This window comes from Terriglobia bacterium (genome assembly GCA_020072565.1).
Classification (GTDB): domain Bacteria; phylum Acidobacteriota; class UBA6911; order UBA6911; family UBA6911; genus JAFNAG01.
Window position 1 is genome coordinate 1 of record JAIQGI010000012.1, and the last position, 57,671, is coordinate 57,671.

Here is a 57,671-nt window from a genome sequence, read left to right on the forward strand (position 1 = left end):
CGCAAAAAGCAGCGAGACTTTCCCACATTTCCCACAGGCCCTACTGGTTTTTTATTTTCTGATGTAAAGACAAAAACACCAGGCAGCGAAAGCACCTTAAGAAGGCCGAGTTTTTGTCTAGACAATGGGGTACACCTTACAAGTCTCCTTCGGTAAAGCTTAATTATTATCTCCCACGGAACGTCCAGAATTTGTGCTCCGCCATAAACCATTACTGCAACCGGCTGATGTTTTGAGAGGGTAAAAAGCTTATTGACGGTATTGAAGATCTTGTTCCCACGATGGGTCTCAATCGTGACGGCACTATCCGCGGCAAGCGCTATGGCTAACTTGTTTATTATCGCAATTTCGGCTGTCATGTCTATCGCTGTTGTACCCCATTTGCCTATTTTTCGCAAGCCTTAGCATAAAGCATGTCGACCCATGCACGGCGCTATGATCTTCAAAAGCCGCGGTTTCCCAGGGGACGTACTTGCGGTCGACGTTGCCCAGCCCTCTTCTGCGCGAACCTCATCCACAGTCAGGATATTGTTTTTCACCGTGATCTCCCAGGACCGCCATCTCGCTTCGGGGTCGCCTCGCAGGAATCCGCTCATGTCGATTTCAAGCCGGTGATTCCGCCTAGTCGCCGCGCTGAAGACATTCCGGCTGAATTCACTTTCAATCCTGCAGATCCAAGGTGCTAGCGTGTGCTGCGCAAACCAGCGTCCTACGGTCTCGGTATTAGTGAAGCAGTCTGCATCATCTTGGTATATAGATTCCTCTTGCACCGGGCTCTGCTCCAAGGAGGACATCAATGATCGCACGCTGCTTCTAGCAATCCAGGTCCCATACAAAGCACTTGACAGGGTCCAAGTGTATACTGTATTAATACAGTAGACAGGATAGCAGCCATGTTTCTCACGGTCAATGCCAGCGACGAGCGCCCCCTATATCAGCAGATCGTAGACGGCATTAAAGCCCTGATCGCCCGCGGCGACCTGCGGGAAGGGACGGCGCTGCCGTCCGTACGGCATGTGGCGAGCAGCCTGGGCGTCAACCTGAACACGATAGCGATCGCTTACCGGCAACTCCAGGAAGAAGGATTGGTCACGGTGCGGCACGGTGCTGGAGCGGTGGTTGCCTCGCGGCGCCTACGCGGCGGGAGGCCAGAGGAACTGCGGAAACCCTTGCGCACGGCGCTGACCCAGATGATCCTTGCGGGCCTCAAATACCGGGAGATTGTCGCCGCAGTGCGGGAAGAACTGGAATCGCTGCAGCAAAGAGGAGATTTGCGATGAGTCCCGAAATGATGCACATCATGCTGATCGTATCGCAGGTCCTGATTGTGGTTTCGGCGGGAGCGGCAATTCGCAGGAACTGGAACCGACCCCTGGACCACGGCCCCCAATACTACCTGGGGATCGAGGTTCCTCCCCATTTCTACGAGGCGGAGGGGCGACAATGGTTGCGACGCTACCGCGCGGCGCTCGCGGCTACGGCGGCGCCGTGCGTGATCGGACTGGCAATCGCAATCGTTAACCAAGGCCTCTTCTTGACCGTCATTTGGCTTCAGGCGGTGCCATACGTCGTGTTCCTCGTGGGTTTTCCAATTTGGGTGCGACGGGCGCTGAAGATTACTCCGCGGCAGATGTCCGGCCTCGCGCTGGCGTTCGAGAACCGCCCTTTGGGCGAGCACATCTCGTGGGCCGCGGAGGCGGTGCTGGCAGTAGTTCTGGCAATACTGTGGGCAATAATGTTGTGGCGCACGCCGCAGGACTGGCGTCTGGCGCTGATCCTGAGCTGGCTCGCGATTGGAATTCTTCCCACCAAGGTCATCCTGCTGCGAGGCGTGATTCCGTTCCCGCCGGAGCGCGTCGAAGAGTACCACCGGTGGTATGAAGCCAGCCGGAACTTTCTGCTTCAAACTGCGGAAAGGTGGCGCTGGCTATTCGTGGGCACGTTCGCGATGATCGTGGCAGTGCACGTCTGGCGCCCCCTGCTGGCGCCAGCGTGGTCACGCCCGACATTGTTTTTTGCCTTTCTGGCCATCTATTACTGGCAGCTCAGACGGATGGGGCGCGCGGCGAAGCGGGTTGTGGGAATAGGCCGCGATCTCCGGCCCGCTGGATCGTGGGGCGGGCCGTTCGGTCCGGCGAAGCCGTCGTTCCCCGGGGGAAGGATCTGGTTCCTCTCCTATCTCGGCGGGTTGGCGCTGCTGCTCGTGTGGATGGCGATGTTTACGTGATGCCTCAGGGGCTCAACGAAGGTGATCCCCGGCGCCCCTTGGTGCAGGCCGTGAACGCAACTCCTGGCGATCCTCGCATTAGTCTGTCAATCAACGGCATTACGCACGTGGATTCCAAGAGGCATTTGGACGCGGTGCTTACCATCATTTTTGCCATAGTCATCTGGCGTCAAGCGCCCGATGGCCGTGTACTGTACCGTCTCCGGCACCGCCGGCGCGACGGAACGATACATGTGGCGTTCGAAAATCTCGAACCTGCATCAGGTTGTAAATGCCGCGCCGATCATGGCGCGTCTACTCGATATCGTGCACTTCTACCTCGTGAAGCAGGGGGAGGCAGAAGCTGGCGAGAACTGGGTGCCCCTGGCAACCATATTCGACGGCGATTCCGTAAGAGGGCCTGGAGTCCGCCATTATTCTCGAGCTTGTATCAAGCTTGAGCTGAAACAGTCCCTGTTGCCGGCGAGGATGAGGATTCGGCTGGAACGATTTCCGGCGCGGCATTTTCAATCGCCAACCGGTCCTGACTCGTCACCTGGTTCCATACCTGGAAGCTGGCTTCTATCGATTGCAGCGAATCAAGTTTGGACAATGTGTCTGCCCGATTTCCCGCTTGCACGAGATGACCTCGCAAGATATCCCGGGCGATTTTCAGGAATTGCCTCAGTGCCTTTACAATATCGCGCATTTCCTCAGGATTGAAATTACCTGCTGCAGAGGCGGCGACCTGATTGGAGCCGGCAACCGACTGAGTGTCCGTCTCGCGCTTCACCGTGCGCGAACCGCCGACGTCCATTCTGCTATAAGTGCTGGCGGACAAGGAGAGGGCAGAGTCGGCAGACAGGGTAAAACGGTCTCCCTCGAGCGTTGTGATCGTAATATCCCAATCCATTTTCCGGGTTAGTGTCGCCTGGGACTCTCGCACCAGGTTCGAAGCCGAACTCTGTCCGGGAGCATCCTTGAGGCTTAATTGCTGAAAGGGCAACGATAAAATTGCAGTCATCACGGGCTCCTTCCATGGAGTCAAATGCTTCTCGCTTCTTACCCCTACTCATCGGCGGTCGATCCAAAACCATGAGTCACTTACGGCTTCCATTGAAGCATCCGGTCAGCTGAACCGAGGCGTGCCCGAGTTGGCTAGGTTCCATGAGCATTATTTCATTCGGCAGAGAATGCGGGCCGCGCCCGCCGGGCGCGGCCAACGTGTCTGATCCCAATGCTTGCCGGATCGATGTTTTTGCTTGCTCATCAATGGGTGGCGGGATAGAAATGTAGCCACCTTATGAACATCTCCGAGCTGGGCCGTCGTAATATGGCATTCATTACCGGGCTGTTTTTTGTGGCGCTTGCCGGGGGGATTCGCCTCTTGCCGGGGACGGAGCAGGGCGTCGATGTCCGCCGCCTCGAAGCTACCGCTGCGGACAGGGCAGCAATATCGAGACGTACCGCCGAGGCACTCAAGACCGCAGCCCGACAGCTAGGGACCGGCTTCACGCCTTCCTTCAGCGAATCAGGGCGCTTGCGCGCGCTTGCGCGCTTCGCCCCTCCTCTTTCAGCGCCGGACCTGCGCGATGCGGAGATGGTTGGGCGCGAATTCGCCGCCGCTCACCTGGACCTGCTGGGCCTCGATGGCGCATGGCTTCCAGACCTGGAACTTGCCGCGCGTGATCATGCCGGGCGTAACACCCTGCTCAGATTCCGCCAGCAATGGGCCGGCATTCCTGTTTTCCAAAGCGACCTGCGCATTCATATCACCCCTGCGGGCGAAGTAGTCGAAGTCGATTTCCAGCTCGAATCGCTCCCACCCCCAGCCAACTCACCGGCGAATACCCCATCGATATCACCGGAATCGGCTTTATTGACCTGTATCGATGGCATGGATCCGGCATTGACGAACCCTCGCCGTACAATTCAGGAACCGGCCCGAGGTCCACGCCGGCGCACAACGCTGCACTTTGGGCCTTTTTCGGACGAAGTGACGGCACAGTGGGTATGGTTTCCGGCGGGAAGACAACTGCGCCTGGCATGGCATTTCGATGCGGTCGCCACGGATGGGAAAAACTATTATGAATGTGTGGTCGATGCAACCGACGGGACGCTGCTCTACCGGAACTCGATCACGGACACCGAAATAACCGGCCTGGTCTTTGACGGCTCTTCGCCGCAGCCGAGCGCGACGCCGGGGGTCATCCCGCCGAAGCCCGATCCTCCCGATTTCGTCACGCGGGTGTCAATGTCGTTCGCGGGCGATCCGACTGCCTCTCCGATCGGGTGGGTGGGCCCCGATAATGAGACGATTGGAAACAACGTCATCGTCAGGGAGGACAAGGCTGGAGATAATGAGAAAACCCTGGGGGCTACGGCCAAAGCCACAGACGGACACTTCGACTTCGATTTGCAGCTCGGACCTCTGGCCCCCTCACCCGTGAATTTTACAGAGGCCTCTTTGACCAGCCTGTTCTTCTGGTGCAATCTGGCCCACGACTATTTTTACAAACTCGGCTTCACCGAGCCTGCCGGCAACTTTCAGGAAGACAACTTCAGCAAAGGCGGTGTGGGTCAGGATTCCGTGAGGGTAGACGCGCAAGATGGCATCGATCTCAGCGTGCCCAACCTGAACAATGCCAGCATGAGCACGCCCGAAGACGGTTCCAAACCCCGCATGAGTGCTTATCTGTGGGGACCCTTGAATGGCCCGTACGTGGATTGTGCTTTTGATGCCGAAGTCGTCCTGCACGAATACACCCACGGGGTGTTTCGCCGGCTCACGCCTGCCATCGGAGGGGTTCAGGGCGGCGCGATGAACGAGGGCGACAGCGATTTTTTCTCGCTGAATTATCTCGTCCCGGCTTCGGCATCGCCGGATGGCAGCTTCACCCATGGCGGCTTTTCCAAACAGGACTTTCTTCATGGGACCCGAAGCCGTCCGTACTCTACCGATTTAGCCGTGAACGATCTCAGCTATGCGGATTTTGGGCACGTGAAAAGAAGTGGGGCCGAAGTTCATGCCGATGGTGAAATCTGGGTCGAAGGCATGTGGGAGCTGCGCGCAAGGTTAATCAAGAAGTTCGGTTACGAGGAAGGCCGCCGGCGCGTCGCCCAGCTCATGATCGATGCGATGAAACGTGCGCCCGCCAATCCGTCTTATGTGGACATGCGGGATGCACTGCTGGCCGCAGATCAAGCCGACCAGGCGGGCGCAGACGCCAATCTCATCTGGGAATCCTTTGCCCGGCGTGGGATGGGCTTCATGGCAGTCGGAGGCACCGGTTCGACACTGGAGGTGCTGCCCTCTCAAGACCTGCCATCGCCTTCAGGCAAGGTGCGCTTCTTTGAGAACGTCTTCTTCATCGGCGAGACGGTTCGAGTCTATGTCGGGGACAGCAACAATGCGGAAGCAACCTTAACCTTGCCTATTGAATCAACGGGGGGCGACAGCGAAGCGCTCACCTTCACGCGCTCGGGCGCTCTTTATCAGGCGAGCATCCTCTCAGAAAGCGGCACACCCACGAAGGATGACGGTAAGTTCCAGGTTGCGCCCGGAGACACCATTCGCGTGTCCTACCGTGATGTCGATGACGGCTCCGGCCGGGTCAGCGACGTGTTTGCGGAAGCGGGCATCCGGGCTGCTTATGACGTCAAGCCGCAGCCCAGCAGCCTGGAAACCCTACAGGAGACCAGGCTTTTTCTGATTGGCGACAATCTCACCCGGCTTTATTCCCTTCCCTTTGGGTTCCCTTTCTACAACCGGCTGATCGACTCCGTTTACATCTCCACAAACGGCCTGATCACGATCGGAATACCGGTCAGCAGCGGGTCCAGCTCTCAATCAGCCCTGAAAAACTACTCTGCAATCGCCCCCCTCTGGATGGACTTGCGCACCACCGGAAACGCTGTCACACAAGAGGACGTCTACGTATCCAACCCAAGCCCCGACAGCATGCGTTTCCGTTGGGCAGCGGAAACCGTGAAGCGCGACAGCAAGGGAGTCCTGATCGCCGGCACTCCCGTTCAGTTTGCAGTCACGCTCTTTGAGAACGGCGACATTGTCTTCGACTATGGCTCCGGCAACACCGGCCTGACACCCACGGTCGGAATCTCACGGCGCGCCGATGCCCTGGCGCAGATCTATGCCCCTTACAGCAGCAGCAATCCTAACCAGCCGGCCTCACTGGATTCTGCGCCGGCCCTGCACTGGGCCTATCCAGGCGGCGGCACGATGACGACGACCATTTTCCCCTTCCTGGACAATTCCGACTCGGGCTACACTGGCCTGGCCGTCGCCAACTATGGCGACAAATCCCAGGACGTTCTCTTCTCCGCACAACAGGACAATGGCCAGGCTTTTTCGCCGCCGATAAATCCCGAGTCCATTTCCCTGACGGGAGGCGCCCAGGCCGCCGTCCTTGGCCAGCAGCTCTTTCCTTCACTTCCGGCGCAATTCAGCGGCTGGGTGGAAGCAAGATCGACCGACAGCCGGCTTGCCGCCTTCTTTGTCACGGGAGACAACGCCCAGACTTATTTGAGCGGCGCGTTGACCGCGGCACGGCCATCCAGGGACCTGATTTTCACGCACATTACTGCCGCCGACGCGACTTCAGGAACCAGTCTCTATCTCGTCAATCCGGGAGGTGCCGCGGCCAACGTCCAAATCTGCTGGTACGACTCCGAGACCAGCGCTCCCGCCCGCGTCATGCGCACGCTTGAGGCGCGCAGCCGCCTCGCTGCCGATGTTTCAACCTTATTTCCCTCGCTGCCTGAGAATTTCAAGAGCGGATATCTGCGGATTACTTCCGATACCGATATTGCAGGTGTCGCCCTGTCCCAAGGGAACGGCGCCCCGTGCATGATCATGGCGCAAGAACCTTCAGCGGCCGCGACTCAATTTGGGGCGCAGTTCGCCAGCGGTTACCTGGGAGGCATCGATTACGAGACGCAAGTGAGCCTCGTGAACACGTCCGACAGTCCGAGGACGATGATGATAGAGCTGCGTGGCAACGATGGCCTGCGGGTGTCGGGTCCGGGAATTACCAATCCCAAATCTATTACCCTGGCTTCCGGCGGCCAGCTCCATTTGCGCGGTGACGTGCTGTTCGGCCTGCCTGATCCAATCGCGGGTCCCGGCTTTTTTGAAGGCACTCTGGTGCTCGCGGCCGATGGCGCCGGAGTCGTGGGAGACGTGACCTTTGGAGAGGCGGTTACCCATCAGTTCGCCGCAAGCCTGCCGCTGGATGCCGCGCGCGGCTCAGATCTGATCTTTGCGCAGGTGGCCGAGGGCGGTGACGGCAAGCCCTACTTCACCGGCGTCGCCATGTTCAATCCTAACGCGAACGATGTCACCGTGCGCGTTCAGGTCTTCCAACGCAAAGGAATCGTGTCCGGGACAGCCGATCTCAAGCTCAAATCCAACTCCCGCATTTCGCGCACGCTGGACCAACTGGTGCCGGGTCTCAACCAGATCGGCGGCTATGTCCGGGTAACCTCCACCGGCGGCCCGATCGCCGGCTTCGCAGTCTATGGCGACTCCACCCTGGATTTCCTGGTGGCAATTCCCCCGCAGTTCATATCGCGCTGAAAGCACCGTTTTTCGTTCCGCGGCAAGCGGCATGCTGAATCGAAGAAATGATCGTTTCTCGGGTGTTTGGCAACTACTGCGCTGGGGGATTCTACGCCTCGCTTCAATCTGGTTCGCTATTATGGCGTGCTGGCCCCTTCCGCCGCCCAGCTTCTCTATTTGATCCGATGGGCGCCCTCGCTGGTAATGGGCCTTTGACTGGGGTTTGGTTTGACACGGCTTTTCAGCAGCAGCAAAATGTAACGAGAACCTGTGGGATGCTTGCTTTGCGCGCGTGTGATCGGCAGGAGGAGCCAGGATGCTTGCATGGTTTGCTCACTTCATTGAGCGACATCCTCTGCTGCATCGTGCCGCACTTGGTATCTGGAAGAGGTTCCCGCCGAGAGTTGCCGGATTCCTCAGAGGGCTGCTCACAACCAATTGGGCAGTGGGCGCCGTCGCCATGCTCCTTGACACGGAAGCCGAGCCACCGGAAGTCCTGCTTGTGCAACACAGCTACCGCTCCCAGGGCGCGTGGGGTTTGCCTGGAGGATCTCTCGAATCCAGCCTCAAGAGTCCGCTCGCTCCGAGGCCTGAGGAAGGCAACGACGATGTTCTCGAATCAACTCTTCGTCGCGAAGTCTACGAAGAACTCGGCATCGAGATTGATATTCTCCGGCTGATTCACACTGATGCGGTGCCGTATGTACCGGAGGAACCCGGGCCGTATCGATTGGATTTCTACTACCAGTGCGCGCCCAAAATTGGGTTCGATGCGCTCCGGAAAAACCTGATTTCAGGCACGATTGTACCCCTCTCGCCCGAGATCAAGAGCATACGCCTCGTCCCCTTGAACCGCCTGCATGAGTACGATCTCTATTCCTGTGATGCCCGACTTCATTCCCGCCATCTGCCCAAGCTTGGGCCTGCGTTGCAGCCTGTCGGACATTGAAGGCGGAATTGACTGCGTTTCAGATCGCAGCGATGAAAGAGCCCAGGGGGATCGCGTCGCGACGAGGGGACCAGGGCCGTTACTGCAATACGCAAAAACGTCATGATTAAGGGGCAGGCAGCATTTGCGCCTGGGGGCAAACGGCCCAGTCACCGGTTGCGCAGTTTGATATCGCCGCTCAATTCCATGCTGAAGACCTGTCCGGTCTGCGGATCGGCAACGGCGCTCCGCCCGGTCATGTTGACCCGGATTCTGCGCACGTCGTCGCCGATATTGGTGGCGGCCCCGGTCGCGTCGAAATACTCCATTGAGAAAGCCGAGATGTTACTGGCCACAGGCTGGGCGACGCCTCCGTTCACGAGTTCGATAGTGCGGGTGCCCGCGTTGTAGCGGATCGTCAGGTCTTCGTTGGCGTCCGCCGTATCACCATCGGGATCTCCCTTGTCCGGTTGGCCTGCCGCCGATCCTGTCAGATCCGAACAGACGCGCACCTCGGTCGCGCTCGTAATGATGATGCCCGGGAGACCTGCATGAAGCGGGTCGTTCCCTGCCTGCGAGATGGTTCGTTCCACCGTCTCCATGGCGATGCGTGTGCTCTCGATTACCGCTTGCACTTCGGTCTGATAGCTGGCGGTGCGCTGCGTCCGCCCGAGCAAATCGAAGACTGCTCCGGCGATGATCACCAGAATGAGGGATGAAAGCAGGAATTCGACAAGGCTGAAGCCTGACTCGGCGCTGATCCTGCAACGCACGGAAAATCGCTCGTCTGACGGCACGACACTCGCAAGTCTTATCATTAGTTCCTCGGGCTGAAAACGGCTGAGACCGCCACCATCTTATTGAGGAAAGCCTTGAGATTCGTGGCGCCTGCCGCATCGACCGGCGTAACCGTCACGACCACCTGCTTGGCTAGCAGCACCTTGCCGGGGCGCGGATCGGGCACCGTGCTCACGGTCCAGGTAATGTTGAACCGGTTCAGAACTCTGTTAGCGGCTGGGTTAGCAACCTGAACCATCACCGGACCGTGGTTTCCGACGGTGAGGTCGACATCCGCCTGGTCACGACTGAAGACGTCGGCAAGAAGCTCGACTCTGCTCTGTGCTGCGACTGCGGCAGCCCACTTGGAGCGCGCCAGCGATTCAGAAGCCACGGATACGTAAATCATCTGGCCCCCGGCCAGCAGGCCGAAGGCCAGGATGAGCATCGCAATCAGCATTTCGACCATCGTGAACCCTGCCGTTGTCCGGTCCCTATCACGTGGTGGTCGTGATCCTGCCTCAGGCACTGTCCGGTCACAGAGGCCGAGCACCTCTTTGTCCTCACGAGGTGCCGCCTCGAGAGTTTGCATGATCCGGTCCCTCCTCCTTGTGTCGCATATATTGTTTCGTGAGGGTCTGATTTCTTTCTTTTTTTTGTGAGTCAGCAATTGTCACGGATCGACCATGCTTGTGATTGCACGCCATGAGGACTGTCCGGAGACCTATTTTCGGAACAGCCCCGCATGCGCCGGGGCGCACCCTAGGACGCATGAAAAGCGCATGTCATCCGGTTGGTGAACCTCGGGATCGGGATCGCAATCGCAATCGAGGTCGCTATCGGCTTTTGTCGGCTGAGATTTCCGATTGCGACGGCGATTGCGATCCCGATACCGATTTGTCTATTTTCGAAGCAGAGTAATATATATTGGATTGAGGAGGTGCGAGTCATGCCAAGGACAATTCAGCAGAGCATTGCTTTGCCGGCAACCGCAGACCGACTGTTCGACATGTATCTCGATCCTGCAAGCCATGAAGCGATCACAGGCGCTCCGGTGACCATCAGTCCGGAACCGGGATCGGAGTTCCGTGCCTTCAACGGAAGTCTGTCAGGGAAAATGCTCTATACCGCGCCCCACCACGTCATCGTACAATCGTGGCGGGCCAGTCATTGGAGTGCGAAGGACCTCGACTCTATTTTGATCCTGACGTTCTGGCCAGCCGGCGATTCCGGCCGCATCGAGCTCGCTCATATCAACGTGGCAGATCATGACGCGCAGGCGGTGACCGAAGGATGGGAGAAGTATTACTGGAAACCGTGGCGACGGTACCTGCAGAACAGATGACGCAGACCGTTCCCCCCATCGCCCGGGCATCTTTCGGAAGAGAGTGACAGTTGAAAGGAGAGCTTGTTCCGCGTGAAAATTTCATCTTGCCTATATTTATTGTGGGAGCCGCCTCCCCTCTATATACAGGTTCAGGCGATATGAGATCTGACGAAATGCCAGTTCGAGCTCCCGAGTTCAGGGCAAAGGAGATCTATCTTCACGAAGCAGATGAATATGTGGGGCCGTTCTACAGACGCGAAGACGCCGCGCGATTCATCGAGCTGATGGAATTGTTCGGCGAGAGCTCTGAGGGCATCGATATCGTGGAAGTCGAACGCAGAGACATAGTGTTACCTCTGAACCTTATCGTTACTTCTTTGCTGCATCCCATCTGGCCAGCAGGATCGACAGATCCTTCAGTAAGGATTCCACCGCCACTGCCGCCTGGGGTGTCGGGGCGGCGTCTGCCTCCTGGAGGATGTCCAGGGCCGACAGGAGTTGGCCGCTGAGCGCGGCAAGTCCCGGCTCGCCGCCGGTGCCCGTGCCGCCGAATTCCCCGCCGGCTGTCCCCTCGATGGCAGCGAGCTTCTTCTCCAACACATCGATCGCCTGAGCGGCGTCACCGGTCGTGCGCGCACGCCGCGCCGCGAGGTCGACGCGGAGTTTGCGCAGTTCGGCCAGGGCATCGGCATTTCTCTGGATGCCCTCATAGAGCCGCATGGACAAAGTAAATTGCTGCAGGAGCCCGGCTGCGGGAGTCGTCACCCGCGGGTCCATCTTGACGGTCAATGGGTGCGTGAGGCTCTTTCCGTTTACCGTGAGTCTTGCGGTGTAGCGCCCCGGATGCGCCCACGGCCCGCGCGGCTCTCTCCACGTGTTCTGGAAGATCGCCGAGATCGGGTACGAGAAACTCGCGACCGGGGGCGGGGCATAATGCAGATCCCAGACAAAACGATGCAGCCCCGCATCGGCTGAGAGTGTCTGCGAAGGCCGGATCCAGTATCGCGGCACGTTCCCGATGTCGGCAATTGGATCCGGCTTGTCCGCGCTCGAGAACTTGCGGACGAGCTTGCCCGCACCGTCGAGAATTTCCAGCGTCACAGGTCCGGCTGCGCGCGCTTTCAGATAGTAGTGGATGATCGCGCCATCCGGCGGATTCTGACCGGCCGGCTCATCGGGCGGCAGCGGCGTGTCGGTATTCTTGTTCCAGCGGAAGCGCCACGCCTCCTGCGGCTGAAACAGGAGGGCATCGGCGTCGAGGGCTTTCTGATCGATCTGCCGCAACGGCGTGATGTCATCCAGGATCCAGAAGGACCGTCCGTGCGTTGCAACCACGAGATCGTCGTCTTTGATTACAAGGTCGCGGATGGACGTCGCCGGCATGTTCAATCGCAGAGACTGCCAGTGATCGCCGTCGTCAAACGAGACATACACCGCCTGCTCGCTGCCGGAAAACAGCAATCCTTTCCGCTTTGGGTCCTCGCGCACGACATTGATGATGCCGCCGCCGGGAATGCCGCCGGTGATGTGCGTCCAGGTCTTGCCGCCGTCGTGAGTGCGGTAGATGTGGGGGCGCAGGTCGTCCAACTTGAAAGTGTTGATGGCCGCATAGGCGGTTGCGGCATCCGAGTGGCCGGCATCCATCAGTGACACCTTCATCCACGGCTTCAGGTCGGGCGGAGTCACGTCCTGCCAGGTCTTGCCGCCGTCGTGTGTCACATGAATCAGGCCGTCGTCGGTGCCGGCCCAGATGGTATGGATGTCCACGTACGACGGCGCAATCGTGTAAATGACGCCGCGCTGCACGGGGCGGGCGGACTCGCTGTCGCGATACTTACCGACATTGGCCGGGATCTCCCACATCTTTCTGGTCAGGTCCGGACTGATGTTGGCCCAGCTTCGGCCTCCGGAGGTAGTCATCCACAGCGTGTTCGACGCAAAGTACAGGGTGTGCGGATCAATCGGCGAGAAGAGGATCGGCGCCGTGCGCAGGACACGGAAGTTCGCGGCGCGGACCGGTTCGGGGGCGATGTTTTGCGCCTGTCCGGTGCGGCGGTCATAGCGCGTCGGCGTCCTGCCGCCATAGACGATATCGGGATCGAGCGGATCCGGGGCGACGTACCCGTATTCGTCCACCCCCACCGGCTGCCACTCGCGGAAAGTGACCTGGCCGTCGTCGCCGCGGCTGGAAATGCAGACCGAACCGCTCTCCTGCTGGCCGCTGCAGACGCGGTAAGGGAATGCGTTGTCGGTCGTCACGTGGTAGAGCGCCGCAGTGGGCTGGTTATACCAGGAGCTCCAGGTGCGCCCGCCGTTCACCGTAATGATGGCTCCCTGGTCCGATGTGAGCAGAATGGTGTTCGCGTTATTGGGGTTGATCCAGATCTTCTGATAGTCGTCGCCGCCCGGGGCCCCGCGGAAGGCGGACCAGCTCTTTCCTCCGTCAACGGACTTCCAGGTCACGATCGTGACCGAATACACGATGTCGGGATTCTTCGGGTCGACCGCAATCTCGGCGGCATCGCTGGGACGCGTCGCGATGCGCGTGTCGCTGCTGGTGCGATACCAGCTCTCGCCCGCATCGTCGGAGCGGTAGACATAGCCCTGGCCGCGCACCTCGACGGTCGCGTACAGCCGGTTCGGCGCGCTCGGAGCCACGCCGACGCCGATCCGGCCGAGGCCCTCGGCGAAGGTCGGCAGCCCTTTGGTGAGCGGGAGCCAGCTGTCGCCGCCGTCCGAAGACTTGTATAGCCCGCTGCCGGGCCCGTTCCAGGCGGCGTTCTCCCACGGCCCCTGGCGCGATTCCCACAAGGCTGCGTAAAGGATGTCCGGGTTCACGGGGTCGAAGGCGAGATCCGATGCGCCCGTGTCCGCGTCCCTGTAAAGCACTTTCTGGAAAGTCCGACCGCCGTCGGTCGAACGGAAGACGCCGCGCTCCTCGTTCGGTCCGTAGGGGTGACCGAGCACGGCGACGAACAGGCGGTTCGCGTCGCGCGGATCGACGATGATCTCCGGGATCTGCTGGCCGTCGCGCAAGCCCAGGTGGATCCAGGTTCTGCCTGCATCGGTCGACTTGTAAATGCCGTCGCCGGTCGACAGGTCCGGCCGCTGCAGCCCTTCGCCGCTGCCGACGTACACCACGTTCGGGTCGGACGGCGCCACGGCGATCGCGCCGATCGAGCCCGTCGGCTGATCGTCGAAGATCGGCGTCCACGTCCGGCCGTAATCGTCGGTCTTCCACACGCCGCCGTTGACCACGCCGATGTAAAAGATGTTGGGCTGGCCGGCGACGCCTGCGGCCGCCTTGGTGCGGCTGGCCCGGTGCGGCCCGAGGTTGCGCCACTTGATCTCATGGAAGAGGCCGGAAGGGAACTGCTGGGCCGCGCCGATTGTGGACAGAGCTACCCCAATGAGGACAGCCGCGATTGCGGCAAGCCTGCGAATGATAATCACAGTTCACCTCCAAGTCCGAAATGCTGTTCGGGGATGATGTTCAGAGCCGCGGCGGGCCTCTCCGAGAAAACCCGCCCGCTCGAGAAAATCTGAAGCTGCCACGAAGACGGCGTTTCCATTATATTGTAAAGCATTCTGCGGACCGCTATGCGAAGTAGGATTTGCCTGCTGTGACTCGCCGATTCGAAACGGCGTGGGCGAATCCGTGCTCGAGCTTGTAATATCTGCAGACAAAACCCATCCCGAGGATATCAAGAACTTCATCGCCTGCGTCGAGTGCATCGAAAAGCAGTCCGACAGCTACGTTGTGGTAGGCGATGTCTGCAAAAACGGCATCTCGTGCTCGGCGAGGCGATAGCCGATTTTGGAAGCCTCACTATTGCCTACCGGGCTTTTCAGAAGAGCCTTGAGGGCAAACCCCAGCCTCCAGAGAGAGGCGCTTGCAGGACCGGCTACCATAAGCGGCGTGAGTTGGTATCATTACAAAAACCTGCCCCAATCGACAAAATCAGGGCGGAGGAGGCACAAGAATATGGCAGGAAAAGTTAAGTCGGTACCAGAAGGAATGCACTCCATCACACCGCATCTGGTGGTGCGGAATGCGATCGAGGCCATCGATTTTTATCGCAAGGCGTTAGGCGCGGAGGCAAAAGGAGTCCACCGGACGCCCGACGGCAAGGTGATGCACGCGGAGCTGAAGGTCGGCAACTCAATGATTTTCCTGGCGGATGAGTTCCCAGGCATGGGAACCTGTGCATCGCCCCAGACGCTCGGTGGCAACAGTATCACCCTGAACCTTTACACGGACAACGTGGACCAACTCTTCAACCGGGCGGTCGCCGCAGGCGCCACGGTGGTGATGCCGCTCGCGAACCAGTTCTGGGGCGACCGTTACGGACAAATAAAGGATCCGTTTGGCCATACCTGGGCCCTGGGCCAGCATGTGGAGGACGTCACCCCCGAAGAGATGGAACGCCGCGGCCGCGAGGCATTTGCGCAGATGGCAAAAAACAAAGGAAAAAGTTGACCTGCTGAGAATGGGAGAGATAACAGGACCTATCTTCGCCCCGGCGCCTGAGTACCTCAGGCGCCGGGGCGCTCTCATGCACACAAAAATGCTGCAGTTTACAGCAGAGCGCGGATTTCCGAGACCCCTTGCGTCTCACCGGAATTAGCGGAGGGTTACGAGCCAGATGTCGGCGTCCGTCGCGCGTCGGACGTGGGGGGCCAATGCTGTCGAGAACGACAGAAGAGATCTTCCGAACCTCCTTGGACTGAGTGTCGAGGACAAAGAAATCCTTCCCTTTGGACACTCGCGAAGAAGCTTGGTGTCCTCGTGGCAGAGTAGGTTCGCGACTGATGTGAAAGCAGGTCCCCGAAGATTTGCTGGCCTGTTCCAAAGCATCGTCCTAAAATCCATTCGTGCCTGATCAGGCATGGTTTCCCATCGAGGCGCGGGGGATTTGTGCTCAAGAAAAAGAGACTCGTTTTCATTGGTGTGGCGGTCCTGCTGGTTGTGAATTTATGGGTGAGCCTGGCGCAGGAGAGGACATTTCAAGTCGAATTATCCCGCTCCCTCAGTCCCGAGGGCAACTTCCTGACCTTCGCCCTGGTCGATCGTCCGGTGACCAAGGCCGCGGACCGGGCGGGCGACGATACCGTCGCGGCCGAGCGCGTCCGGCCGCGGGCCAAAACGCCCTTCGTCTGGAGCCAGAACCTCGAGGAGGCCATGACCCGGGCCAAAGCGGCGGGCCGGAGGATTATCATCGACTTCGAGACGACGTGGTGCGGTCCATGTAAGACGATGGATGAATGGATTTGGACCGACGCAGAAGTATCGGGTCTGTTGGCTGCCGGGTTTGTGGGAGTCAAACTTGACGGTGATGTGGAAAAGGTGCAGGTAAAGAATTTCGGCGTGAGCGCCTATCCCACAGTTCTCGTCCTCGATCCGACGGGAAAGGAAGCCTCCCGCTTCGTCGGATATCGCTCCTCCAAGGAGCTCATCGAGTTCCTCAGCCCGAAGCGATGACGAGTTCGTTTCGGCAATGTGCTATTCTGATAATTTACGCTGATCCTGGAGGGACATATGCCATTCTGCCCTGAATGCCGCATGGGATACCGAGCGGAGTTCACGCGCTGCCCGGATTGCGATGTTGACCTGGTCGAGTCCCTGCCGAAAGACGAGGAAGTGACACAGCCGGAGGAGTCCGGTGCGGAACTGGTCGAGCTGGCGACATTCCCCAATACATCGGAAGCAGAAATGATTCAGGAATTGCTCGAGGACAACGGGATAAGAACGGTGCTGCGCGGCGATGTCGATCCGCTCTTTGTCGGCGGCGCTTCACCCAGCACGCTGCTGGTCGAGCAAGCCGATCTGGAAAGAGCGCGCGCGTATTATGAGGACTTCTTCGCAGGGGATACGGAAGAAGTACTGGAAGACGAGGACGCGAGCGAAGACACCCAGGAATAATACAGTTCAACGTCCTGCACCCCGGACAGAGGGCGCACTCCACCCTTTCGCCGCGCCTGGCCCCAAAGGACGGCAGGCCTCTCCTCTCCCGGTGGATCCGGGGTGTAAACGAGCAGCAGCAGCGCTGCTTGCAGCATTGAATGGCACGATTTTCACGAATGCGCCATTCGTGAAACCCGTGTCCCCAGTCCTCACGGCTTTATGATCACGTTGCTATAGGGGACACGGGTGCCTGTCACGGGACAGTGGGCTGCGCCGGCTTCTATGGGAGCTTGGCGGCGAGCACGTCGACTTTCTCGATGACGGGTGGCCTGGCAAACAGATCGGCAGCCTTTTCCTTCAATGCCGCGGCAACTCGGCCCGCAAGGTGTGCCTGCCGGCCCGCCTCGTCCGGAAAGGCATCGAAAATTCCGTATGTCGACGATCCCAGGCGGATCGCGAACCACGCCGTTGTGGCCGGTTCCTCCTGGACCACCGGAAGGCCTCCGCGGAGAAAACTCTCGACGGCTGCCTCTTTACCTGGTTTTGCCTCCAATTTTACGAAGAGCGCTACCTTTACCATTTGCAATCTCCTATCCACGAGATTCTCACTCCTTGTTCCTCCCCCGGCTCCGTGTTCCGCGGTCCTCGATAGCGCTCCCGGTAATGGCCCTGACACTCTCTCAAAGTATTTCGGGAGGACGCGATCTGGATCCTGTGCAGGCTGGAGATCGGTTCCGTTTGAGGAATTGCGGCCATCGGGCCTCGAAGCCAAACTACTACGGGCATGTTGGCAGCAGTGCGGGCTCATGTCAACCTGGTGATTTCCTTTGCCGGTCCCAGGGTTCTCAGCATGTCCTGCTGAAGTGTTACACTTACTTTGGAAATGATGTGACGATCCGAATGTCCCACGGGCTCCGGGCGGCAAGCGAACCTGCACTCGTTGGTGCCGACACGGTGAATCAGGCAATGAGTGCCGAACCAGTGGCGCGGCGCGCCGAGGGGGGCGCTTACATGGGCAAACCACATTTCCCTTCGCTCTACCAGATCAACACTCGCGTCTGGCTGACCGACTTGTCCCGCGGCCTGGGCCGGCCGGCCACGCTGGACGATATTCCGGACGTCGAGCTGGACCGCCTGGCCCAGGCGGGCTTTGACTGGATCTGGTTCCTGAGCGTTTGGCTGACGGGCCCGGCAGCGCGACAGGTTTCACGCAGCAACCACGAATTGCGAAAGGAACTCGAGGAGACTCTGCCAGACCTGCGAGAAGAGGACATCGCCGGTTCCGGGTTTGCGGTCGCCGGCTACATCGTGCATCCTGATCTGGGAGGAGATGCTGCTCTGGCACGGCTCCGCGAGCGCCTCCGGCGCCGTGGGTTGCGGCTGATGCTCGACTTCGTCCCCAACCACACCGGCCTGGATCATCCCTGGGTGGAGGATCACCCCGACTATTACGTTGCCGGGACGGTAGATGAGCTGGCGCAGGCGCCGCAAAATTACACCTGGATCAAACGGACGCAGGGCGGCCGCATCATGGCTTATGGGAGGGATCCGCATTTCCCCGGCTGGCCGGACACGCTGCAGCTCGACTACAGCAACCCGGCCACGCAGGCAGCGATGATTAGGGAACTGCTGAAGATCGCCGGGCAATGTGACGGGCTGCGCTGTGACATGGCCATGCTCATCCTGCCGGACACGTTCGAGAGGACCTGGGACCGCAGGGCGCAACCTTTCTGGCCCGCGGCGATCGTGCGAACTCGGGAGCAATTCCCGGACTTCTGCTTTATGGCCGAAGCCTACTGGGACCTCGAGTATACGATGCAGCAACAGGGATTCGATTACGCCTACGACAAGCGGCTCTATGACCGCTTGCGCGATGGATATGCCCGGCCGGTACGCGAGCATTTTCACGCGGGGCTCGATTACCAGAGCAAGCTGGCCCGCTTTCTCGAAAACCACGACGAACCGCGGGCGGCTGCCACTTTCCCTCCGGAGACCCACCAGGCTGCCGCCGTCATTACTTTTCTTTCTCCAGGACTGCGATTTTTTCACCAGGGACAACTCCATGGGCGAAAGGCACGGATCTCCCCCCATCTGGTCCGCGGGCCCGATGAATCCATCGACCGGAAGCTGGAACCGTTCTACGACCGGTTGCTCGCCGTGCTGCGCCGTTCCGCGGTTCGCAATGGCCAGTGGCAGTTGCTCGAATGCACCTCTGCCTGGGAGGGCAATTGGACCTGGGACTGCTTCCTGGCCTTTGCCTGGCAAGATTCTGGGGGAGAACGGTTGCTCGTGACTGTGAACTATGCTCCCAACCAGAGCCAGTGTTATCTCCGGCTGCCTTTCACAGATCTCGGCAACAGCTGGTGGCGACTCGAGGATTTGATCGATAATGCCATCTACGATCGGGAGGGGAACGACCTGCAAGCTCGGGGACTTTACCTGGATGTGCCTCCCTGGCAGGCCTGTGTCTTCTCCATGAGGAAGGAATCCTGAAGGCCCGTGATCTATTTGTGCAGTGGCATGCCAAATGCACATTCGAAAGGATGCACATTACCGGGATGAACTGGTATCGAAGAACATTGTTCCCAAGGCGACTTACGAAAAGATCAAGGACCTGATCATCGCAAAACAGAAATAAGCTGAAATGCTGGAGCGATGCCGCGATTCGAATGCACGAGTTCATTTGCAGCTGCTCTTAAGGAACTAGGAGATACCAGAGAGTTTTCACTTGCGGCAGAAGCCGATTGGAACTTTCTTTCGGAGGTCAGAGGCGGAAGCTGCTCAGGGATAACAGCACGTCAGGCGGTCCCGGGAGGATGGATTGTAGGCCGGCAGTCGCTGCGCGTACGCTTGCCGCCGGCCCTGGATCCAGCTCCCGGGCGTGAAGGTTGTGTGCGGTGGGACTGCGGTAAAGCATCCCATTCTCAAAACAACCGCTGATAGAGAAAAAGCACCAAAATCGCACCAAGAATTGACAAGAGGAGCCCGCCGGGATGAAATTTCGCCCCCGCCTTGGGTTTCCAAATGAACATGGCGACAAGGCCTCCTACGACCGACCCGACAATGCCTAACAGCGTTGTTGCTACAAAACCCATCGGATTCGCGCCTGGATAGACAGCTCGTGCAATGAGCCCTGCAAGGAATCCCAACAGGATGGACCACAAAATGTGCAACATGCGTATCCTCCTTTGTTGATTTTTTCTTACCGGGTCTTAACCGGAACGCTGGTGATGCGAGAAAAGCCTGGCAGTCTGAAAACTCAGAGCTGAGATGCTGCCCATTTCGTCAAAGGCATGGACGAACAAACCGACTGAGATGACTAAACAACAAGCCGATGAAAAAGTCACTAAAATTTTCGCATGGGGAATAGGACGCGCCCTGCTTGCTTCATGCCTCTCGCATTCATCGAGTCCCCATGAATCGTCGAGCCTCACCGGCAAGGGCGCAGCAGCTCCTGGATTCGACGGGCCAGTGCCGGATCGCCCGGAGCAGGGTACTGCACCTGGTAGAGTTCTCGAGGGAATCCGCCGAAATCGTGGATCGTCTCGGGCGTCGTGGTGATCGTGACCCCGGTTCCTGGGGCAAACCAGTGAGCCGAGATCGACAGGACAGCCTTCGGCTTTGGCACTTCTTGCCCTATACGCCGCCATCCTTCTGTGTTGTTGTTTTGCAGCACGGCATTCATGGGATTGCCGTGGCCGAAAAAGATCGCAGGAAGCATTTGAGCCATCCGGGAACGCTTCTCCTTTAGTCTGCCGTGCTCACAGGATGCCTATTTAGATTGGCGGTCCGGCTTTATCGATACGCCCTGGCCGACAGGCGGGGGAGTCGCCGGCCGGGCGGCCGCTGCCAGGGCTTGGCTTTCAAATGCGGCTACCTGCCCCTGCGTTTGCGGTGACAGGCTGGTGGCGGCCAGGACGACCGCGAGGAAGAAAGACCGAATGATAGCAGCTGCTTTGCAGACCACATCCTAACACCCACACATAGTCTGCGGGAGCTTCTATAGTCAGTCAATCCGTCGCCGGGCTTCCAGGAGCTCACTGCTGTCTTCCGGATGCGTCCAGTGAACCCCTCCTTATGCACACGGGCGGTTCCAGAAGGCCGGCAGCTCATTGTAGAAGTGCGCCACCGTTTTGATGCCGCCGAAGAAGTTGTCGAGATTGATGAACTCGTTCGGAGCGTGAGCGTTCTCGTCCGGCAAACCGAATCCAAGCAGCACGGAATCAATGCCGAGCAGCCTCTTGAAATCCACCACAATGGGGATGGAGCCTCCTTCCCGCTGATAGAGCGGCTTTTTGCCGAATCCTTTTTCCAGGGCCGCAACCGCCGCGCGCACGCCCGGGCTGTCCACCGGCGTAATCGCCGGCTCCCCGCCGTGAAGATTGCGCACTTTCACAGTGACGGTCTTAGGTGCGATGGACTTAAGATGTTTTTCGAACAGCTTCGCAATCTTCGCCGCCGACTGATCCGGCACAAGCCTCATGGAGATCTTCGCCAAGGCTTTCGATGGCAGTACGGTCTTTGCCCCTTCGCCCGTGTAACCGCCCCAGATGCCGTTGCATTCGAGAGTCGGCCGGGCCCAGAGCCGTTCGAGAGTGGTAAACCCTTTCTCACCGTAAAGCTCCTTCAATCCGAGCGATTTCGCATACTTCCTGTCACTCCAGGGAAGCTTCTTGAAGGCTGAGCGCTCCTCTTTCGTCAGCGGACGAACGTCGTCATACATTCCTTTGATCGTGATACGCCCATTTTTGTTGTGCAACGATGCGATCATCTCGGCCAGCGCCTGGATTGGATTATGAACGGAGCCGCCGAACGAACCGGAGTGCAGATCGCCGTTGGGTCCGGTCACTTCCACTTCCATATACGCCAAACCGCGCAGGGCATATGTGACCGATGGGACGCCCTTCGCAAACATTCCCGAGTCGGAGATGAGAATGACATCCGCCGTGAGCATCTCCTTCTGCTGCGAAACGAACGCGCCCAGGTGCTCGCTGCCGATTTCCTCTTCGCCTTCAAAAATGATCTTGATATTCACGGGCAGCGCGCCGCCGTCTTTCAGGAAGGCTTCGATTGCCTTGAGGTGGATGAAGATTTGCCCTTTATCGTCAGCCGCACCGCGCGCGTAAAGATTTTCCCCACGCACCGTCGCTTCGAATGGGGGCGATTCCCATTTGTCCACCGGATCTTCCGGTTGCACGTCGTAGTGCCCGTAAAGAAGAATGGTCGGCTTGCCGGGCGCGCCCAGCCAGTCCGCATACACAACCGGATGTCCTTCGGTCTCCAGAATCTTTGCGTTGTGCAATCCTATGCGTGTCATGTGGTTCTCGAGCCACTGCGCGGCGCGAATCATTTCCGGTTTGCGGTCGCTCTGCGAACTCACACTGGGAATGGCGAGCAGTTCTTTTAACTCACTGAGATACCGTTCGCGATTGGATTCAATAATCGAGAGGATGGTTTCCATGGGTCTGTCCTTTCCGATTGAGTACTGGCAAGACTTCTGAAAGGAATATAGTCAGGGGGTAGTGGAAATGCAAGGAGGGAGCGCCGCAACCTGCGCCCATCGAGGTTCTGCCTCCTCCTTGAGGCGGACACCCCTGAACGGGACGCTCGCGAATCTTCCCCTGCTTTCTGCTTGAAACGGTCCCGTCTTGGGCTGATCATTTGCCGATCGGCGTCTTTTTGATTACCGTCGCCTGGTATGCAGCACGGTTTCTTAAATTGTCCCTGTATCCATGCAGCGTTCCAACGCGCTCCGGGGGAAATGGCACGGGTGGGGGATCGGTCTTCGATTGAAGAAGGAGCACGCCTATGAATTCAACTCCTGAACCTGCAGACGCCACGCCGCCCGCCTCCTCGTCCAAGGGTCTGGCCGTTGGCAGTCTGATACTAGGCATTTTCGCTTGCGTGCTGAGTTTGGTGGTCATAGGTGCGTTATTTGGGTTGGCCGGCTTAATTCTGGGCTTCTCTCATGTCCGGCTAAAGCGCGGGGCGAACAGGATGGCGTGGGCAGGAATCAGCCTTTCCATCGTGAGCATTGTGGCCAGTGCCGCCATGGGGGCTGTCTTCTTCAACCTGATCCGGCAACTGCCGCTCAACGGTTCGTTGAGCGGCAGTTCATTTTCAGAATGGCAGGGGGTCTCAGCGCCGGACATCTCCGTCGCCACACTCGACGGCAAGGTGATCAGGCTGAGCCAATTCCAGGGGAAAAGGGTCGTGCTCGATTTCTGGGCGACCTGGTGCGGGCCGTGCGTAGGAGAGATCCCAGATTTCATCAAGCTTTACAATGAGACCCCTCGTGACGAGCTGGAAATCATCGGCATCAGCCGCGAGGATGAGGCGACGCTACAATCGTTTGTCAAAGACAAGGGTGTAAATTACTCCATCGGCACTGCCAGGGATTTGCCTTCGCCATACAAAGACGTGCTCTTCATCCCGACCACGTTTTTTATTGACCGGAAAGGCGTGATTCAGTCGGTCTTCGTCGGCTCACATGGTTTCAATCAATTGAAGGGAAATGCGCTGGGCAAAGATTTTGAAGGTGAACCGAAACCGGCGCCGTCCAGGCTATTGTCATTCGTGAAACCGGCGGCACTGTGTTCGATGCCGACGGTGGCCTGCTTGACCGGCGCGGTCCGCATGGTTCTGCGGCAGAATCCAGTCAGATGAAATCAGGGAGACCATAATGAGCGGATCACCCACCCTTCCCCCATCGGTTGAGTTCAAAGACCGGCGCACCGGACTCATTGCGTATGGCTGGCTGGAGATTGTGCTCGGAGGCCTGTGCGCATTGATGGTGCCTCTGCTGTTTTTCGCACTCACCCTGGTCCCGCCAACGTCCGGAGGCCCGGACTCGCGAGTGACGGGTGTTGCGGCGATGGCCTACGGTGTTCTAGCCGCGGCTCTGGTGTGGCTAGGCATTGGCTCCATTCTCTGCCGCCGTTGGGCGCGAGCGCTGTTGCTGATCCTGTCATGGGGTTGGTTCCTGGCGGGCATTCTGGCTTTGGGATTCTACGCCGTGTTCGCAGGCGCACTCTTCAGCAGGGATGCGGGCAATCCGCTGGGGCTGCTCGCTTTGACCATAGGCATAATCTTCATAGCGATCTTCTTTGTCGCCCTGCCTGGAGCCATGGTGCTCTTTTATCAGAGTCACAATGTGAAGGCAACGTGCGAGGCGCGCGACCCCGTGGTGCGCTGGACCGATACCTGCCCGCTGCCGGTCCTTGCCAGCTCGCTGTGGCTTGGCCTTGGCTCCCTCTGCCTGATGGTCATGCCTTTGCTCTACCGCAGTGTCGTGCCCTGGTTCGGCTCCCTGCTTTCCGGCGCCCCGGCCACCCTGATTCTCCTGGTCTGTGCGGTGTTTGGGCTGTACCTGGCATGGGCGACTTACCGGCGACAACTTGCCGCCTGGTGGGCTGCACTCGTCGCATTTGCGCTGCTGACCGCGTCTGCCGTAATCACCTTCATGAGGGTCGATCTGATGGAGGTCTATCGACAACTGGGCTATCCGGAGGATCAAATCGAGCAGATCCGCAATTTCGGCCTTTTCACCGGCAAGGCAATGGCGTGGTGGACGGGACTTTTTTTCGTCATGTTCCTTATCTACCTGCTATGGATCAAAAAGTATTTTGACCGCCGCGTCTGACGTCCCGTCCGCACCGGCGCGCGCCTCCGCGTCCGGATCCAAGCAGGAGAGTCTCGTCAGGCATCTGCGATGCCTTTTTGCCGGTTTCATGATAGGATCGGGCGTCCTGAGCGTGGGCGCCCTGGACCTCGCAAACTATCGACTGGTAGGTCCCGGATTCGACTCCCGGGCTCATCAGACACTGCAAAATGGGAAGCTTGATCACATCCAATCCCTTGAGCCGGCGTTGTTTCCTCAAGTGGAGCTCGCTGCTGGGATCTTCTTTTTTTTCTATCTTTCCCCTCGGGAGGCGCCCTTCCTCGATCGATCCGATTCAAGATACCGCCTCGGGAGAGCGCATCATCCGCGTGGGCTGTCCTTCGCACAACTGCGGGGGCCGCTGCCTACTGAAAGTTTATGTCCAGGATGGAGTCATTTACAGAATCGAAAGCGATGACCGGCCCGCAGACAACCTGGAGGACCCGCAGCTCCGGGCCTGCATCCGCGGACGCGCCTACCGGCACCGTCAGTATCATCGTGACCGCCTGCAATACCCCATGAAACGGACCGGAACGCGAGGCGAAGGTAAGTTTGAACGCATCACCTGGGAGCAGGCGCTGGATAAGGTGGCCGGCGAACTGGCCCGGGTCAAGAAGACCTATGGGAATTCGGCAATGCTGGTTCCTTATGGGACGGGAAGCTACAGTCAGATCAACGGCCGCCAAACCGCGCAGCGTTTGTTGAATCTCTACGGCGGCTCTCTCGGCCAGTACAACAGCTATTCCTGGGCCTGCATCTCGAGCGTGACGTCGACGGTTTATGGAACCGATACCACAGGGAACCAGCGCCAGGACTGGGTAAACTCCAAATACATCCTGATGTGGAGCTGGAACCCCTCGGAGATGCGCGACGGCACCAACACGGAGTTCTTCGTCCGGAAGGCCCGGGAGAAGGGAGCCCGCGTTGTTTGCATTGATCCGCGCATGACCCTGAGTGCGGTGGCCCTGGCCGATGAATGGATTCCCATCCGGCCGGGCACGGACGTCGCCATGATGTCGGCCATGACGTACGTAATGATCAAGGAAGGCCTTTATGACTCTGAGTTCGTGAAGGCCTGTTGCATCGGGTTCGACGAGACTCAGATGCCGGCCGCCGCCAAGGGGGAGGAGAGCTATAAAGATTACATCCTGGGTACGCGCGATAAGATCCCAAAAACGCCGGAATGGGCCGAGGCCATCACGGGCGTACCACGGGCAACGATCGCGCGCATTGCGAAGGAATACGCCACTCAAAAACCCGGTGTTCTCTACCAAGGATATGGCATGCAGAGGCGGGCGTACGGCGAACAGGTGGTCCGGGCCGGCTGCGTGCTGGCTGCCATCACCGGCAATGTCGGCGTCCCCGGCGGCTGGGCCGGAGGCATGGCCTTACAGGCTCAGGACGGCGGGCCGCTCTGGAACGTTTTTCCCACGGGACCCAACCCGGTGAAAGCCAGCATTCCGTCCTTTCTCTGGACCGAGGCTGTCCTGCGCGGAAAGGACATGGGGCCGGATCTGGGCGTCAGGGGCGTGGACAAGCTGGATAACAACATCAAGCTGATTTATGCCGTAGCCTCGAATCTGTTGGCCAACCAGCACAGCAATCTCAATCGCACCGGGAAAATTCTCCAGGACGAACGCCTCGTCGAGTTTCTGGTGGTACAGGACAATTTCCTGACCCCCAGCGCGCGCTTCGCGGACATCCTCCTTCCGGCCTGCACCCAGTTTGAGACCTGGGGTGTTGAGGACGGATGGAAGTACGGGGACGAAGTGATCCTCATGCCCAAGATCGTGGATCCGCCCTTTGAAACCAAGAGTGACTACAAGATCTGTTCGGAGGTTGCGCAGCGCCTGGGGATTGGTCAGGACTATACCCAGGGGCGGAGCGAGCGCGATTGGGTGGAGTGGTCGTTGGGACAACTCCGGAAAGCTCGCTTTCCGAAGCTCCCCGGTCTTGCGGAATTCGAGAAGAGCAATGCCGGCGTCTATTCCGTGCCTGTCACGAAGCCTGCCGTAGCCTTAGCCGATTTCCGTAACAACCCCGCGAAATATCCTTTGCGTACCCCGTCAGGCAAGATCGAGATCTTTTCTCAAAAGCTCCAGGCCGCCAACAAGCCGAAGGAAGTTCCTCCCGTCCCCAAATACATCCAGGAATGGGAAAGCCCCTTCGGCCCGGAAGCGAAGAAGTATCCCCTCCAGGCGGTGGGCCATCATACCCTGGCCCGAATCCATTCGACCCTTGCCAGGGTGGATTGGCTGGAGGAGGCCTTCCCGCAGAGGATTTTTCTCAATCCGATCGATGCAGCCGCCCGAGGCATACAGAATGCCGACGAGGTCCGGGTTTTCAACGACCGTGGCGAGATGCGGATCCTGTGCCGCGTAACCCGGCGAATCATGCCCGGGGTCGTCGCCATTCCTCAAGGAGCGTGGTGGACGCCGGATGAAAAGGGGATCGACCGCGGTGGATCGGTCAACGTCCTGACTTCGGAGCGGTGGACTCCGTACGCGTTCGGCAACGCCCAGCACACGATCATGGTCGAGGTAAAGAAAGTCTGAGGAGCGGGTTGTGGTGAACCAATACGCTTTTTTTGTCAACTCGGATGCGTGCTCGGGATGCAAGACTTGCCAGGTTGCCTGCAATGACAAGCATGACCTCCCGGTGGGCCAGCACTGGAGAAGAGTTTATGAAATCACGGCGGGAAGCTGGCAAAAGACCGAGGGCGCCTGGATTTCCACGGTAGTCGCTTACAATCTCTCCATGTCCTGCGTCCATTGCCTGGACCCCGTGTGCCTGACGAGCTGTCCATCAAATGTCATCTGGAAGAGGGATGACGGGATCGTTCTCATTGATGACAGCCGCTGCTCGCGTTGCCGCCGCTGCGAATCCGCCTGCCCCTACGGCGCCATCCGCTACGATCCTTCCACCGATTCACTACGGAAATGTCACCTCTGTGTGGACTACCTCGATTCCGGATTGGCTCCCGCATGCGTGGTTGCCTGCCCGAACCGGGCATTGGATTTCGGCGATTATGATGAGTTGAGGAGAAAATATGGAACCGTAGGCGGGGTCTTTCCTTTGCCGGATCCGGCGATCGCCGGACCCGCCCTCATCATCAAGCCCCACCGGAACGCCGCCCTCGCTCAGAGCCGCGACCCGGAAATAGCCAATTGGGGCGAACTCTGATCCGGACAGCGAAAAAGAACCGCGAAACACGCGGCCTAACATAGCCGCAACCCAAACAGATATTAACCCGAGGAACCCGATGAAATTTGCCGCCGCCTTTCTTGCCTTATCGATGCCGCTTTTTCCGCAAGCCTTGCCCGACGCCAAGGACCTGCTGAATCAAAGCGGGACCGCACTCAACAAGTTACACAGCTACCAATATGAATCGCAAATGGCCATGGAAATGAGCGTCGCGGGAACCCCCGTCAACGTGACTCTGACGAGTTCCGCGGCCGCGGTCAATCCCGACAAGAGAAGAGTAGAGACGAAATCCCAAATGGGCGGAGCCACGCTCGTGGCCGACGGCGCCTACACCTGGTTTTACAGTTCCGCCTTGAATCAATATGTGAAGAAGGCGGCACTGCAAACACCGCAGTCCATGCTGGCGAGCCTGGGGATGGGCGACCTGCCGGATCCCGGGCAGATCTTCAAGGACCTGAAGACGGTTCGTGACGAACCGCTCGAAATCAACGGCCAAAAATTTGACTGCTGGGTGCTGGAATCCAGAATCGACAGGTTCGCGATGCCGCAAGCGCAGGGCATCGAGTTGACCGACGGAACTGCACGGTTCTGGATCGCCAAGGATCTGAAAATCACGCTGCAGATGACCTTGTCTGGCAAGCTCCAGGGAGGGCCGATCCCGGGGGCGGTGGAAATGCAGCAGAAGATGACCATGTTGTCCCTGAAGGTCAATGTGGATCTGCCCGATGCGCTCTTCCGGTTCACTCCGCCGGAGGGGGCCAAGGAAGTGTCCGAGTTTGCCGCTCCCGGGCTCACCAAACCCGACCTGACGGGGAAGCCCGCACCCGCATTCCGCCTCCAAGCGCTCGAGGGCAAGGCATACGATCTTGCCGAATTGAAAGGGAAGATCGTCCTTCTTGACTTCTGGGCTACCTGGTGTGGCCCGTGCCGCACAGACATGCCGGATCTGGACAAGCTGCAGCAGGAATACGGCGGCAGCGGTCTCGTTGTGCTGGGCCTTAATGTTGGTGAAGATCGCGAAACTGTGGAAAGCTATATCAAGAAATCCGGGGTCTCTTATCCGATGGCCCTGACCAACGGCACCAGCGTGGTTTCCGCCTACAAGATCAGCGCGTTTCCCACCTACGTGCTCATCGGGCGCGACGGAGCGGTCTTGGATATCCAGATCGGCAGCAGCGGGCCGGAGGCTCTCCGGAGCATGCTGGCGAAAGCCGGGCTCAAGCCGGGCGAGGGAAAAGACCGATAGGTTGACTTGAAGAGCTGATTGATGTTGTCCTTATTGAATGGGACGAGAGTTTACTCCATTCTGAGAGCTTCGACCGGGTCGAGCCGGGACGCCTTGACCGCGGGCCAGGTACCCGACAGCAGTCCGATAATTCCGAAGGTGATGAACGCGGTCAGGAACACGCGGGCATTCACGAGCAGGTAGATGTCACCTTGCCGGCTCTTGTCCTCGAATAATTCGCTCAGGAAGGGAATGGCGCCGATCCAGTTGGCGAGCAGGATGGCGAGGAGGTAACCGAGGATGCCACCGATGATCGACAGCGCCAGTGCCTCCCCGAGGAACTGGACACGGATGTGACGCTTGCGGGCGCCGAGGGCCTTGAGCACGCCGATTTCGTGCGTCCGCTCCTGCACGCAGAAGAGCATGATGTTCATGATGCCGACGCCGGCGACCGCCAGCGTGAGCAGTCCGATGACATTGAGCAGCCCCTTGGTTGCTACGTTCAAGCCGTTGATGATGGAAAACCCCTCGCTGAATCGATCCATGATCAGGGCCTTTTCATCGGCAGGATTGAACTTGTGGATCTCTCCGAGGACCCGGCGAACCTGCCGCACTGCGGCGTCCTCCATTCTGCCGCTGACAGGCTGGAACACCAGCACACTGTTGTATCGAATATCCCGCATGGTGCCCATGACGTTGACTGGGATGAGCGCACAGTAGTCATCCTGGGTGAAGTAGTTCGAGATGGCGATCTTCTTCTTGAGCACTCCAACGACGGTAAATCGCACTCCCTCAATGAAGACATCCTGGTCGAGTGCCGGAGCCTGGCTGAAGAGCTTCTTTTTGAGGTCATACCCCAGCACGACCACCCGGCGCGCGTAGGCAATGTCCTCGGCGTTGAGGAAGCGCCCCTCGCCCATGAACATCCCGCGAACGACGCCGTATTCATCGTTCACGGCCCGGATGCCCGCGCTCGTCATCCGGTCGCCCCAGCGCAACTGCATCTCATTGTAGACCTCAGGGCTGGCGCGCTTCACGAGGGTGCAGCGTTGCCGGATCATTTCGACGTCCTGCGGCTCGGTGCGGATCACGCGACCTGCGCGCGCACCCCCGGCCTGCATCGAGGTCTGGCCGTTCCAGATGACGACGACGTTGTCGCCGAAATAGCTGAGTCCCAGCAGCATCGCCTTCTGAAAACCGTCGCCGTAGGCCATGAGGAGGATAAACGAGGCGATGCCCCAGGTGATGCCGAGAACGGTCATCATCGATCGTTTGCGGTATGCAACCAGGTTTTCCAATACGCGCTTGAAGATCTCGACGACCATCACTCGTACCTCAGAGCTTCGATCGGATCCACTACGGATGCCATGAAGGCCGGATAGATGCTCGACAGCATGCCGACCAGGGTCAGGAAGCCGAACGCAATCCAGCCGACAGCGGGAGTGACGATCATGCCGGCGAAGAAGTCGATCTTGGGCAGCTGATTGATCAGCGCGCACAGTCCCCACCCAAGCAGCACCCCTGCCAGCCCGGCCATGAACGTCAGCGTCATGGACTCGGCGAAAAACTGCATCAGGATGCGGCGTGTCGTGGCGCCGACGGCCTTGCAGATCCCGATCTCGTGGGTCCGTTCGCCGACAGAGAGCAGCATGATGTTCATCACTCCGACACCGCCGAGAATCAGGGTCACAACCGCCATGGCGCCGAGGAACACCTTGAGCGAGGCGAAGAGCTTGTATATCAGTTTCGCTTCCGTGACCGTGTTCCAGATCTGCAGCGCGTCTTTATCGAGGTAATCGAAGCCCTTTTCCTTCGCCAGAACCTGCCGGACCTGCAGTTCGGCCGCCTCTCCGATCTCCTCGCTGCGCGGCTGCAGGATCATGTTGGAAAGCTGATACTTCCCGTCGACCGCTTTGGGCAACGGGAAGTCGCGGGTGATCGTGTAGAAAGGGACGAAAATCATCTTCTGATCGGGGCCGCTGTAATTCGAGTTCTGGTCCTTATGGACCAGCTCCCCGATGACCAGGTAAGGCAACTCGCCGATCACGACGGTCTGGCCCACGGCGTTTACCTTGTCGAACAGCTGTCCTTTGACCTCTTCGCCGAGGATGCAGACACGCAGGGCGTTTGCATTGTCGCCCTCGTTGATCTGCCGCCCGCCGGGTTTCACCTCGATCGTGCGCATCTGCATGTAGTCGGGGAAGACGCCGTGCGTGCCGAAGGTGCCGTTATTGATGTTGGAACGCACCGCCAGAGATCGTTGGACCTCGGGACTCGAACGTTGGAGGTAGACGGCACGCTCCTTTACCGTCATGTAGTCGTTCAGGGTGAGGCGGATGTCCTTTCCGGCGCGGACGCCATCGATCCCTTTGCTGGTCAAGCCGCCCCAGACAATAATGATGTTCTGGCCGAGCGCGCGCGCCTTCTGCTTCTGTGCGACCCACATCCCTTCGCCCAGCGCCGTCATGAGAATCAGGCACACGAGCCCCCACGCGATCCCGAACATCGTCAGGAACGAGCGCGTCTTGTTGGTCTTCAGATTCAACCACGTCTGTAACAGCAGGTCCATGCGTTCCCCCTGTCAGGCCTGCCAAATTGAGTTTTTGCGGAAGCGGTCTTCCAGACCGGATCTGACAATGCGAAAACCGGAATCGGAAGGCCTCACAGCAACCCGACTTACTGGAGCACCACGCGGTCGCCGAGCTTCAGTCCCGAGAGCAACTCGGTTCGGGCTCCATTGCTCAGCCCCGTTTTGACCGCAATTTGCCGCCGCCCCGTCCTGGTGGCGGGATCCGGCACCTCGACGAAGGTCTCCCGCTTCTCGTTGTAGATGAGCGAACTCTCCGGAATGACGAGCACATTATGGTGCTCTTCGAGCACGATCTCGGCGTTCGCGCTCATGCTGACCTTCAGAAGGTCAAGATCGTTGTTGATCGACACCCGCACCTCGAAGCGCGTCACGTTGTCCTTCTCAACACCCATCGGGGCGATGCGGAAGACCTTCCCCTGAAATCCCCGGTTTTTATAGGCATCGACGGTCACGCGCACCGCCTGGCCCTCCTTTACCAGCCCGATGTCCGTCTCATCCACCTTACCCTTCACGTAGAGCTCCCTCACATCACCCAAGGTCATGATGAGAGTGGCGTTGGATCCCAACTGCAGGATCGAGGACACGGCGTCCCCGACCTCGAGCTCGCGGCTCAGGACCACGCCGTTGATGGGAGAGCGGATGCTGGCATACTTGAGGTTCTCTTCCGCTTGCTCCTGCTGCGCCTGAGCCTGAACCAATTCGGCCCGAACCGTTTCGGTAGTCCGACTGTTTTGTTCGAGCTCAGCCTCCTTCACCTGAACAGCCGCCTGGAGGGATTTGTGGGTGACTTCCGCGGCCTTCATCTTCTGCTCGATGCTGTCGAACTCCGCCTTGGAGACCAGTCCCTGGCCAAAGAGCCCCTGGTATCGTTTGTATTCGGCAACTGAAAAGTCGTAATCCCTGCTTTCGGCCTCGAGCTGCGTTTTGCGGAGGTTGGCCTGAAGGGTTTTCAGCTGGGACTGCATTTCCTCGAGCTTGCTCTCGGCCGCGTTGAGGAAGGCTTTCGCCTGCTTCAATTGGGCTTCCAGCGTCTCCTTATCCAACTCGACAAGGAGCTGCCCTTCGCGCACAGTGTCGCCTGCGTTCACATAAAGGTATTTGATGATTCCACTGGCTTTGGACTTGATCTCCACTTTTGACAACGGCTCGATCTTGCCGGTGGCCACCACCGACTTGGCGATGTTTCCCTGCTCCACCTTGGCCAGCTTCTCGGACGGGATGGTTTTGTCAACCGCGAACAGCGATCCAAAAACCCAGTAGCCGCCCAGAACCACAAGGAGTCCCACGATGGACAGGAATGAAATCGTGAAGATCCGTTTCTTGGCCATGAATTCACCTCCAGGTCTCTATACGCAAATCGATCCGAATAAGTTTGACGCTTTTTGGGGAACATCCTCTCTGCCGCCGGTGCGGGTGAAAGAGGCCGTGAGTGAAATAGAGGATCCGGCTTGCGGGGGCATTTCCCATGCCTGCAAATCCTGCAAATCTTCAGCCAACCCGTAAGTTATTGATGTGCCGACAAATTCTTCCGACGCACCTGTGATTGGCAGTCACAGGTGTGACGGTGCATTCACTCGCGACACTCGACGGTTGAGCCAATGGCCCGCGGACTCGGCCATGGAGATACATGCCAGGTTCAGGGCAGATTTCACCGCCCGCGGGACTCCATCGGCAGGTGGCGGCGTGGAAAAAGGGCCGCGCGCGCTGGCGAACGGCTGGGCGAACAACCCTCAGCCAGTCCAATCGCTTGCGCGCGCAGCCCTGTTCCCCTTTGGTGCGGTACGGGCGAAATCGGGCACTGACTCAAGACCGAACCAGCCGGACATCGCCGGATGCCGTTGATATATTCAGCTTGGTCGCGCCTGAGCCTAGCGTGCCGTATGCTTTCTTCCCATGGCCCTCGAGATCCTCGATGGTGAGGGGAAAATCGGATTGGATGGAGCCGCTGGCAGTGGACATCTGCACCTGGGCATCCAGTTGCGCAGGTGCCTTTACCGTCACGTCGCCGCTGGCGCTGGAAAACTTAAGCTCCCCGCTGCCTTCGATGCGACTCAGTTCCACATCAACATCCCCGCTGGCCGTGTTTGCGCTGACCGTGCCGGCAATTCCCAAAACGGTGACATCGCCGCTGGCCGCGTTGGCCTGCACGTTGCCGTGAACCTGCGAGATTTTCACGTCGCCGCTGGCTGTCTTGGCGATCACACTGCCCACAACCTGGCTTATGGTGATCTCGCCGCTGGCGGTACTCACACCGATCTCACCGCCGACGTTGGTGACGCTGATGTCGCCGCTGGCAGTGGAAAGCTTGTCATACTTGTAGTTGGATCCGCTGGGGACCTGGATGACAAACCGCACACTGGCATCGTAATTGCCGGCGCCGCGCGGGTATTGCGCCCTCAGCGAAACCTGATTGGAGGTGCTGAGATCCTCGACCTGAACCATTTCCTTGTCCCGGCCTTCCCGGTACGCCTGAACCGACACCACCGCGCCGTTATATCCTGTTACGGAGATTTCCCCGGATACGTTGGAAATGCTGATGCTGCCCCCCGCAGGCAACGCGTAGGTCTTCTGGAAATCCTGGCCCCAGGCTGTTGTGACCATCAAACCAGCCAATAGAGCAACCGCCGCCAATCCTATGAGTTTTTTCTTCATGGCCTTCAAACTCCTCTGAAGTTGCTGAAATCCTGCGCACGACCAGTGAGTGATCATCTCCGCCAAAAGGTTTCAGCTCTGACAATAGTTTTGACGGCGCTGTTGGGCATCCGTTAGGATACCTGGTAACTGCGCAGGTCACATGGCGTAGGGCGGTGATGCCGGACTGACGCGGAACATCGTCACACTTCGGCTCGAACCTTGTTCTCTATGAGGCATTGGAATCGCGGAAGAAGTTTGAAAGTGCGGGATACGGATGAGAAATCGCTTCCCGAGGAGGATAAAGTGGAACGCTGGACCTCAATTAACGAAGCGTTGGATTTTGCGATTGGCGAGGAACAAGCTGCCGCCGACTTTTACAGCCGCCTGGCTCGTCAGACAAAAGTGCCCGGAATGAAAGAGGCACTGATGGGCTTCGCTCGAGAGGAGATGAGCCACAAAGCCAAACTTGAATCCATCAGGGAGGGTGCCAGGTTCAGTTTCGCCACCCAGTCGGTGGCAGACCTGAAGATTGCGGAATATGTGGTGGATGTGACGCCGGATCCACAACTCGCCTATAGAGATGCGTTGATCGTGGCGATGAAGAAGGAAAAGGCGGCCTTCAAGCTCTACACGGATCTGGCGGAAAGCATCCCTGATGACGCCCTGAAAACGGCCTTCCTGGCTTTGGCCCAGGAAGAGGCCAGACACAAACTGCGCTTTGAAGTCGAATACGACGACCTGCTGGTCGAGAATTGAGCGCTGTAGCCAGAACTCCTCAACGACGGAAAGCGGTCACAAATGACACGCACCCTCCCGGGCGCCGCCCGGATTATTAGTGAAAATCCAGCCGTCGGGCCCTGTCCCCTTCAACGGGCAAAGTAGTGCGTGGGTTGAAAAACAGGCGCAGCATGTAAGCAGTCACTACCGCAGCTAGCGGCTTCCGGCCGCGTCCCGCGCCGGCTGCATGAGAACCAGGCTCAGCAGAATCATGCCTCCGCCCAGCATCTGCCAATGGTTCATTCGTTCGCTCAGTATGAAATATGCCAGCACCAGGATGCAGGGGAGTTCGGCAATGCTGACGACTGAGGCATGAAAAGCTCCGATTCTTCGAATCGCGGGGTACATCAGGTTCATAGGGATCACGGTCGAAAACAGTGCAAGACCCACGATGAACAACCACTGACCCGGCGTAAACGCCAGGGTAAACCAGTGCCTTGGCGGCAGCACTGCCATCAGCGCCACTGTCGATACCGTGGACGTGAACGTCGTGATTACCAGTGAAGACATATCCCGGGCCAGCTTTTGGCCGTAGAGATTCATGAAAGCATAGGCAACAGCGGCACCCACCGACAGGATCAATCCCAGCCGGTCGACTCTGGCGGCGGCTCCATGGAACGGGTCAACAGCGCACACCACGCCGGCGAACGCCAGAGCCAGGGCCATCAACTCCCAGGTCGCAGCCCGGTGCCTTTCCACTACTATCTGATAGAGGAGGACCAATCCGGGGTAGGCAAACAGGATGATGCTCAGCAGCGACACATCGATACGCTGTGCCGCCCAGAAGTAACAGACCGATATGGCGAAGTTTCCCGCCAGTCCCTGCCAGATCAGCCCGCGCACCTGTTGCCCCTTGAGTCTCGGGAGGCCGCGGGGTATCAGCATCATGGGCCACAGGCACACAACCGCCACCAGGTTCTGCAGGGGCAGCAGTGCCGCCGGCTGCAATCCTGAATGATAGGCCAGTTTGATCAGAATGGCGCTTGCCCCAAAAGAGCATGCCGCCAGAAACATCAATATGATTCCGTAGATGTGAGACATACCTTGCCGGCAGAGCGCGGATGAACGCGGCACGGCGGAGCTGCGTGCATATTTGGCGGGCAAAAGGGGGGCATCCCGCTCTTCCACCGGGAATGGCTATCGACCGCCTGGCGAATGGAAAATCGGGATGCCCCTTTTGCCCCGGAATTCTCTGTGGGATAAAAAAGATCTGACTGTCGGCGGTACGGAGGTGATCGGCGTTTGTCCGCATCCAGCCGTGGTCGGTTCCTGTTTACATCCCGAACTTTTCGATGAGTTCCTTCTTGCCCAGTCCCAGGATTCCGAGTTTGGCGCCCACCTTCTTGAACGCGGCAACGGCCTTGTCGAGGTGATGCTTTTCGTGAGCCGCGGAGAGCTGGGTGCGAATGCGAGCCTGTCCCTTGGGCACCACCGGGAAGAAGAATCCGACAGCGTAAACCCCCTCGGCGAACAGATCGCGGGCGAAATCCTGCGCCAGTTTTGCGTTGTAAAGCATTACGGGCACGATCGGGCTTTCCCCCTCTTTGATGTCAAAACCGGCATCTTTGAGCAGCCCGCGCCAGTACTTGGCATTCCACTCCAGCTTATCGCGGCGTTCCGTGTTGGCGAAGATGAGGTCCATCACTTTTAGAGCTCCGGATACGATGACCGGAGCCACCGTGTTGGAAAACAGGAATGGGCGTGCCCGCTGGCGGCACATCTCCACCAGTTCCCGTCGCCCGCTGACGCAGCCGCCCGATGCACCGCCCAGCCCTTTTCCCAGCGTGGTCGTGATGACGTCGATTCGACCGAACACGCCGCAATGTTCGTGAGTCCCGCGGCCGGTCTTGCCGATGAAGCCGCTGGCGTGGGAATCGTCCAGGAAAACCATCGCGTTGTACTTCTCCGCCAGCGCAACGATCTCGTCCATCTTGGCGAGATCGCCGTCCATGGAGAAGACGCCGTCGGTGATGATCATGCGGAAGCGCTTGTCATGGTGCTCCTGGAGTTTTTCCTCCAGATGCCCCATGTCCGAGTGTTTGAAGCTGTCCTGCATCGCTTTGCACAGGCGCATCCCGTCCACGATGGAGGCGTGAACCAGCCGGTCGGCGATCATGACGTCCTGATCGTTCAGGCACGCCTCGAAGAACCCTCCGTTTGCGTCCATGCAGGACGGGAAGAGCACGGTATCCTCGGTCCCGAGGAACTCGGTCAATTTGTTTTCGAGCTGCCGGTGGATGTCCTGCGTGCCACAGATGAAGCGCACGGACGACATCCCGTAGCCTCGCGTCTCCAGTCCTGCGTGCGCCGCCTTGATGACCTCGGGGTGGCTGGACAACCCGAGGTAGTTGTTGGCGCAAATATTAATGCATTTTCTCACTCCCGAGCCGACCGGAAATTCGACCTCGATTTCCGACGATTGCGGCGAACAGATGTACCGCTCATCCTTGAACAGGCCTGCGGCTCTGATCCCCTGAATCTCGGTCTGATACCAGTTGCGAACTGCATCGTTGAAGGCCATGGTTCTCCTCGATGATAGGGTTTTATATTAATGCGATGCTTACGGGCCCTGCAAACTGCAACTCAACCTTCTGAGGACGGGCGGGCGGGTCTGCACACTGCATTGACGGCGGTGCGCCGTCCTCAGGGACTGCCTTACTTTTTCTGGTACCGTCGCACGAGTGCGACGATGCTCTGGACGGTGTCAAAGGCGACCGGAGTGGCGTCCGCGTCGGGAATCTGGACGTTGCATTTCTTCTCGAGGAACCGCTTCAGCGACACCATCGAAAATGAGTCTACAATCCCGCCTGAGATCAGCGGTGTGGTCTCGGTAACCTCGCGGTCGTCCCCTTCCTCGATGTATTCTCTTACGACATAGTCGCGAACCATTTTGGTAAGTTCATCCATTATCGGCCTCGTCTCCATTCTGCTCGAGCGGCCGGGCCCCTGTTGCAGCACGGCGCGCTGCGATTGTCATTGATTTGCCGATGCCCGGTTCGTCGGCATTCCTGGGCACCGGCACGTTGTCTTCAGTCGTTCATAATGGTGGAAAGATCCCCCACGGGCTCGTTGAATTCCTTGCAGCGCAGGACACGGCGCACGATTTTACCGCTTCGGGTCTTGGGCAGTGCGTCAATGAACTCGATCTCCTGGGGCATTGCCAGTGGCGACAACCGCTTGCGGATGTGATTCATGATCTCCAACTCGAGGTCGTCGGAGGGTTCATAACCGGGCTTGAGCGTCACAAACGCCTTCACCACCTCCATATTGACCGGGTCGGGCTTGGCAACGGCAGCCGATTCAGCGACGGCCGGGTGCTCCAGCAGGGCCGATTCGATCTCAAACGGCCCTACCAGATGCCCGCCCGTGTTGATCACGTCGTCATCCCGTCCCACAAACCAGAAGTACCCGTCTGAATCGATCGACGCCCGGTCGCCACAGAGGTACCAGCCGTTTTTAAACTTAGCCTGAAATCCCAGCTCGTTGTTCCAGTAATAACGGATCTGAGACGGCCAGCCGGGCCGGAGAGCAATCAATCCCGCCGCGCCCGTCTGATTCACCGGCTCGTAGGTCACCGGGTTCAGCACGGTAGCAGTGATCCCGGGGAAGGGCTTTCCCATGGAGCCGGGCTTGATCGGCATGCCGGGGAAGTTGGTAATGACGATACAGCCGGTTTCTGTCTGCCAGAAGGTGTCGTGGAACTCCCTGCCGAACACTTCGCGCGACCAGATTACCGCCTCGGCATTGAGCGGCTCGCCGACACTGCACAGATGGCGCAGGCACGACAAGTCGCGCTGCTTGACGAGCTCGTTCCCCTCTTTCATAAGCAGACGGATCGCTGTCGGCGCCGAATACCAAACTGTGATGCGGTGCTTTTCAATGAACTTGTACCAGCGTTCCGCGCCGAAGCCGGAATCGAGGACCGCCTGGGTGATGCCGTTTGCCCAGGGACCGATGATGCCGTAGGACGTGCCGGTGACCCAACCGGGATCGGCATTGCACCAATAGATGTCGTCCGGCCGCAGGTCGAGTACCCACTTCGCGGTGAGATACTGGGAAATGATGGAATAGTGAACGTGTTGTGCCCCTTTGGGCTGGCCTGTGGTTCCGGAGGTGTAATGAAGAACGGACGGGGTTTCCGCCTTCGTCGGATAGACGGTGAAATTCTCAATCCGCGGCATCTTTCCCATCTGGAAAGATATTTCCCGTTCCTGGAGCGGCGCCTCGCCGGCGTCCACCACGATGATGTGCTGCAGGTCGGGCAGCTGATTGCGGATCTTGCGCACCTTGAGAACGTGCCTTTTCTGGGTGATGATTGCCGTCGTCTGGGCGTTGGCGAGCCGCACGAAGAGCGATTCGTCGCCGAAGGCGGAAAACAGGGGTTGTGCTACGGCGCCTGTTTTCAGGATGCCGAGAAACCCGATATAAAGTTCGGGTACGCGGTCCATGAACAGGCAGACCCGTTCGCCCGCCTGGATTCCCAGCCCGGCGAGGAATTTGGCTATGGTGTTGGAGAGCACACGGATGTCATCGTAGGTGAACCGCTTCTCGTTGCCCTGATGATCTTCCCAGATCAGAGCCGGCTTCTCTGCCAGGCCCATTTTGCAGATGCGGTCGCTGCACATCCAGCCGATGTTGAGGTTGTCGCCCTTCTTATAGCCCAACTCCCGCTCGGAAATAGACCAATCGAAGTTTTTGGTGAGATCCTGATATGAAGGATAATTGCTTTTAGGCATGTCGTATTTTGCTCCGTTGATGTTCAAGCTTCCAGGATGACGATCGCGGCGCTCTGATTGGCATCATGAGTGATGGAGAGTCTGATGCGTCGCACGCCCAAGCGCTCGGATTCCCCTTTCAGGCGGTCGTATAACGTTACCTTGCAGCTGCGGTCACTTCCAGGCCCCACCTCAACTTCACGGAACATCGCCAGATCGGGGACCTGAACGCCCAGGGCTTTCAGGGTGGCCTCCTTGGCTGCAAAACAGGCAGCGTACCGGCGCGCCGGCATCCCGGCAGAGCTGCAGTAGTCAATTTCCCCGGCCGTGAAAATGCCATCCTCCCCCAGCCATTCGCCCTGGGAAAGCTCCCGCGCGATGCGGCTGGTTTCCAGAATATCAATTCCCAAACCCAGAATCACGAGGTGAGAATCCTTCCTCAAATTGCGTTAAACCGGGTGAAACCGCCAATCAATCGGTAGGTTTTATATATGCAGAGTCCCGTGTGGGCAAGGGGGAAATTTGCACCGTAATGGAAGCGGGACAGGGCAGGTGCTCTTTTTGTGCTGCCGTTCCGAAAACAGGTAGTCGCGATCGGTATCGGCATCGGCGTCGCCATCGCAGTCGCAATCGCCATCGGAACCTTTAGCCGGCCAAAGCCGATAGCGATTGCGACTGCGATACCGATACCGCTCCCGAGCCATGACTGAAGAGGCACGGCGATACATTGCCATTTTCACGCGTCCTAGTGTGCGCCCAGGCGCCTGTCGGACTTTCCAACCATACGGTTGAGATTTATTGGATGCGGCCACGCTGTTCCGTTCGCAGCCGATCCTGCCGCTCTGCAATTATTGCAGTGTCGGCCCGCGGATAAACAACATACGATTAAGTGATTGACTTGCTGGGGGTAACACGACATTAGCCTCAACCAATGGATGCAGGTATTGCAGTGGCCGCTGTTACTTCTTGTCGAGCTGGAATCTCCGGATCTTGTAATGAAGGGCGCGCAGGCTGATCCCGAGAGACTGGGCGGCTACGCGGCGGTTGCGGGTAATCCGGGAAAAGACGTTGCGGATCACCGTTTTTTCGATCTCTTCGAGCGGCTGGTCCAGCGGAATCGTGATTTCCGGGCGGCTATCCTGGTCGCGATTGATCGGGCTGGGAAGATCTCGCGGTTCGAGTATGTCGGTGCGTGCCAGCAGTACCATGCGCTCTACGACATTGCGCAACTCCCTCACATTTCCCGGCCAGGTGTGGTGGAGCATCAGATCCATGGTGCGGTCCGCGATCCTCTTCAGCTCCTTTTGATGGAGCCGGCAGAATTCCTCCAGGAAGGCCTGCACCAACACGGGAATATCATCCTTCCGGTCGCGCAGGGCCGGCATGGCGATCGGAACGACGTTGAGGCGGTAATAGAGGTCCTCGCGGAAGCGTTTTTCCGCGATCTCGGCGGCCAGTTCCTTGTTAGTTGCGGCGATGAAGCGCACGTCGACCTTTATGACGTTGGTGCCCCCCAGTCTTCTGAGCTCGCGTTCCTGCAGCACGCGCAGCAGGTCCACCTGCGTTTTCGGCGTCATGTCGCCGACCTCGTCGAGGAAGAGCGTGCCGCCGGATGCCATTTCGATGCGCCCCATTTTCATGGCCGCCGCGCCGGTGAAGGCTCCCTTTTCGTAGCCGAACAGTTCGCTCTCGAGCAGAGTGTCCGGCAGTGCGCCGCAATTGAGGGTCACGAACGGCCCGTCGCGGCGGTTGCTGCGGCTGTGGATGGCGCGGGCCACGAGTTCCTTCCCCGTGCCGCTCTCTCCCGAGATGAGCACCGTGGCGTTGGTCGGCGCCACCTCTGAGATGACCTTGAAAATCTGGCGGATCCGGCCGCTGTTGCCGATGATGTTGGAAAACTCCTCTTTGACGCTCAGCCGCCGGCGCAGGCGAAGGTTTTCCATGGAAAGGCGCTGTTTCTCGAGGGCCTTCTCGATCAGCAGCGAAAGGCGGCGGCGATCGACCGGCTTACAGAGGTAGTCGTAGGCCCCGAGTTTCATTGCTTCCACGGCACCCTCGACACTGCCGTAGGCAGTGAGGAGGATCAGCTCGGTTTCGGGGCAGTTCGCGCGGATCCAGCGCAGCAGGGCGAGACCGGAGTCGCCTTCCATGCGCATGTCCGACACGACGACCTGGAAGTGATCGCCGGAGAGTGCTGCGACCGCCTGCTCGACGGAGGCCGCGGTATTTACCTCGTAACCGTCGTCTCCAAGAATGGCGGCCATGGCTTCGCGGATGTTGATTTCATCGTCAACCACCAGGACCTTTGCAGGAAGCTTAGCCATGGGCTGTTGCCTTCCTTTGGTTTGCGGGATCAAGAAGCGGCAGCTCGACCGTGAAGGTCGAGCCTTCACCCGGGACGCTCGCGACGTGGATGCGCCCGTTGTGTTCATGGATCACGCGGTGCACGATCGTCAAGCCGAGACCGGTCCCCCTGGGCCGGGTGGTGAAGAAGGGATCGAACAGCCGCGTCAGTTGCTCCTGCGGGATGCCCACCCCGGTGTCCTGGATGCGCACGACGGCCAGGTCAGCGGCTACGCCCGAGCCTTGCTGCCGGGAAGGTTCGACGCGGATGCGGAGAGCACCGCCGCGAGGCATTGCCTCCAGGCTGTTGATCACGAGGTTGAGGAAAGCCTGCTTGAGCTGGTCCTCGGACCCCACCACGACAGGAGAGCCTTGGATCGAAAGATCGAGCCCGACCTTTCGCGATTGGGCTTGATTTGCCAGCAGGTCGACGATCTGGCGGAATATGACGTCCAGCCGGACCTCCGATGTGGGGGGGTCGCTGGGACGAGCGAAGGAGAGGAAGTTCTCCACAATCCCGGCGAGTCTGGAGATCTCCGACTCGAGGATTTTCATATACCTGCCGGCCTGTTCACCTTCCTGGGCCGAGGGCTTGAGTCCCGCCAGCTTGCGTTCGAGCAGAACCAGATTCAGGTTCATCGCCTCCAGCGGATTGCGGATTTCATGCGCCATGGCGGCCGCCAGCGTTCCCAGCGCAGATAGGCGCTCTGCAGTCCTCATCTGCCGTTCCATGCGCATGACTTCCCGAACGTCGTGCACCAGGAGGAGGGTCCCGGTAGTGCGTTTCTGCGGATCACGGAGGGGCAGGGTCGTTACCCTGATCGGCCAGGGGTCGCCCTGCGTGCCGAGGTCGTGCTCGACTTCCTGCACATAGTCCCTCTGCTTGGTCGCGGCCTTCACTATTTCCCGCAATTGCGGGCGGCTTTGCAGCACTTCCAATATATCCAGGCTCCCGTGGCCGGGAGGAATCTCCGGCAGGAGCCGGCGTGCAGCATCATTTGCCATTGTGAGGAGATCCTTGTCATCGAGCACGACTACCCCGATCTCCAGGCTTTCCAGAATCTGAAACAGCAGGTTCCGGATCCTCTCCCTTGCCGCCGTGTTGCTGCGGTCACGCAGGATCGCCGTGGCGCTGGCCAGCGTCAGCAGGGCGCAGACGGTGTAGATCACCCACAGCGGCACACCATGGGGCTGAACCGGGAATAACTGCGTGCCGAAGTAATTGATCTCGCGCGAGCGGAGCGAGATTTCCCAGTGGAAAAGGAGCAGCAAGAGCCAAAGGAGGGCATTGAAAACGATAAGTAGAGTCCATAGGAAAATCCTGGGCAGGGGACGACTTTCCTTAAGCTTTTGATTCAGTAGTGCCGGCACTCGATCCTCCATAATGTGCCCTTCTTCACAGGTGAATATCAAAACAGGATATCACGAATTCTTTCTGGGATATGCAAAAACTGCAGAGTTATGGGGAACTGCGGCGCTGCCGGAAGTTTGCAAGTCAATGATGCTTGCCCCGTACCGTTCGCGGTATGATTATATAAGTATGGTTGCTACAGTTAGATATGGCCGTGTTGTCTCACACGGGATGTAACAAGACCCTGCTGCCTGCCGACTGGTACAGGAGTTGCTATGGCAGTTACGGGTTAATCCTGTGTGATTGCTAATGTTTTCAACTCTAGAGATTGCCATCTCTAACCTCGAGGAGTAACTATGAACAAGGTAACGATGAGATTGGGTTTGATCGTGGCACTGTCCCTGGCAGCAGCCCTGCTTTTCTTCGCCTGTGCGTCCGCGCCCAAGGAAGAGATTGCTGCCACCCAGACCGCCCTTCAGGCGGCACAGACCGATGATGTTCGAACCTACGCCCCTGACGGCCTCCGTGATGCGACAGACACAATGGCCAAGGCGACGGCAGAAGTACAGGTACAGGACGACAAGTTCGCCCTTTCCCGCGACTACAAGGCGGCTTCGGATCTGCTGAAGCAGGCCAAGGACAAGGCGGCCAAAGCTTTGACGGACGCCCAGACCAACAAAGCCAAGACCAAGGCGGATGCCGAAGCTTTGATTGCTTCTCTGACACCGATGCTCGATGAAGCAAAGAAGGCTCTGGCCACTGCTCCCAAGGGGAAGGACACAAAGGCCGAGTTGGAAGCGATGCAGTCTGATCTGAAGAGCGCCGGGGAAGCCGTGACCGCGGCCAGCCAGGCGATGTCCCAGGAGAAGTTCATGGATGCTCTGGCCCAGGCGAACGCTGCCAAGACTAAGGCAAGCGGAATCATCGACCAGGTCGCCGCTGCCAAAGCGAAGATAAAGGGACGCAAGTAAACCAGTCGCCGTTCCAGGAAGGTAAATGGCGTTCTTGAAGAAACGAAGGATCGTGGGCTTTTCGGCGGCCATCCTGGTCCTGGTATCAGGGGTGGGGACGTATGAGCTGTGGATGAATGCGGCTGTGCGCGCCCGCCCCTGGCAACTCGAGGCTTACGTGGACATGCTGGCGGCCGACTGCCGGACCGGGCCGGGCGCCTATGCTTTTGGAAAAGAGCTCCAAGCCCTGGCCGCACAGGTCGATGAAGCGAAACGGTGTCTCTCCGCTGCCGGCGACGCATGGGTCATTCGCCGCAATTACTCCCCTTGTGTTCAGCGGCTGTGGAGTGCCTCGCTGGCCGCAGTGCGGATTCGCATGGGCGAGGCGTTACGATTCCAGGAACTGAAGGCGCGGCTCGACATTGCATTGAAAACTCTGGAGGTCGAACTCGGCAACGACAATAAGCTTGGGAAGGAGGGCGCGAAGTTCGAGATCCGAAATTACTCCCAGTCCCAGGCCCGGACACGCTTGGAGGCGGCCCGGAATCTCGCCGCGCTGGGACAGACAGAGTCGGCACTCAACGCCACACTGCACGCGCGCGCGGCTTGGGCACAGAGCGAGAACTTCGTGGCAGCTGAGCTGGCCCGTTACGGCGATACCCAGCGTCGCGCGCTGTGGGAGAAGCAGGCGCAGGATCTGCTGCGCTGGACCCGGCAAACCGGCCGTTCTGCCATCCTGGTGGACAAGCTGGAACATCACTGCCTGCTGCTGGCGGACGGACGTGTCGAGAAGGCATATGTTGCAAACTTGAGCCGGAACTGGTATCGGATGAAGGTGCAGGAGCACGACGCTTCCACCCCCGAGGGGGAGTACAGAATCAAGCGGAAGTTGCCTTCAAGCAGCTTCGGCTTTGCTCTTCTTCTGGATTACCCCAATGCTGCCGACTGGCAGCGCTTCGACTCCATGAAGAAGAGGGGGGAGATCGCGCCGCGCGCGAGGATCGGCGGCACCATAGAAATTCATGGAGGCGGCCGGCTCAACTCGGACTGGACGGACGGCTGCGTGTCGCTGGAGAACGCTGACATGGCCGACCTGTACAAGCGGGCCTACGTCGGCATGCCGGTCACGATCGTGGGCACCAGCACGATAGGCGGCAAGCTGTAGGGGGGAAGTCCGGGGATCTTGGATTGGGGATCTTGGGTTTGATTTGCCTTTGTCCAATACCGGAAACCCGGGTCGTGTGAGGTGATCCTGTCGATAAGCTGATAGGCGGGTTTGAAGGGGTGTAGAATCGGTCGGTACCGCGCCGAGGGTTGGGATTATGGATTTTAGGAGATTAAGCCGCTCGACCTGGGCCTTTTTATTATGCCTGCTCTGGGCGGTCTTGATGCAGGCCTGCCTTTCCTCCAAGACCGTTACCAACGCGCAGGCTGATGCACAGAGGAATGGCACCGGTGTCGTCAGGCGCGCGGATCTGAATGAGTTGCGCAGCCAGGCACGCGCCCTCGAAAACAAGGTGCGCAGGCTGGAGGCGGTGGAAAGCCATCTGTATCCGGGAGGGCCGGTGATCCTGGTTGACACGGCCCGAAGTCGGATCACACTGATGCTGGGCGCGCGCATAATTGTCCAGGGGACGTGCTCCACGGGCAACGGCATGGAATTGGCCGACGCCTCCGGCAAGCGATCGTGGACCTTCGACACGCCGCGAGGGCATTTCCGGGTGGTTGGCAAAGTGGCAAACCCTGTGTGGTATCGGCCGGACTGGTCCTACATCGAGGAAGGGGAGCCCATCCCCAAAGACCGCTCTCAGCGCGCCACGGCTAATGTGCTTGGAGATTACGCCATTGCTTTCGGTAATGGTTTTTTCATCCATGGCACCCTCTATACCCGTCTGCTGGGGGCCAATGTGACGCATGGTTGCATACGCGTGGACGACGGCACTCTGAAGAAGCTCTATGCGGCCGCGCAGCCTGGCACCCCGATCTGGATCTATTGAATGCCAATGAGACGGTGCACGACGACCACACGTTCGCGCGCCCCCGGCAGGACCGGGGCTCTCATTCTGGCGTCGGCTGCGGTTCTTGCCGCATTGGCCGTCCCATCCTGCCGCTCACCACAGACTCAACAAACCAGCCGGGGTTTGTCGGAAGAGCAGGAGCTGCGTGGAAAGATCGCAACGCTCAGCAGGCAAGAGCAGGTCCTGACCGCCGAACTCTCACTGGCCAAGTCCCCGGCGCCCTACCTCGCGGTAGACTTCGCGAACCGGAAGATTGATCTCAAGGTCCAGGGACACAGCCTTCGCAGCTTCGCAATCACGAAGATCCGGTGGACCGGCGGCTCCCCGTTCATGGCGCAGACCTGGATGGAGACCGAAGCCAGGCCCCTGCAAACCACGACCCGAGCCCGGGTTGTGCCCGGATCGGGAGAGGCGACCACCTCGTCGGTCGCTACGCGCGAGCCCTGGGGACCGAAGCGGATGCCCTCAGACTTCGATTTGATCTGCAAAGGGGACCAGGCGCTGGAAATCCGTTCCTTGCCGTCGGAGCAATCCCGCACCCGTTTCACGCGCTGGATTGTGGGCAGTTACCGCCAGGCCCGCGATTGGGCGCGGCACGTCCTTATGGGGCGAAATTCTGCTTACCGCGAGTCCCTGGAAATATGGATGACAGAGGATGATGCCAGGATGCTCTTCTGGTCGCTTCCCAGACAATTCGGAATCCTTCTGATTAACGTCTCCTGATCCCGAAACGGCCGAGGCGATCAGGTGTGTGCACGCGTGCGCCGGATCAATTCGGCGAGCACATCGCGCAGCTGCCCCAAAGTATCGAGGATTTTCTGCGACGGAGGTGCGTTCGGGGCCAGCCGGTCGAAATACAGGCAGCCTACCACCACGTTCTCAACAACGACCGGATAGAGCCCGAAGCTGCAGGCCCCGAGTGCCCGCACGATTTGGGAGTCCTGATAGCGGTCATCGTGCTGCGTATCGATGAAGATATCCCGCTTGGTCAGCAGCGCCAGCGTAAGGGATTCCTGGTGTCCGGACAACGGGATGTGAAGGTGCTCGATGACATCATCGATGGCGGGACCCAGGCCCAGCCGGCCTCGCACCATGGAGCGATCCGGTGTGGCCAGACAGAAGAAAACGCGATCGAAGCCGGCGCCCCTGTGACAGGCTTCCAGAGCCATCATCAGAACTTCGTTCAACTTGGGATTATTAACGGGTTCCACCGCAGCCTTGACTTCGGCTACCAGCTGGTCGAGCAGATTCTCGTCACAACTGGGCTGCGGTGCGGCAGCATGCGCCGCCGCGGGCCCGACGCCCACCGTGACTGCGGCAAGAGCAGCACTGCCGGTGCCTTGCGCTCCTTCTCCGCCGGATAGTGCAAGCTGAAACTGGCGACGGAGATGAAGATCGTTGAACGGAACCCCGGCCACGGTGAATATGTCCTTGGTCTCGGTGACGGCCTCGTCAAGCACTTCTTCAACTATCTTCCGGCTCAGGTCCGCGATAGAGCTGTATTTCTCGAGCAGATTATCGATCGCCTGAGTTCTGTCCTCTGGTGGGCGGCGATAGACGCAATGGGTCAACTCGTGGCTGAAGGCCACGACGGTTTTCAGTCTCTCATCGTCGGTCTGTTTGCCGGAGCTGAGCGGATTGGACGGATCCATCGCGCGACTGACTGTTCCCGGCAGATTCCAACTGTTGGCCACGGCACGCCCAAGATCCTCATAGGGGAACTCCATGACCTTTATGCAGGCTTCGTGCACGGTCAGCTTGTTATCCTGGATTTCCCGCAGGATTTTCTCATATGCCTCGGGGAAATATAGGACGACCAGGATCTCGCCCAGGTTGCGGAACATTCCGCACAGGTAGGCTTGCTCTGAGTCCGGCATGTGCAGGTGCCTTGCGGCCTGGGAAGAGTGGCTGGCCGTCAGCAAAGACAGCAGCAGGAGTTCCTTCAGACCCGCAGGCCGCTTTTCATAGTTCTCGAGCAGCATGAGTCCGCCCGCGACGCGCTTGATCGACTCGATGCCCATCAGCGTCACGGCCCGGGCCACGCTGCAGACCGGCTTTCCTGAGCGATTGTAGTAGGCCGAATTCGCGAGGCGAAGAACTGCCAGCGTCAGGCTGTAGTCATGGAGAATGGTGTTCGTCAGGTGGCGGAAGGAGGCTTCGTCGTTCCCAATCATCCCCATGACTTCCAGGATGTGATGCGAAAAGGCGGGAATGTTCTGACGTCCCTGGATTATCTCAAGCCACCGCTTGAGATGGACGTCGCGGTTGGAAAGACCGCTGCCCTGGGAGTGGCTTGCCGGGCTTGGCGATTCCTTCGCCTTCTGGGATGCGGAATCCTTCATGGGGTTGCGCGGGGCATTTTCTGCCGTTTTTGTCGAGATCTCGCTCACGTGCGCATTGTTGGGGACGATGCGAGGGACCCTTCGGAGCAGATGAGCACCGCACATGTTGCAGAAGCGGGATCCGTTGGGGACTTCGGCGCGGCAGTGGTGGCAGACGATCGGTTCGGCCGATTCCCGCTTTGGTTTGGGCGTCTTGTCGTTCTGCGCTACCTGCATATTTGAGAAACCCCCGTGCAGTATTCGGGTGTCAGACTTTCTGCTCCGGATGCACCGAGTAGAGGTATTAGTCCAAGTACTGTCTTACTCTTCGGCAAGCCTGGGGGATTGCTATAGATCCAGTTTCACCTGCGCAGGAGGCCGAACAGAGCGTAGACCCAGGACCAGAGCGAAGCCTGCCGGCTCAGGCTCAGCGAGGGCTCGATCAGAAATGGATAGCTGAGGATTGCCAGCAGGAAGAGATGCATCATTGCCTGCCGGCGCGGACGCAGCCGGCTGGCGACTGCGTGGGCGTAACTATACCCTCCGAGCAGCAGGGCCTGGAAGAACAACATGCGGGTGGTCCAGACAGCCGGTGTGCCGCCAAACCAGGGGAGGATGTATTTGCCGATGAGGGGTTGGACCAGGAAGAGCAAGAAGGCGCTCAGAAACATGATCGCGCCGTAAAACAGCATTTTCAGCCTACCCTCCTGAGAGGAAGCATCTCTTCGTGTCCGCTGATCTCGCACGGAACATGACAACCCAGAAGGTGATTGAGATGATCAATACCCTGCTCGAGGTTCATCCCGGGCAAATAATCCAGGAGCCGGCAGTCAGAAGAAAACCCACTTCGGCAATCAGCTTCATTTTGACTCCTCGCCTCTGACTTCCGGCTCCTTGGAACCTGCCCGTGCGACCATTAAATCGCCTGCTCCCGGCGGAGTTCCTGGATCTGTGCCTCCGTATATCCGAGACGTTGCAGGATCTCCCCCGTATGAGCGGAGAGTCTGGGCGGAGGAGAGTCCAGGCTGGCGGGAGTTTTTTCGAAATGAGCCGTTAGGTTGAACAGCTGCAGTTCCCCTATCCCCTCGGCCTGGATTGTCTGCAGCGTTTTCCGATGCTTGATCTGCTCCTGGTTGAGAGCTTCCTCGAGCCCGAGGATCGCTCCCGAAGGAACATCGTTCCGGTTGAGCATCTCGACCCAGTCGTCCGTGTTTTTCTCTTTCAATTTTGCCTCGATCAACGGCGTCAGGGCCTTGCGATTTTTTTTGCGCGCGTCCCGCTCCTGGAAACGGGGATCGGTTTTCAGCTCCGGCAGGCCAAGGACGTCTGCCAACGCTTCCCACTGTTCCTGTTTGTTGGCGGCGATGTTGATGTAACCGTTCCTGGTGGCGAAGGTGCCTGACGGCGCTGCGGTAAAATTGTCGTTCCCCATCAGGACCGGCTGCTGATGGCCGATCAGCAGATTGGCGGCGACCCATCCCATCAGCGGCATGATGGTATCGAGCAGAGCCACGTCGATGAACTGACCTTCACCCGTCCTCTCGCGGTGATACAGAGCTGCCAGGATCGCGAAGGCGGCATTGAGGCCGCCCACGGTGTCGCACACCGGGAAACCAGTTCGGAGCGGATTGAGGCGTTCATCGCCATTAACCGCCATCGTGCCGCTCAGGCCCTGGATGATCTGATCATAGGCCGGTTTCATTGCGTCGGGCCCGGTCTGGCCGAATCCGGAGATGGCGCAGTAAATGAGCCTGGGATTGATCTCACGCAGCGCCTCATATGCTAAGCCGAGACGCTTCATTACCCCAGGCCGGAAATTCTCCACGATCACGTCGGTGTCCCGCGTCAGCTTTTTGAAAATTTCGCGCGCTGCCGGGTGTTTGAGGTTCAATGTCAGAGACTTCTTGTTGGCATTCTGAGCGAGAAAACTGGTTCCCATCAACTCGGCATTCAGCTTCGGCACGTTACCCAGTTTGCGCGCCAGGTCGCCGGAGCCGGGAGGTTCGACTTTGATCACCTCCGCGCCGATCAGGGCGAGATGTAAGGTAGCAAACGGACCGGACAGGACGTTGGTCAGATCCAGAACGCGGATCCCATCAAGTAATTTCATTTGCCTCTCCCCTGCATGATATTTGGATTCTGAATTGCGAATCATTGCGATTTTGGATTTTAGATTTTGGATTGAACACAATGAAGTCAGAAATAAACTTCAAATGATCAGGTTTTTGAAATCCAGAATCCACAATCGAAGGTTCGAACATGTGGCCTCGGATGCCGCCGCTATTGCGGGTGAGTCTGGATCGGGCCTGCCTTGTAGACCATCCCCGGCATTTCCCTCCCGAAGAAGGCGCTCACGCCGCGGGCTATCCCAATGAGCCTGCTGAGTTCAACGTCGCGGCGCTGCCCGATGCGTTGCAGGTAGTGAACCAGGTCTTCAGTGCACACGTTGCCACCGGCGACTTTGGTGAACGGACAGCCGCCCAGGCCCGCAACCGAGGACTCGAAGTACTTTACCCCGACCCTCATTGCCGCATAGCAGTTTGCCAGTCCCAGCCCATACGTGTTGTGGAAGTGACAAGTGCACTCCAGCCGGGAGTCGAGTTTAAAGATCCTTTCGAACATGCGCTCCACCTGATCCGGCACCGCGTGGCCGGCCGTATCCGCCAGGCTGATGTTTCGGATGCCGTTGCCGATGAACCGCTCCACGAGCCCGAGCACCCGTTCTTCCGGCACCGGCCCCTCGTAGCCGCATCCGAAGGCGGATTGAACCGACACCTGGACCCTTTTGTGCGCGGCGAGAGCCCGTCCGGCCATGGCAATAATGCGGCCGGCTGCTTCGGCGATCGGCATGCCCGTGTTCTTCCGGCTGTGCGTTTCACTGGCGGAGACGCCCATGCAGAACATATCGACATTGCATGCGGATCCGCGTTCGAGCCCCTTCTCGTTGAGCACCAGCCCCGAAAGGATCACCCGCTCAGGCTTCCGGCCCGCTTCCGAGAAATGGGTGAAGAGCTTGTCGGTGTCAGCCATCTGGGGAACTTTGGCTGGATGGACAAAAGACCCGATCTGGATAATGTCGACGCCCGCGGCCATGAATTCTTCGATCCACGCTATTTTCTGTTCCATCGGAACGGTCTGCTGCTCCATCTGAAGCCCGTCCCGGAGACCCACCTCATGAATGACCGTCTGGTTCATCTCCACATCCTCCTGTGCAAACGCTCAATAATATGACGAGCCGGCGCTTTCCGACGAGAGGTTTCTTATCCCGGGAAAACTGATCCTTTTGGACCCAATCTGCGTCAAAGATGCGGGTGGAGCGTTGTATCGCAGGGAGGTTTTGCATATGGGTGTCTGTTTCGTTGAATCAGCTGCATTGGAATACTCAAACTGGCCTAAGAACCGGGCTGCGCTAGAATTATTGTGTTTATTGTCTGTGACGCCTGATTGCAGGGGGAGGAATCATGCGTAAACACACAGCCCGCATCTTGTTTCGCCTTACGTTGCCTGCTTTTCTGGCCCTCACCGTGCATGCGTATGGACCGCCGCAGGCCTCTCTGCCGCCGGCAAGTCTGCCGCACGCACGGCCCCAGGGCCCGGCACCCATGCAGTCTCTGTTGCGCCATGCGATTCCCGGAACCAGGGATCTGCAGCTGATCGTCGAGTTGACAGATCCCCCGGCAGCTCAGACGATGGCGGCACCGGCCGCGCGCGGCGCGATTGTTCCGGCAGGCGCCGGGCAGGGCGGGAGAGTAAAATTTGACTCCCCGCAAGCGGTGACTTATCGGACTCGGCTGGCGCGTGCACAGAGCCTCATGATGGACAGATTGCGCGCCCTGAACGGAGTGCAGGTTCAACGCGCTACGGATCTGGTGATGAACACCATCATCGCGCGCGTCCCTGTCGAGCAGTATTTTGCGGTGCGGCGGATGCCGGGGGTGAAAAAAGTCTACTTCTCGCGGCCGCAGCGCATGAACCTCAATGCTGCAGCCCCTCTTCTTAATGCCGCGGCGCTGTGGGCCCGTGTCCCCGGGGGCCGCCCCAATGCGGGCCAGGGAGTGAAGATCGGTCTCATCGACACCGGGATCGATGTCGGCAATCCGATGTTTGCAGACAGCACTGCGCCGACACCGGGTTCGCTCCCGTCCGGCTACCCCAAATTTGATGCCGGCAATCAGGCATTTACGAATCACAAGGTGATTGTGGCGCGCGACTACGTCGGCCTGCTGGCCAACCCACAGCGCGTGCAGACTGCCACCGACGAAGTCGGGCACGGCAGCTTTGTGGCCGGCTGCGCAGCGGGGAAACTGGTCAATGCTCCGCTGGCGCAAATCTCCGGGATGGCGCCCGGCGCTTTTCTGGGGAGCTACAAAATCTTCGGCACTCCGGGTATCAATGACACGACGACGACCGCGGCGGTTTTGGCCGCAATCGACGACGCCGTGAACGATGGTATGGACGTCCTCAATCTCAGTCTGGGGGCATTGGACTATATCCCACCGTCGGAAGATCCGGAAGTCACCGCCATCAATAATGCCATCGCTGCCGGTCTGGTCGTATGCCTGGCGGCCGGAAATGACGGTCCCGCTACCCACACGATCAGCACTCCGGGCTCGGCTCCGGAGGCCATCGCTGTGGGCGCGGTTTGGGACTCGCGCGTTTTTGCGGCACAGCTGCATGTAACCGGCCCTGGTACCGTGCCGGCGAACCTCCAGAATCTTGCTTACGAAAACGGGACCGGACCTGCAATTGCGACGCCAATTCCGGCGACACCGACGACTGATGTGGCCTTGCTGGATGGCACCGGACTGGCTTGCTCTGCTCTGCCCTCCGGAAGCCTGAGTGGCAGGATCGGCATAATCGAGCGTGGTACCTGCACCTTCCTCTCAAAAGTCACCAACGCCGCCAACGCGGGTGCTCGCGCGGTGATCGTTTACGACAATATCCCGGGGGAATCCACTTTCCAGATGGGGGGACTCAACGGAACCCTGACTCCTGCCGTGATGATATTCAATGCGGATGGTCTGGCTCTCCAGAGCTTTCTGGCCGGCAACCCAGGTGCAACCATCAGCATCGGCGCCAGCACCGATAACCAGTTGCCGACCCCCATTCTTCCGGTCCTTGTCAGGGACAGTTCGCGCGGACCGGCAGCCGATTTTGGCATGAAACCGGATCTCGTGGCCGTCGGTTGGAACGTCTATTCGGCCGCTCAGAACTCCAATCCGGCCGGAGTCCTCTTCGACCCTTCGCGCTTCACCGTGAGTCAAGGGACCAGTTTCTCGACGCCGATGGTGAGCGGTGCGGCGGCGGCGCTGATGCAGTTATTCCCGAGCCTTTCCCCCGCAGGCGTCAAATCTGCACTCACCAATACCGCAGGTCAAGTCACGATCGATGGTACGACCCCGGCCACCATAGTGCAGGCAGGAAACGGCCTGCTCAACATGGGAAATGCTTCAGCCGCCGGCGCCATTTTCTCTCCGACCAACCTGAACTTCGGCGTACAGTCCTACGCAGGCAGCATCTCACTGACACAAACACTCGGCATCACCAACGTCACCGGAGGCACGGATCAATACACGCTCTCAGTTCAACCGCTCATCCCAGGCCCTGCGATCAGCCTGAGTTTGACGAGTACAGGTTCGGTTCCACCCGGCGGGAGCACGAGTGTCGACGTCTCGATTCAGGCGGCAGCCCCCCTGACAGGAGGATTTCAGGGATTCATTACGATTCGAAGCGCGCAGACCTCCGCGAACTACGCGATTCCATACTGGGCCGGAATCTACCTGCCGGATCCCACGCGCATCCTGACCGTGAGCCAAAGCTCGACAGGGGCAAACATCTTCACCAACCTTACCGATGCCCTAGCGGCCGCCAACCCGGGCAACATCATCGAAATCGCCGACAGCCAGACGTACTCGGTGCCCTCAGCAGCGCCGCTCACGATCAGCACCAACGCTCAAGGGCTGCCATTGCACGGCATCACCATACGCGCTGCAGCAGGCCAGACGCCGGTCCTCGACGGCACGTCCACAACATCTCTAGCCGATATTCAAGTGGTGGGCCTGCAAAATGTCCTCCTTCAAGGCCTCACCATCAACGGCGGTGAGACGGGAGTTGACATCCTTCAGCCGTCTTCATCCCTGCCCCTGTCGGTGACCATCGATCATTGCAGCATCACCAACCAGGCGGCGAGCGTCACTTCTTCGGGGATTGTTGTGGAAAATGGCGGCGACGTCGACATCACGTACTCCACGATTTCCGGAAGCGCCAGCACGGGAGTTGCTTTTCTGAACGGCGGGCAGCTCACCATGAGCAATTCTACGGTTCAGAACAACGCGAGCGACGGGATTGATGCCATCGACGCCAACGTGCAGCTGATAAACTCGACCGTCAGCTCCAATGTCGGCGAGGGAGTCTCGCTCGTGGGCTGTTCGGGCACGCTCACCGGCAGCACGTTCGCGAGCCACTCGGGAACTTTCGGCGACGGCGTTCAGATCGTGGATGGGATGTCGACAGTCACGGGCAATACTTTCGCCTCGAACGCAGGGGCGGCCATAGCGCTGGAACCCGGTATCATCACGACCCCCGTTGGCACCACCCCGGGCCCGGGTCCGACCGTGGCTCTGAGCAGAAACATCATGCGCTTAAATGATTTCGGAGTGCTGATCGACCAGGGCCAGAACATCCGGCTGGATGGCAATCTGATTGAGGACAATGTACAGGGGTTGCAGGTGAACGGTACGTCGACGGCGCTGCTGACCAACAATATCGTGGTTCGATCCACAGACAGCACGGTAGGGGACGGCATTACGGTAGCCGGTTCGAGTGCTGTGCGCATCGTCAACAACACGTTCTACAAAAACAGTCACAAGGGAATCGTGCTTGCCTCGGGCGCTTCAGTTTCCATCGCCAATTCCATTATCAGCGCCAATGTCGCCGGCGATCTGGGGGGGCTCGGTGCAGGAAGCATACAAAGCTCTCTCATCGGCGACGGGACCCTCGCATCGGGCAACAACAATATTGCAGGAGACCCGCGGCTGGCCAATCCTGCCGCGGATGATTTCAGCCTGGCGCCCGGATCGCAGGCCATCGACAACGGCTCCAATGCGGCTGCGAACCTGCCGTTCCTGGATTATAACGGGCGATTCCGCGTAGCGAGCTTCGGTTCCTCGCCGGGCAGCGGCATAGTGGATATGGGTGCGATCGAGGCGGGGTCATCCTTCCCGCTTGTTTACCCTCTTCTGGTCAACGGATTCAACTCCACGATCGGCGACAACTACACCACGGGATTCGCGGTGCTGAACGACACGGGCTCTCAGGTTTCGGCGGGATTCGCTGCCTACGGTCCCAACGGCTCGCTTCTCTCCGGCAGCAGCAATCCGACCACGCCTTCGGTCGTCAATCCGGGTGTCCAGATCCCGATCCTCGGGTATCAGCTTTTTGGCCTTACTCGTGCGGCCGGCGAGATTGGAGGGGTGCTGGAGAGTGCCGCTCAGCGGCTCACGGGGTTCTTCCTGATCTTTGATCAGAACCTTGCGCGCGTAGCCGACGGTGTGGACGTCTCCGCTGATACGGCCACCCAATTTCTGTTCATGCGCCACGAGTTCGATGCGGCCGGGAAGGCGACCTATGCGCTTTTCAATCCCGGCGTCAACGCGGCTACAGTCAACGCGAGCTTGCTGGATGTGACTGGAGCCCAAGTCGATCAGCTGACGCAACCGCTTGTGCTGCCGCCGAAAGGGCAAACCCTTTTTACCTTCCCCGATTTTGCCGCTTCCTCGGGTGTGGTCAGCGTCAGTTCGGACCGTCCGGTTGCCGGCCTCGAAATCTTTGGCAACACAGCGGAGGTCGCAGCCTTGCGGGCTGTTGTCCCGGGCACGGAAGCACGGCTCTTTTTCCCTCACTTTGCGGTGAATCAGGGGTACACGAGCACCCTGGGGGTCGTGAACACGGCTGCGACGCCGGCCAACCTCACGCTCACCGCCTATGGAAATGACGGCTCCGTTCTGGGAACGCTCGCGCAACGCACCGTCGGCGCCCACGGACAGCTTTTCGAATCGGTCGCGAGTCTTTTTGGGCTTAGCCCGGGTGGGCCGAACCTTACCACCGGCTACGTCATCGTTGAGAGCGACCAGGCCGGCATCACAGGTTTCTCCGCGTTCAACTATGACAACGGCGGTGTCCATTCGAGTGCCGCGGTGCCCGGCGAGAGCATTCCGAGTCAAACGCTGCTTTTTTCGCACGTCGCCCATCAAGTCCCTGCCGGATCCGGGGGCAATTACCTGACGGGGATCGCGTTACTGAATCCATTCGGAACCAGGATTTCCTATACCCTCCGAGTATTCGACAGTACCGGTGCCGAGGTGGCTGAGATGACGGATTCTCTCGGACCGCATGCGAAGGTCGCCAAGCTCTTAAGCTATCCGAGTCCGGGGGTCGGCTTTTTCACGCAGCCGATCTCGCTCTCCGGCGGGCATGTTGAAGTCACGACCGACTATCAGCTGCTGGGTTTCGAGCTTTTCTTCACGCAGTCCCTCACACAGCTCGCTGCAGTGATGGCCCAATTTCCAAACTGATTCAAACCACGAAACACACGAAACCACTTTCGTGTGTTTCGCGGTTCCATGAAGGGTCTTGGCGGTGATTCTATCGCGGCGATCCGTTGCCGGGGCTTCGCCTGTCATCCCTTGCCGCTGGCAGTGCTGATCTTGGGGACCAGCTTGGTAGCCAGTCTCATAATCCACCTCCTGCCGGTACTCCTGGAATACGGTATAATCCCGCCACTGGTTTCGACTTAGTTGCATGCTCCGACGAGACCTCGTAGGCATTGGATGAATGAGTGCGCGAGAGCGCTCCAGAGTGAGGTTACCCAGACCATGGACGACAGATCATTCGACGGCAAGCAGATCTTGATAACTGGGGGCCTCGGCTTCATCGGCTCCAATCTCGCTCGCAGGCTCGTGGACCTCGGAGCCAGGATCACCCTCGTGGACAGCCTCGTGCCGGAATACGGGGGCAACCTGTTCAACATTGACGGCATACAGGACCGTCTGCGCGTCAACATCTCGGATGTAAGGGATGAGTACAGCATGAGATACCTGGTCCAGGGGCAGGACATGCTCTTCAACCTGGCGGGCCAGACAAGCCATGCAGACTCAATGCAGG

The 57,671-nt window shown here is 59.0% G+C and carries 45 protein-coding genes and 3 pseudogenes (1 of these 48 running past the window's edge); 23 read left to right on the forward strand and 25 right to left on the reverse strand.

Annotated elements, in window-relative coordinates:
* Both LAP85_09040 and LAP85_09045 read right to left on the reverse strand, forming a co-directional pair.
* Positions 1-359, reverse strand: a 359-nt coding sequence (locus tag LAP85_09040) for a hypothetical protein (protein ID MBZ5496537.1), incomplete at its 3' end; no start/stop codon positions are given.
* Positions 360-401: 42 nt separating this feature from the next.
* Positions 402-770, reverse strand: coding sequence for a phage portal protein (locus tag LAP85_09045; GenBank protein ID MBZ5496538.1), 369 nt, complete (start codon positions 768-770; stop codon positions 402-404).
* A gap of 123 nt (positions 771-893) precedes the next feature.
* Here LAP85_09045 and LAP85_09050 point away from each other — a divergent pair, with 123 nt between their 5' ends.
* Together LAP85_09050 and LAP85_09055 are read left to right on the forward strand one after the other, a co-directional pair.
* The gene (locus LAP85_09050; protein ID MBZ5496539.1) at positions 894-1,280 is read left to right on the forward strand and encodes a GntR family transcriptional regulator; all 387 of its coding nucleotides are present in this window, start codon (positions 894-896) and stop codon (positions 1,278-1,280) included.
* Positions 1,277-2,227 (forward strand): hypothetical protein, encoded by a 951-nt coding sequence (locus LAP85_09055; GenBank protein MBZ5496540.1) that lies wholly within the window; start codon positions 1,277-1,279, stop codon positions 2,225-2,227. Before LAP85_09050 ends, LAP85_09055 begins: the two co-directional genes overlap by 4 nt.
* Before the next feature lie 430 nt (positions 2,228-2,657).
* Here the strand turns inward: LAP85_09055 and LAP85_09060 are convergent, their stop codons facing one another.
* Positions 2,658-3,023 carry a hypothetical protein gene (locus tag LAP85_09060; protein MBZ5496541.1) on the reverse strand — a complete coding sequence of 122 codons (366 nt, stop codon included), beginning with the start codon at positions 3,021-3,023 and terminating at the stop codon, positions 2,658-2,660.
* A gap of 486 nt (positions 3,024-3,509) precedes the next feature.
* On the opposite strand from LAP85_09060, the gene LAP85_09065 reads away from it, so the two are divergent.
* Both LAP85_09065 and LAP85_09070 read left to right on the forward strand, forming a co-directional pair.
* Entirely contained in the window at positions 3,510-7,802 is a 4,293-nt protein-coding gene (locus LAP85_09065; protein ID MBZ5496542.1) for a M36 family metallopeptidase, read from the forward strand.
* Between the two features lie 298 nt (positions 7,803-8,100).
* The gene (locus LAP85_09070; protein ID MBZ5496543.1) at positions 8,101-8,733 is read left to right on the forward strand and encodes an NUDIX hydrolase; all 633 of its coding nucleotides are present in this window, start codon (positions 8,101-8,103) and stop codon (positions 8,731-8,733) included.
* Between the two features lie 149 nt (positions 8,734-8,882).
* Here LAP85_09070 and LAP85_09075 read toward each other — a convergent pair whose 3' ends face one another.
* A complete protein-coding gene (locus LAP85_09075) occupies positions 8,883-9,530 on the reverse strand; it encodes a type II secretion system GspH family protein (GenBank protein ID MBZ5496544.1) in 648 nt (215 codons plus the stop codon).
* Complete coding sequence (locus LAP85_09080; protein MBZ5496545.1) at positions 9,530-10,081, reverse strand: prepilin-type N-terminal cleavage/methylation domain-containing protein; 552 nt, start codon at positions 10,079-10,081, stop codon at positions 9,530-9,532. The genes LAP85_09075 and LAP85_09080 overlap by 1 nt, the downstream gene beginning before the upstream one ends.
* Before the next feature lie 357 nt (positions 10,082-10,438).
* On the opposite strand from LAP85_09080, the gene LAP85_09085 reads away from it, so the two are divergent.
* On the forward strand, positions 10,439-10,834 hold the full coding sequence (locus LAP85_09085) for an SRPBCC domain-containing protein (protein ID MBZ5496546.1): 396 nt from the start codon (positions 10,439-10,441) through the stop codon (positions 10,832-10,834).
* Between the two features lie 351 nt (positions 10,835-11,185).
* Here the strand turns inward: LAP85_09085 and LAP85_09090 are convergent, their stop codons facing one another.
* A complete protein-coding gene (locus LAP85_09090) occupies positions 11,186-14,269 on the reverse strand; it encodes a glycoside hydrolase (protein MBZ5496547.1) in 3,084 nt (1,027 codons plus the stop codon).
* A gap of 205 nt (positions 14,270-14,474) precedes the next feature.
* On the opposite strand from LAP85_09090, the gene LAP85_09095 reads away from it, so the two are divergent.
* The 4 genes from LAP85_09095 to LAP85_09110 all read left to right on the forward strand — a co-directional run bounded on the left by LAP85_09095 (position 14,475) and on the right by LAP85_09110 (position 16,739).
* On the forward strand, positions 14,475-14,627 hold the full coding sequence (locus tag LAP85_09095; protein ID MBZ5496548.1) for a hypothetical protein: 153 nt from the start codon (positions 14,475-14,477) through the stop codon (positions 14,625-14,627).
* Positions 14,628-14,801: 174 nt separating this feature from the next.
* Positions 14,802-15,296, forward strand: a complete 495-nt coding sequence (locus LAP85_09100; GenBank protein MBZ5496549.1) for a VOC family protein — start codon at positions 14,802-14,804, stop codon at positions 15,294-15,296.
* Positions 15,297-15,734: 438 nt separating this feature from the next.
* On the forward strand, positions 15,735-16,298 hold the full coding sequence (locus tag LAP85_09105; GenBank protein MBZ5496550.1) for a thioredoxin family protein: 564 nt from the start codon (positions 15,735-15,737) through the stop codon (positions 16,296-16,298).
* A 57-nt stretch (positions 16,299-16,355) separates the two neighbouring features.
* The gene (locus LAP85_09110) at positions 16,356-16,739 is read left to right on the forward strand and encodes a DUF2007 domain-containing protein (protein MBZ5496551.1); all 384 of its coding nucleotides are present in this window, start codon (positions 16,356-16,358) and stop codon (positions 16,737-16,739) included.
* A 262-nt stretch (positions 16,740-17,001) separates the two neighbouring features.
* Here the strand turns inward: LAP85_09110 and LAP85_09115 are convergent, their stop codons facing one another.
* Positions 17,002-17,301: an antibiotic biosynthesis monooxygenase gene (locus tag LAP85_09115; protein ID MBZ5496552.1), complete on the reverse strand. Its 300-nt coding sequence runs from the start codon at positions 17,299-17,301 to the stop codon at positions 17,002-17,004.
* A 431-nt stretch (positions 17,302-17,732) separates the two neighbouring features.
* Between LAP85_09115 and LAP85_09120 the strand changes: the two genes are divergently transcribed.
* Both LAP85_09120 and LAP85_09125 read left to right on the forward strand, forming a co-directional pair.
* Positions 17,733-19,214 carry an alpha-amylase gene (locus LAP85_09120; GenBank protein ID MBZ5496553.1) on the forward strand — a complete coding sequence of 494 codons (1,482 nt, stop codon included), beginning with the start codon at positions 17,733-17,735 and terminating at the stop codon, positions 19,212-19,214.
* A 61-nt stretch (positions 19,215-19,275) separates the two neighbouring features.
* Positions 19,276-19,359: pseudogene (locus tag LAP85_09125) on the forward strand (helix-hairpin-helix domain-containing protein).
* Positions 19,360-19,645: 286 nt separating this feature from the next.
* Here LAP85_09125 and LAP85_09130 read toward each other — a convergent pair.
* From LAP85_09130 to LAP85_09140, 3 genes and pseudogenes are all read right to left on the reverse strand, one after another.
* Positions 19,646-19,894: a GlsB/YeaQ/YmgE family stress response membrane protein gene (locus LAP85_09130; GenBank protein MBZ5496554.1), complete on the reverse strand. Its 249-nt coding sequence runs from the start codon at positions 19,892-19,894 to the stop codon at positions 19,646-19,648.
* A gap of 39 nt (positions 19,895-19,933) precedes the next feature.
* A pseudogene (locus tag LAP85_09135) lies at positions 19,934-20,451 on the reverse strand (dioxygenase).
* A gap of 345 nt (positions 20,452-20,796) precedes the next feature.
* Positions 20,797-22,182 carry a dipeptidase gene (locus tag LAP85_09140; GenBank protein ID MBZ5496555.1) on the reverse strand — a complete coding sequence of 462 codons (1,386 nt, stop codon included), beginning with the start codon at positions 22,180-22,182 and terminating at the stop codon, positions 20,797-20,799.
* Between the two features lie 347 nt (positions 22,183-22,529).
* On the opposite strand from LAP85_09140, the gene LAP85_09145 reads away from it, so the two are divergent.
* The 5 genes from LAP85_09145 to LAP85_09165 all read left to right on the forward strand — a co-directional run bounded on the left by LAP85_09145 (position 22,530) and on the right by LAP85_09165 (position 28,831).
* The gene (locus tag LAP85_09145) at positions 22,530-23,387 is read left to right on the forward strand and encodes a redoxin domain-containing protein (protein MBZ5496556.1); all 858 of its coding nucleotides are present in this window, start codon (positions 22,530-22,532) and stop codon (positions 23,385-23,387) included.
* 16 nt (positions 23,388-23,403) lie between these two features.
* Positions 23,404-24,363 (forward strand): hypothetical protein, encoded by a 960-nt coding sequence (locus LAP85_09150; protein ID MBZ5496557.1) that lies wholly within the window; start codon positions 23,404-23,406, stop codon positions 24,361-24,363.
* Positions 24,364-24,551: 188 nt separating this feature from the next.
* Complete coding sequence (locus tag LAP85_09155; GenBank protein MBZ5496558.1) at positions 24,552-26,936, forward strand: molybdopterin-dependent oxidoreductase; 2,385 nt, start codon at positions 24,552-24,554, stop codon at positions 26,934-26,936.
* Positions 26,937-26,946: 10 nt separating this feature from the next.
* Complete coding sequence (locus tag LAP85_09160) at positions 26,947-27,564, forward strand: 4Fe-4S binding protein (GenBank protein ID MBZ5496559.1); 618 nt, start codon at positions 26,947-26,949, stop codon at positions 27,562-27,564.
* Between the two features lie 79 nt (positions 27,565-27,643).
* Positions 27,644-28,831: a redoxin family protein gene (locus tag LAP85_09165; protein ID MBZ5496560.1), complete on the forward strand. Its 1,188-nt coding sequence runs from the start codon at positions 27,644-27,646 to the stop codon at positions 28,829-28,831.
* Positions 28,832-28,881: 50 nt separating this feature from the next.
* On the opposite strand, the gene LAP85_09170 is transcribed toward LAP85_09165, so the two are convergent.
* The 4 genes from LAP85_09170 to LAP85_09185 form a co-directional block, all read right to left on the reverse strand.
* Positions 28,882-30,138 (reverse strand): ABC transporter permease, encoded by a 1,257-nt coding sequence (locus tag LAP85_09170; GenBank protein ID MBZ5496561.1) that lies wholly within the window; start codon positions 30,136-30,138, stop codon positions 28,882-28,884.
* Positions 30,135-31,379 (reverse strand): ABC transporter permease, encoded by a 1,245-nt coding sequence (locus LAP85_09175; GenBank protein MBZ5496562.1) that lies wholly within the window; start codon positions 31,377-31,379, stop codon positions 30,135-30,137. Before LAP85_09175 ends, LAP85_09170 begins: the two co-directional genes overlap by 4 nt.
* A 107-nt stretch (positions 31,380-31,486) precedes the next feature.
* The gene (locus tag LAP85_09180; protein ID MBZ5496563.1) at positions 31,487-32,728 is read right to left on the reverse strand and encodes an efflux RND transporter periplasmic adaptor subunit; all 1,242 of its coding nucleotides are present in this window, start codon (positions 32,726-32,728) and stop codon (positions 31,487-31,489) included.
* Between the two features lie 475 nt (positions 32,729-33,203).
* Positions 33,204-34,052, reverse strand: coding sequence for a DUF4097 domain-containing protein (locus tag LAP85_09185; GenBank protein MBZ5496564.1), 849 nt, complete (start codon positions 34,050-34,052; stop codon positions 33,204-33,206).
* A gap of 285 nt (positions 34,053-34,337) precedes the next feature.
* Here LAP85_09185 and LAP85_09190 point away from each other — a divergent pair, with 285 nt between their 5' ends.
* A complete protein-coding gene (locus LAP85_09190; protein MBZ5496565.1) occupies positions 34,338-34,790 on the forward strand; it encodes a ferritin family protein in 453 nt (150 codons plus the stop codon).
* Between the two features lie 174 nt (positions 34,791-34,964).
* Here LAP85_09190 and LAP85_09195 read toward each other — a convergent pair whose 3' ends face one another.
* From LAP85_09195 to LAP85_09225, 7 genes are all read right to left on the reverse strand, one after another.
* Positions 34,965-35,852: a DMT family transporter gene (locus tag LAP85_09195; GenBank protein ID MBZ5496566.1), complete on the reverse strand. Its 888-nt coding sequence runs from the start codon at positions 35,850-35,852 to the stop codon at positions 34,965-34,967.
* A 232-nt stretch (positions 35,853-36,084) separates the two neighbouring features.
* On the reverse strand, positions 36,085-37,332 hold the full coding sequence (gene kbl / locus LAP85_09200) for a glycine C-acetyltransferase (protein ID MBZ5496567.1): 1,248 nt from the start codon (positions 37,330-37,332) through the stop codon (positions 36,085-36,087).
* Positions 37,333-37,466: 134 nt separating this feature from the next.
* The gene (locus LAP85_09205) at positions 37,467-37,718 is read right to left on the reverse strand and encodes an acyl carrier protein (protein ID MBZ5496568.1); all 252 of its coding nucleotides are present in this window, start codon (positions 37,716-37,718) and stop codon (positions 37,467-37,469) included.
* Between the two features lie 122 nt (positions 37,719-37,840).
* The gene (gene acsA, locus LAP85_09210) at positions 37,841-39,547 is read right to left on the reverse strand and encodes an acetate--CoA ligase (protein MBZ5496569.1); all 1,707 of its coding nucleotides are present in this window, start codon (positions 39,545-39,547) and stop codon (positions 37,841-37,843) included.
* A 23-nt stretch (positions 39,548-39,570) separates the two neighbouring features.
* The gene (locus tag LAP85_09215; protein ID MBZ5496570.1) at positions 39,571-39,948 is read right to left on the reverse strand and encodes a holo-ACP synthase; all 378 of its coding nucleotides are present in this window, start codon (positions 39,946-39,948) and stop codon (positions 39,571-39,573) included.
* Positions 39,949-40,485: 537 nt separating this feature from the next.
* Positions 40,486-41,850, reverse strand: a complete 1,365-nt coding sequence (locus tag LAP85_09220; GenBank protein ID MBZ5496571.1) for a sigma-54 dependent transcriptional regulator — start codon at positions 41,848-41,850, stop codon at positions 40,486-40,488.
* Positions 41,843-43,240, reverse strand: a complete 1,398-nt coding sequence (locus tag LAP85_09225; GenBank protein MBZ5496572.1) for a PAS domain-containing protein — start codon at positions 43,238-43,240, stop codon at positions 41,843-41,845. The genes LAP85_09220 and LAP85_09225 overlap by 8 nt, the downstream gene beginning before the upstream one ends.
* Before the next feature lie 336 nt (positions 43,241-43,576).
* Here LAP85_09225 and LAP85_09230 point away from each other — a divergent pair, with 336 nt between their 5' ends.
* The 4 genes from LAP85_09230 (at position 43,577) to LAP85_09245 (ending at position 46,911) form a co-directional block, all read left to right on the forward strand.
* On the forward strand, positions 43,577-44,191 hold the full coding sequence (locus LAP85_09230) for a DUF4398 domain-containing protein (GenBank protein ID MBZ5496573.1): 615 nt from the start codon (positions 43,577-43,579) through the stop codon (positions 44,189-44,191).
* Positions 44,192-44,216: 25 nt separating this feature from the next.
* The gene (locus LAP85_09235) at positions 44,217-45,335 is read left to right on the forward strand and encodes a L,D-transpeptidase (protein MBZ5496574.1); all 1,119 of its coding nucleotides are present in this window, start codon (positions 44,217-44,219) and stop codon (positions 45,333-45,335) included.
* A 157-nt stretch (positions 45,336-45,492) separates the two neighbouring features.
* Entirely contained in the window at positions 45,493-46,167 is a 675-nt protein-coding gene (locus tag LAP85_09240; protein ID MBZ5496575.1) for a L,D-transpeptidase, read from the forward strand.
* A complete protein-coding gene (locus LAP85_09245) occupies positions 46,168-46,911 on the forward strand; it encodes a hypothetical protein (protein ID MBZ5496576.1) in 744 nt (247 codons plus the stop codon). It begins immediately after the preceding gene.
* Positions 46,912-46,931: 20 nt separating this feature from the next.
* Here LAP85_09245 and LAP85_09250 read toward each other — a convergent pair whose 3' ends face one another.
* The 4 genes and pseudogenes from LAP85_09250 to LAP85_09265 form a co-directional block, all read right to left on the reverse strand.
* A complete protein-coding gene (locus LAP85_09250; protein ID MBZ5496577.1) occupies positions 46,932-48,746 on the reverse strand; it encodes an HDOD domain-containing protein in 1,815 nt (604 codons plus the stop codon).
* Between the two features lie 224 nt (positions 48,747-48,970).
* Positions 48,971-49,201 (reverse strand): annotated as a pseudogene (locus LAP85_09255) (ferrichrome ABC transporter permease).
* 224 nt (positions 49,202-49,425) lie between these two features.
* Complete coding sequence (locus LAP85_09260; GenBank protein ID MBZ5496578.1) at positions 49,426-50,619, reverse strand: CoA transferase; 1,194 nt, start codon at positions 50,617-50,619, stop codon at positions 49,426-49,428.
* A 170-nt stretch (positions 50,620-50,789) separates the two neighbouring features.
* Positions 50,790-51,704, reverse strand: a complete 915-nt coding sequence (locus tag LAP85_09265; GenBank protein MBZ5496579.1) for a hydroxymethylglutaryl-CoA lyase — start codon at positions 51,702-51,704, stop codon at positions 50,790-50,792.
* A 266-nt stretch (positions 51,705-51,970) separates the two neighbouring features.
* On the opposite strand from LAP85_09265, the gene LAP85_09270 reads away from it, so the two are divergent.
* Entirely contained in the window at positions 51,971-57,082 is a 5,112-nt protein-coding gene (locus tag LAP85_09270; protein MBZ5496580.1) for a S8 family serine peptidase, read from the forward strand.
* A gap of 300 nt (positions 57,083-57,382) precedes the next feature.
* A protein-coding gene (locus LAP85_09275) for an NAD-dependent epimerase/dehydratase family protein (protein ID MBZ5496581.1) crosses the window boundary here: on the forward strand, positions 57,383-57,671 show its 5' end (the start). 698 nt of this gene lie beyond the right edge of the window; the window shows 289 of its 987 coding nt (coding positions 1-289); its start codon is at positions 57,383-57,385; the stop codon falls past the right edge of the window.

Coding starts and splice junctions, on each gene's coding strand:
- LAP85_09250 (MBZ5496577.1), bottom strand. CDS start 48,746: ATGCAGGTAGCGCAGAACGACAAGACGCCCAAACCAAAGCGGGAATCG.
- LAP85_09075 (MBZ5496544.1), bottom strand. CDS start 9,530: ATGATAAGACTTGCGAGTGTCGTGCCGTCAGACGAGCGATTTTCCGTG.
- LAP85_09120 (MBZ5496553.1), top strand. CDS start 17,733: ATGGGCAAACCACATTTCCCTTCGCTCTACCAGATCAACACTCGCGTC.
- LAP85_09195 (MBZ5496566.1), bottom strand. CDS start 35,852: ATGTCTCACATCTACGGAATCATATTGATGTTTCTGGCGGCATGCTCT.
- LAP85_09055 (MBZ5496540.1), top strand. CDS start 1,277: ATGAGTCCCGAAATGATGCACATCATGCTGATCGTATCGCAGGTCCTG.
- LAP85_09140 (MBZ5496555.1), bottom strand. CDS start 22,182: ATGGAAACCATCCTCTCGATTATTGAATCCAATCGCGAACGGTATCTC.
- LAP85_09145 (MBZ5496556.1), top strand. CDS start 22,530: ATGAATTCAACTCCTGAACCTGCAGACGCCACGCCGCCCGCCTCCTCG.
- LAP85_09100 (MBZ5496549.1), top strand. CDS start 14,802: ATGGCAGGAAAAGTTAAGTCGGTACCAGAAGGAATGCACTCCATCACA.
- LAP85_09175 (MBZ5496562.1), bottom strand. CDS start 31,379: ATGGACCTGCTGTTACAGACGTGGTTGAATCTGAAGACCAACAAGACG.
- LAP85_09050 (MBZ5496539.1), top strand. CDS start 894: ATGTTTCTCACGGTCAATGCCAGCGACGAGCGCCCCCTATATCAGCAG.
- LAP85_09180 (MBZ5496563.1), bottom strand. CDS start 32,728: ATGGCCAAGAAACGGATCTTCACGATTTCATTCCTGTCCATCGTGGGA.
- LAP85_09115 (MBZ5496552.1), bottom strand. CDS start 17,301: ATGGTAAAGGTAGCGCTCTTCGTAAAATTGGAGGCAAAACCAGGTAAA.
- LAP85_09070 (MBZ5496543.1), top strand. CDS start 8,101: ATGCTTGCATGGTTTGCTCACTTCATTGAGCGACATCCTCTGCTGCAT.
- LAP85_09110 (MBZ5496551.1), top strand. CDS start 16,356: ATGCCATTCTGCCCTGAATGCCGCATGGGATACCGAGCGGAGTTCACG.
- LAP85_09065 (MBZ5496542.1), top strand. CDS start 3,510: ATGAACATCTCCGAGCTGGGCCGTCGTAATATGGCATTCATTACCGGG.
- LAP85_09205 (MBZ5496568.1), bottom strand. CDS start 37,718: ATGGATGAACTTACCAAAATGGTTCGCGACTATGTCGTAAGAGAATAC.
- LAP85_09155 (MBZ5496558.1), top strand. CDS start 24,552: ATGGGAAGCTTGATCACATCCAATCCCTTGAGCCGGCGTTGTTTCCTC.
- kbl (MBZ5496567.1), bottom strand. CDS start 37,332: ATGGCCTTCAACGATGCAGTTCGCAACTGGTATCAGACCGAGATTCAG.
- LAP85_09150 (MBZ5496557.1), top strand. CDS start 23,404: ATGAGCGGATCACCCACCCTTCCCCCATCGGTTGAGTTCAAAGACCGG.
- LAP85_09265 (MBZ5496579.1), bottom strand. CDS start 51,704: ATGAACCAGACGGTCATTCATGAGGTGGGTCTCCGGGACGGGCTTCAG.
- LAP85_09235 (MBZ5496574.1), top strand. CDS start 44,217: ATGGCGTTCTTGAAGAAACGAAGGATCGTGGGCTTTTCGGCGGCCATC.
- LAP85_09270 (MBZ5496580.1), top strand. CDS start 51,971: ATGCGTAAACACACAGCCCGCATCTTGTTTCGCCTTACGTTGCCTGCT.
- LAP85_09085 (MBZ5496546.1), top strand. CDS start 10,439: ATGCCAAGGACAATTCAGCAGAGCATTGCTTTGCCGGCAACCGCAGAC.
- acsA (MBZ5496569.1), bottom strand. CDS start 39,547: ATGCCTAAAAGCAATTATCCTTCATATCAGGATCTCACCAAAAACTTC.
- LAP85_09185 (MBZ5496564.1), bottom strand. CDS start 34,052: ATGAAGAAAAAACTCATAGGATTGGCGGCGGTTGCTCTATTGGCTGGT.
- LAP85_09165 (MBZ5496560.1), top strand. CDS start 27,644: ATGAAATTTGCCGCCGCCTTTCTTGCCTTATCGATGCCGCTTTTTCCG.
- LAP85_09080 (MBZ5496545.1), bottom strand. CDS start 10,081: ATGCAAACTCTCGAGGCGGCACCTCGTGAGGACAAAGAGGTGCTCGGC.
- LAP85_09060 (MBZ5496541.1), bottom strand. CDS start 3,023: ATGGACGTCGGCGGTTCGCGCACGGTGAAGCGCGAGACGGACACTCAG.
- LAP85_09230 (MBZ5496573.1), top strand. CDS start 43,577: ATGAACAAGGTAACGATGAGATTGGGTTTGATCGTGGCACTGTCCCTG.
- LAP85_09220 (MBZ5496571.1), bottom strand. CDS start 41,850: ATGGCTAAGCTTCCTGCAAAGGTCCTGGTGGTTGACGATGAAATCAAC.
- LAP85_09245 (MBZ5496576.1), top strand. CDS start 46,168: ATGCCAATGAGACGGTGCACGACGACCACACGTTCGCGCGCCCCCGGC.
- LAP85_09260 (MBZ5496578.1), bottom strand. CDS start 50,619: ATGAAATTACTTGATGGGATCCGCGTTCTGGATCTGACCAACGTCCTG.
- LAP85_09240 (MBZ5496575.1), top strand. CDS start 45,493: ATGGATTTTAGGAGATTAAGCCGCTCGACCTGGGCCTTTTTATTATGC.